This is a genomic window from Massilia sp. CFBP 13721 (assembly GCF_014842025.1).
Taxonomy (GTDB): Bacteria; Pseudomonadota; Gammaproteobacteria; order Burkholderiales; family Burkholderiaceae_D; genus Telluria.
In genome coordinates this window covers 57,672-114,193 of the sequence record NZ_JACYUY010000007.1, presented here as the reverse complement: position 1 = coordinate 114,193, position 56,522 = coordinate 57,672, and the positions used below count along the sequence as shown (strand labels likewise).

The 56,522-nt window shown below is 64.4% G+C and carries 54 protein-coding genes (2 of these 54 cut by a window edge); 33 read left to right on the top strand and 21 right to left on the bottom strand.

Annotated elements, in window-relative coordinates; all coding sequences use genetic code 11:
- On the top strand, positions 1 to 2,207 hold the 3' portion of the coding sequence (locus IFT60_RS08985) for a xanthine dehydrogenase family protein molybdopterin-binding subunit (protein ID WP_192051614.1). Its footprint begins 31 nt before the window's first position; only the last 2,207 of its 2,238 coding nucleotides appear in the window; its start codon lies beyond the left edge, outside the window; the stop codon is at positions 2,205 to 2,207.
- 857 nt (positions 2,208 to 3,064) lie between these two features.
- Here IFT60_RS08985 and IFT60_RS08980 read toward each other — a convergent pair.
- The 5 genes from IFT60_RS08980 to greB all read right to left on the bottom strand — a co-directional run bounded on the left by IFT60_RS08980 (position 3,065) and on the right by greB (position 9,579).
- Positions 3,065 to 3,565 (bottom strand): hypothetical protein, encoded by a 501-nt coding sequence (locus IFT60_RS08980; RefSeq protein ID WP_192051613.1) that lies wholly within the window; start codon positions 3,563 to 3,565, stop codon positions 3,065 to 3,067.
- Between the two features lie 140 nt (positions 3,566 to 3,705).
- Positions 3,706 to 5,190 (bottom strand): cupredoxin domain-containing protein, encoded by a 1,485-nt coding sequence (locus IFT60_RS08975; RefSeq protein ID WP_192051612.1) that lies wholly within the window; start codon positions 5,188 to 5,190, stop codon positions 3,706 to 3,708.
- A 15-nt stretch (positions 5,191 to 5,205) separates the two neighbouring features.
- Entirely contained in the window at positions 5,206 to 8,010 is a 2,805-nt protein-coding gene (locus IFT60_RS08970; protein WP_229510755.1) for a type VI secretion system Vgr family protein, read from the bottom strand.
- 341 nt (positions 8,011 to 8,351) lie between these two features.
- Positions 8,352 to 8,954, bottom strand: coding sequence for a biliverdin-producing heme oxygenase (locus tag IFT60_RS08965; protein WP_192051611.1), 603 nt, complete (start codon positions 8,952 to 8,954; stop codon positions 8,352 to 8,354).
- 55 nt (positions 8,955 to 9,009) lie between these two features.
- The gene (gene greB / locus IFT60_RS08960; RefSeq protein ID WP_192051610.1) at positions 9,010 to 9,579 is read right to left on the bottom strand and encodes a transcription elongation factor GreB; all 570 of its coding nucleotides are present in this window, start codon (positions 9,577 to 9,579) and stop codon (positions 9,010 to 9,012) included.
- A 111-nt stretch (positions 9,580 to 9,690) separates the two neighbouring features.
- Between greB and IFT60_RS08955 the strand changes: the two genes are divergently transcribed.
- From IFT60_RS08955 to IFT60_RS08940, 4 genes are all read left to right on the top strand, one after another.
- Entirely contained in the window at positions 9,691 to 10,305 is a 615-nt protein-coding gene (locus IFT60_RS08955; protein WP_192051609.1) for a hypothetical protein, read from the top strand.
- Positions 10,302 to 11,777, top strand: coding sequence for a sensor histidine kinase (locus IFT60_RS08950; protein ID WP_374000314.1), 1,476 nt, complete (start codon positions 10,302 to 10,304; stop codon positions 11,775 to 11,777). Before IFT60_RS08955 ends, IFT60_RS08950 begins: the two co-directional genes overlap by 4 nt.
- 6 nt (positions 11,778 to 11,783) lie before the next feature.
- Positions 11,784 to 12,431 carry a response regulator gene (locus IFT60_RS08945; protein WP_192051608.1) on the top strand — a complete coding sequence of 216 codons (648 nt, stop codon included), beginning with the start codon at positions 11,784 to 11,786 and terminating at the stop codon, positions 12,429 to 12,431.
- Positions 12,432 to 12,550: 119 nt separating this feature from the next.
- Positions 12,551 to 14,122, top strand: coding sequence for a GGDEF domain-containing protein (locus tag IFT60_RS08940; protein WP_192051607.1), 1,572 nt, complete (start codon positions 12,551 to 12,553; stop codon positions 14,120 to 14,122).
- A 194-nt stretch (positions 14,123 to 14,316) separates the two neighbouring features.
- On the opposite strand, the gene fliD is transcribed toward IFT60_RS08940, so the two are convergent.
- The 3 genes from fliD to IFT60_RS08925 all read right to left on the bottom strand — a co-directional run bounded on the left by fliD (position 14,317) and on the right by IFT60_RS08925 (position 17,001).
- Positions 14,317 to 15,669, bottom strand: a complete 1,353-nt coding sequence (gene fliD / locus IFT60_RS08935; RefSeq protein WP_192051606.1) for a flagellar filament capping protein FliD — start codon at positions 15,667 to 15,669, stop codon at positions 14,317 to 14,319.
- A gap of 38 nt (positions 15,670 to 15,707) precedes the next feature.
- Positions 15,708 to 16,040, bottom strand: coding sequence for a flagellar protein FlaG (locus IFT60_RS08930; protein ID WP_192051605.1), 333 nt, complete (start codon positions 16,038 to 16,040; stop codon positions 15,708 to 15,710).
- Between the two features lie 139 nt (positions 16,041 to 16,179).
- The gene (locus IFT60_RS08925; RefSeq protein ID WP_192051604.1) at positions 16,180 to 17,001 is read right to left on the bottom strand and encodes a flagellin N-terminal helical domain-containing protein; all 822 of its coding nucleotides are present in this window, start codon (positions 16,999 to 17,001) and stop codon (positions 16,180 to 16,182) included.
- A 329-nt stretch (positions 17,002 to 17,330) separates the two neighbouring features.
- Between IFT60_RS08925 and IFT60_RS08920 the strand changes: the two genes are divergently transcribed.
- The 9 genes from IFT60_RS08920 (at position 17,331) to IFT60_RS08880 (ending at position 26,292) form a co-directional block, all read left to right on the top strand.
- Positions 17,331 to 19,511, top strand: coding sequence for a tetratricopeptide repeat protein (locus tag IFT60_RS08920; RefSeq protein ID WP_192051603.1), 2,181 nt, complete (start codon positions 17,331 to 17,333; stop codon positions 19,509 to 19,511).
- A gap of 653 nt (positions 19,512 to 20,164) precedes the next feature.
- Positions 20,165 to 22,045 (top strand): putative bifunctional diguanylate cyclase/phosphodiesterase, encoded by a 1,881-nt coding sequence (locus tag IFT60_RS08915; RefSeq protein ID WP_192051602.1) that lies wholly within the window; start codon positions 20,165 to 20,167, stop codon positions 22,043 to 22,045.
- A gap of 141 nt (positions 22,046 to 22,186) precedes the next feature.
- Positions 22,187 to 22,384: a hypothetical protein gene (locus IFT60_RS08910; RefSeq protein WP_192051601.1), complete on the top strand. Its 198-nt coding sequence runs from the start codon at positions 22,187 to 22,189 to the stop codon at positions 22,382 to 22,384.
- 286 nt (positions 22,385 to 22,670) lie between these two features.
- A complete protein-coding gene (fliS, locus tag IFT60_RS08905) occupies positions 22,671 to 23,111 on the top strand; it encodes a flagellar export chaperone FliS (protein WP_192051600.1) in 441 nt (146 codons plus the stop codon).
- The gene (fliT, locus tag IFT60_RS08900) at positions 23,111 to 23,440 is read left to right on the top strand and encodes a flagellar protein FliT (protein WP_192051599.1); all 330 of its coding nucleotides are present in this window, start codon (positions 23,111 to 23,113) and stop codon (positions 23,438 to 23,440) included. The genes fliS and fliT overlap by 1 nt, the downstream gene beginning before the upstream one ends.
- A gap of 14 nt (positions 23,441 to 23,454) precedes the next feature.
- On the top strand, positions 23,455 to 24,492 hold the full coding sequence (locus IFT60_RS08895) for a flagellar hook-length control protein FliK (protein ID WP_192051598.1): 1,038 nt from the start codon (positions 23,455 to 23,457) through the stop codon (positions 24,490 to 24,492).
- Positions 24,493 to 24,502: 10 nt separating this feature from the next.
- The gene (locus tag IFT60_RS08890; protein ID WP_192051597.1) at positions 24,503 to 24,883 is read left to right on the top strand and encodes an EscU/YscU/HrcU family type III secretion system export apparatus switch protein; all 381 of its coding nucleotides are present in this window, start codon (positions 24,503 to 24,505) and stop codon (positions 24,881 to 24,883) included.
- A complete protein-coding gene (locus IFT60_RS08885; RefSeq protein WP_192051721.1) occupies positions 24,876 to 25,625 on the top strand; it encodes a flagellar brake protein in 750 nt (249 codons plus the stop codon). The genes IFT60_RS08890 and IFT60_RS08885 overlap by 8 nt, the downstream gene beginning before the upstream one ends.
- 127 nt (positions 25,626 to 25,752) lie before the next feature.
- Positions 25,753 to 26,292, top strand: a complete 540-nt coding sequence (locus tag IFT60_RS08880) for an REP-associated tyrosine transposase (RefSeq protein ID WP_192051596.1) — start codon at positions 25,753 to 25,755, stop codon at positions 26,290 to 26,292.
- Between the two features lie 115 nt (positions 26,293 to 26,407).
- Here the strand turns inward: IFT60_RS08880 and fliE are convergent, their stop codons facing one another.
- On the bottom strand, positions 26,408 to 26,797 hold the full coding sequence (fliE, locus tag IFT60_RS08875; RefSeq protein WP_192051595.1) for a flagellar hook-basal body complex protein FliE: 390 nt from the start codon (positions 26,795 to 26,797) through the stop codon (positions 26,408 to 26,410).
- Between the two features lie 188 nt (positions 26,798 to 26,985).
- Here fliE and fliF point away from each other — a divergent pair, with 188 nt between their 5' ends.
- The 6 genes from fliF to IFT60_RS08845 are packed head-to-tail and all read left to right on the top strand — an operon-like array spanning position 26,986 to position 33,597.
- A complete protein-coding gene (fliF, locus tag IFT60_RS08870) occupies positions 26,986 to 28,683 on the top strand; it encodes a flagellar basal-body MS-ring/collar protein FliF (RefSeq protein ID WP_192051594.1) in 1,698 nt (565 codons plus the stop codon).
- Positions 28,683 to 29,687 (top strand): flagellar motor switch protein FliG, encoded by a 1,005-nt coding sequence (gene fliG, locus IFT60_RS08865; protein WP_192051593.1) that lies wholly within the window; start codon positions 28,683 to 28,685, stop codon positions 29,685 to 29,687. The genes fliF and fliG overlap by 1 nt, the downstream gene beginning before the upstream one ends.
- 19 nt (positions 29,688 to 29,706) lie before the next feature.
- Positions 29,707 to 30,447 (top strand): flagellar assembly protein FliH, encoded by a 741-nt coding sequence (locus IFT60_RS08860; protein WP_229510754.1) that lies wholly within the window; start codon positions 29,707 to 29,709, stop codon positions 30,445 to 30,447.
- On the top strand, positions 30,447 to 31,847 hold the full coding sequence (fliI, locus tag IFT60_RS08855; RefSeq protein ID WP_192051592.1) for a flagellar protein export ATPase FliI: 1,401 nt from the start codon (positions 30,447 to 30,449) through the stop codon (positions 31,845 to 31,847). Before IFT60_RS08860 ends, fliI begins: the two co-directional genes overlap by 1 nt.
- Before the next feature lie 33 nt (positions 31,848 to 31,880).
- A complete protein-coding gene (gene fliJ, locus IFT60_RS08850) occupies positions 31,881 to 32,321 on the top strand; it encodes a flagellar export protein FliJ (RefSeq protein ID WP_192051591.1) in 441 nt (146 codons plus the stop codon).
- 7 nt (positions 32,322 to 32,328) lie between these two features.
- Positions 32,329 to 33,597, top strand: coding sequence for a flagellar hook-length control protein FliK (locus tag IFT60_RS08845; RefSeq protein WP_192051590.1), 1,269 nt, complete (start codon positions 32,329 to 32,331; stop codon positions 33,595 to 33,597).
- Positions 33,598 to 33,702: 105 nt separating this feature from the next.
- On the opposite strand, the gene IFT60_RS08840 is transcribed toward IFT60_RS08845, so the two are convergent.
- On the bottom strand, positions 33,703 to 33,888 hold the full coding sequence (locus tag IFT60_RS08840; protein ID WP_192087919.1) for a hypothetical protein: 186 nt from the start codon (positions 33,886 to 33,888) through the stop codon (positions 33,703 to 33,705).
- On the opposite strand from IFT60_RS08840, the gene fliL reads away from it, so the two are divergent.
- The 10 genes from fliL to IFT60_RS08790 all read left to right on the top strand — a co-directional run bounded on the left by fliL (position 33,830) and on the right by IFT60_RS08790 (position 43,904).
- Positions 33,830 to 34,342: a flagellar basal body-associated protein FliL gene (gene fliL, locus IFT60_RS08835; protein ID WP_192051719.1), complete on the top strand. Its 513-nt coding sequence runs from the start codon at positions 33,830 to 33,832 to the stop codon at positions 34,340 to 34,342. The genes IFT60_RS08840 and fliL overlap by 59 nt on opposite strands.
- A gap of 24 nt (positions 34,343 to 34,366) precedes the next feature.
- On the top strand, positions 34,367 to 35,347 hold the full coding sequence (gene fliM, locus IFT60_RS08830; protein WP_192051589.1) for a flagellar motor switch protein FliM: 981 nt from the start codon (positions 34,367 to 34,369) through the stop codon (positions 35,345 to 35,347).
- A gap of 15 nt (positions 35,348 to 35,362) precedes the next feature.
- On the top strand, positions 35,363 to 35,782 hold the full coding sequence (gene fliN, locus IFT60_RS08825; protein WP_192051588.1) for a flagellar motor switch protein FliN: 420 nt from the start codon (positions 35,363 to 35,365) through the stop codon (positions 35,780 to 35,782).
- Positions 35,779 to 36,663 (top strand): flagellar biosynthetic protein FliO, encoded by an 885-nt coding sequence (fliO, locus tag IFT60_RS26480; RefSeq protein ID WP_229510753.1) that lies wholly within the window; start codon positions 35,779 to 35,781, stop codon positions 36,661 to 36,663. The genes fliN and fliO overlap by 4 nt, the downstream gene beginning before the upstream one ends.
- Positions 36,664 to 36,675: 12 nt before the next feature.
- A complete protein-coding gene (fliP, locus tag IFT60_RS08815) occupies positions 36,676 to 37,419 on the top strand; it encodes a flagellar type III secretion system pore protein FliP (protein ID WP_192051587.1) in 744 nt (247 codons plus the stop codon).
- A 9-nt stretch (positions 37,420 to 37,428) separates the two neighbouring features.
- Positions 37,429 to 37,698: a flagellar biosynthesis protein FliQ gene (gene fliQ / locus IFT60_RS08810; protein WP_192051586.1), complete on the top strand. Its 270-nt coding sequence runs from the start codon at positions 37,429 to 37,431 to the stop codon at positions 37,696 to 37,698.
- A 9-nt stretch (positions 37,699 to 37,707) separates the two neighbouring features.
- Positions 37,708 to 38,547 (top strand): flagellar biosynthetic protein FliR, encoded by an 840-nt coding sequence (fliR, locus tag IFT60_RS08805; RefSeq protein ID WP_192051585.1) that lies wholly within the window; start codon positions 37,708 to 37,710, stop codon positions 38,545 to 38,547.
- A gap of 124 nt (positions 38,548 to 38,671) precedes the next feature.
- Positions 38,672 to 41,068 carry a sensor domain-containing protein gene (locus IFT60_RS08800; protein ID WP_192051584.1) on the top strand — a complete coding sequence of 799 codons (2,397 nt, stop codon included), beginning with the start codon at positions 38,672 to 38,674 and terminating at the stop codon, positions 41,066 to 41,068.
- A gap of 86 nt (positions 41,069 to 41,154) precedes the next feature.
- Positions 41,155 to 43,629, top strand: coding sequence for a putative bifunctional diguanylate cyclase/phosphodiesterase (locus IFT60_RS08795; RefSeq protein WP_192051583.1), 2,475 nt, complete (start codon positions 41,155 to 41,157; stop codon positions 43,627 to 43,629).
- Positions 43,626 to 43,904 (top strand): DUF504 domain-containing protein, encoded by a 279-nt coding sequence (locus tag IFT60_RS08790; RefSeq protein WP_192051582.1) that lies wholly within the window; start codon positions 43,626 to 43,628, stop codon positions 43,902 to 43,904. The genes IFT60_RS08795 and IFT60_RS08790 overlap by 4 nt, the downstream gene beginning before the upstream one ends.
- Before the next feature lie 187 nt (positions 43,905 to 44,091).
- On the opposite strand, the gene flgL is transcribed toward IFT60_RS08790, so the two are convergent.
- The 11 genes from flgL to flgB form a co-directional block, all read right to left on the bottom strand.
- Positions 44,092 to 45,315, bottom strand: coding sequence for a flagellar hook-associated protein FlgL (gene flgL, locus IFT60_RS08785; RefSeq protein ID WP_192051581.1), 1,224 nt, complete (start codon positions 45,313 to 45,315; stop codon positions 44,092 to 44,094).
- A 21-nt stretch (positions 45,316 to 45,336) separates the two neighbouring features.
- Positions 45,337 to 47,295: a flagellar hook-associated protein FlgK gene (gene flgK / locus IFT60_RS08780; RefSeq protein ID WP_192051580.1), complete on the bottom strand. Its 1,959-nt coding sequence runs from the start codon at positions 47,293 to 47,295 to the stop codon at positions 45,337 to 45,339.
- Positions 47,296 to 47,368: 73 nt separating this feature from the next.
- Complete coding sequence (gene flgJ / locus IFT60_RS08775; RefSeq protein WP_192051579.1) at positions 47,369 to 48,295, bottom strand: flagellar assembly peptidoglycan hydrolase FlgJ; 927 nt, start codon at positions 48,293 to 48,295, stop codon at positions 47,369 to 47,371.
- A gap of 12 nt (positions 48,296 to 48,307) precedes the next feature.
- Positions 48,308 to 49,372 (bottom strand): flagellar basal body P-ring protein FlgI, encoded by a 1,065-nt coding sequence (locus IFT60_RS08770; protein WP_192051578.1) that lies wholly within the window; start codon positions 49,370 to 49,372, stop codon positions 48,308 to 48,310.
- Between the two features lie 10 nt (positions 49,373 to 49,382).
- The gene (locus tag IFT60_RS08765; protein WP_192051577.1) at positions 49,383 to 50,030 is read right to left on the bottom strand and encodes a flagellar basal body L-ring protein FlgH; all 648 of its coding nucleotides are present in this window, start codon (positions 50,028 to 50,030) and stop codon (positions 49,383 to 49,385) included.
- Positions 50,027 to 50,809, bottom strand: coding sequence for a flagellar basal-body rod protein FlgG (gene flgG / locus IFT60_RS08760; protein WP_192051576.1), 783 nt, complete (start codon positions 50,807 to 50,809; stop codon positions 50,027 to 50,029). The genes IFT60_RS08765 and flgG overlap by 4 nt, the downstream gene beginning before the upstream one ends.
- A gap of 64 nt (positions 50,810 to 50,873) precedes the next feature.
- Entirely contained in the window at positions 50,874 to 51,614 is a 741-nt protein-coding gene (gene flgF / locus IFT60_RS08755; protein WP_192051575.1) for a flagellar basal-body rod protein FlgF, read from the bottom strand.
- A gap of 180 nt (positions 51,615 to 51,794) precedes the next feature.
- The gene (locus IFT60_RS08750; RefSeq protein WP_192051574.1) at positions 51,795 to 53,318 is read right to left on the bottom strand and encodes a flagellar hook protein FlgE; all 1,524 of its coding nucleotides are present in this window, start codon (positions 53,316 to 53,318) and stop codon (positions 51,795 to 51,797) included.
- A gap of 43 nt (positions 53,319 to 53,361) precedes the next feature.
- Positions 53,362 to 54,054, bottom strand: coding sequence for a flagellar hook assembly protein FlgD (locus tag IFT60_RS08745; protein WP_192051573.1), 693 nt, complete (start codon positions 54,052 to 54,054; stop codon positions 53,362 to 53,364).
- 22 nt (positions 54,055 to 54,076) lie between these two features.
- Complete coding sequence (flgC, locus tag IFT60_RS08740) at positions 54,077 to 54,478, bottom strand: flagellar basal body rod protein FlgC (protein ID WP_192051572.1); 402 nt, start codon at positions 54,476 to 54,478, stop codon at positions 54,077 to 54,079.
- A 5-nt stretch (positions 54,479 to 54,483) separates the two neighbouring features.
- Positions 54,484 to 54,906, bottom strand: a complete 423-nt coding sequence (flgB, locus tag IFT60_RS08735) for a flagellar basal body rod protein FlgB (RefSeq protein ID WP_192051571.1) — start codon at positions 54,904 to 54,906, stop codon at positions 54,484 to 54,486.
- A 159-nt stretch (positions 54,907 to 55,065) separates the two neighbouring features.
- Between flgB and flgA the strand changes: the two genes are divergently transcribed.
- The 3 genes from flgA to IFT60_RS08720 form a co-directional block, all read left to right on the top strand.
- Positions 55,066 to 55,758, top strand: coding sequence for a flagellar basal body P-ring formation chaperone FlgA (flgA, locus tag IFT60_RS08730; protein WP_192051570.1), 693 nt, complete (start codon positions 55,066 to 55,068; stop codon positions 55,756 to 55,758).
- 128 nt (positions 55,759 to 55,886) lie between these two features.
- The gene (gene flgM, locus IFT60_RS08725; protein ID WP_192051569.1) at positions 55,887 to 56,192 is read left to right on the top strand and encodes a flagellar biosynthesis anti-sigma factor FlgM; all 306 of its coding nucleotides are present in this window, start codon (positions 55,887 to 55,889) and stop codon (positions 56,190 to 56,192) included.
- Between the two features lie 6 nt (positions 56,193 to 56,198).
- Positions 56,199 to 56,522: the 5' portion of a flagellar protein FlgN gene (locus IFT60_RS08720; protein WP_192051568.1), read on the top strand. It continues 144 nt past the right edge of the window; only the first 324 of its 468 coding nucleotides appear in the window; the start codon lies at positions 56,199 to 56,201; the stop codon falls past the right edge of the window.

Sequence of the window (56,522 nt, the reverse complement as noted above, 5' to 3'; positions counted from 1 at the left end):
GCCTGCTGGCGGCCGGTGCATTGACGCTGGCGTTTACGATCGGCCCGGCCTGGCCGCAGGGCGCCGACAAAGGCTCGAAACAAAAGGCAAATAAGCTGCCCGGCAGCCTGGACAAGGAACCCTGGCTCGACGCCTGGATCCGCATCGACGCCCACAACCGCGTGACCGTCTTCACCGGCAAGGCCGAGCTGGGGCAAGGCATCAAGACCGCCCTGCTGCAGGTCGCGGCCGAGGAATTGCAGGTGGCGCCGGCACGCATCACCCTGGTCACCGCCGATACTGGCCGCACACCGGACGAGGGTTACACGGCAGGCAGCCACTCGATGCAGGACAGCGGCACCGCGCTGCGCCACGCCGCGGCCGAAGTACGCGCCATCCTGACGGCCATGGCCGCGCAGCGCCTGCAGGCGCCGGCCGACAGCCTGAGGCTGGCCGACGGCGCCCTGGCCGCCACCGACGGCCGCCGCGTTACCTACGGCGAACTGCTGGAAGGACGCCAGCTGCACCGGCGCGCGGACGGCAAGACCGCGCCGCGCGAAGCGCGGCTGCACACGATCGCCGGCAAAGCGCTGCGCCGGGTCGACATCCCGGCCAAGGTGGGCGGTGGCGTCGCCTACGTACACGACCTGCGCCTGCCGGGCATGGTGCATGCCCGGGTGGTGCGGCCGCCGGCGCCGGCCGCGCGCCTGCTGGGCGTCGATACTGCCGCCGTGGCGCGCCTGCCGGGCGTATTGAAAGTGGTGCGCGACGGCCGCTTCCTGGCCGTCATCGCCGATGGCGAGTACCGCGCAGTCAAAGCCGCAGCAGCGCTGGCCGCCGCCGCGCGCTGGGAGACGCCGGCCACGCTGCCGGCGCAGCTGTCCCTGCGCGAGCAGGTGCTGAGCCAGCCGGCGCAGGCGCTGCCGATCCTCGAACGCGGCGTGGCGCCGGCGGCCGGGCGCACGCTGCGCGCGACCTATACCCGGCCCTTCCAGCTGCATGGCGCCATCGGCCCCTCGTGCGCGATCGCCCGGTTCGATGCCGGGCGCTACACGGTCTGGACCCATTCGCAGGGCGTCTTCCCGCTGCGCACTGCGCTCGCCGAACTGCTCGGGGTAGACGAGGAAACGGTACGCTGCATCCATGTCGAAGGCTCGGGCTGCTATGGCCACAACGGCGCCGACGACGTCGCCGCCGATGCCGCCCTGCTGGCGCGCGCCTTCCCCGGCCGGCCGGTGCGCGTGCAATGGATGCGCGAGGATGAACACGGCTGGGAGCCGTTCGGGCCGGGCATGGTCGCGACGGTCGAAGCGACGCTCGATGCCCGCGGCGCCATCGCCTGGTGGAACTACGAGGTGTGGAGCCCATCGCACAATACACGGCCGGGCAAGGCCGGCAACCTGCTGGCGGCCACGCACCTGGCGCGTCCGTTCGTACCGCCGCCGGCCAAGCCGATTCCGCAGCCGGAAGGCAGCGGCGACCGCAACGCGATCCCGTATTACGTGCTGCCGCAGGCGCGCGTGGTGCACCACTTCCAGCCGCAGTCCTTCCTGCGCACCTCGGCGCTGCGTTCGCTCGGCGCGTATTGCAACGTGTTCGCGATCGAAAGCTTCATGGACGAGCTGGCGCAGCTGGCGAACGCCGATCCGGTGGCCTTCCGCCTGCGCCACCTGGACGACCCGCGCGCGCTCGAGGTGGTGCGCCTGGCGGCCAGCCGCTTCGGCTGGGACGGCTACCGGGCCGGTCCGCGGCGCGCGCGCGGCTTCGCCTTTGCCCGCTACAAGAACCTGGCCGCGTATTGCGCCATCGCGCTGGAGGTCGAGGTGGCGCGCGAGACTGGCTTCGCGCGCATCACGCGCGCCGTCGCCGCCGTCGATTGCGGCGAAGTCGTCAATCCCGATGGCGTGCGCAACCAGATCGAAGGCGGCATCGTCCAGTCGGCCAGCTGGACCTTGCTGGAACAGGTGCGCTTCGACCAGGCCCAGGTGCTGACACGCGACTGGGCGGCCTACCCGATCCTGCGCTTCAACCAGGTACCCGACCGCATCGAGGTGCACCTGATCGATCGTCCCGGCATGCCTTTCCTCGGCACCGGCGAAGCCTCCCAGGGACCGGCCGCGGCCGCGCTCGCCAACGCCATGGCCGGCGCCTGCAAGGTGCGCCTGCGCGACTTGCCGCTGGATCGCGCGCGGGTGCGCGGTACGCAGCTGAGCGGCAGGCAGGGGTGAGGGTGAAATGCTTGAACCGCTGTGAGGTGGAAAGCTGGCTGGACGCGTGGGCAGCCTCGGCGCCGCGAATGACTGCGCATCCGGGTGAACTCAACCACCAACGCCGGTTTCGACCAGAAGAGCGCGACCACACCGCCGACAGCAGAACGTATCCTGAACAGCCCCCAATACAGACATTTTTTTTGCGCTTGGGTGGCGGAACGCACCAAATTGGCCGCTACGAACGCTGAACAACTGCAATGCTTACCTCGTTCGACTCGTAGCCGGACCATTCGACTTTGACGCGGTAGCGAGCAGGCTGCAAGGGCAGCGCCACGTATGCGGCGACGTCGTAATTGAAGTATGTGCCGGAAAATATACCCTCGAAGGCAGCGGGATCGAGCGGACGCGATCGGGGTGGAGAGGCTCTGGGGTGCAGGTCTCGATCGACGATTGGACCACGGTACGATTGGCCTGTAGCGACGTTGGTAACGATCAACATTAGCGGTCCAGGATGCCGAATCGCCTTCCCGACATTCATAAAATAGATCCCGCATAAAGGCATGACGAGCGCCGAGTGTGGATCGTCTTTGTCAGGCAGGAATACTTTCGAAGGGGAGCGCACTTTCACTCCAAGCCATTCAAACCTTGGCGCTGCCGGGGAGCAAGCGGTTTGCTTATTCGTTCCAAATGGTACGCTTTCGAATAATTTTCGTCGGTCGTCATTTTGTTGACCGTTAAACTGGTTGTGGTCGTTGAATGCGCAACCGTGGAATCAGCTTGTTGGGATCGCGCGTAGCAGCTTGAGATTACTGAGACGGACAATACGCAAACAGCCGCTATGCGTAACAAAGTCAAGGAGCACACCAAAACTCACCTTACGGACGCTGGACAACTGCAATACGCACCTCGTTCGACTCATAACCGGACCACTCGACCTTCACACGATAGCGAGCAGGCTGCAAGGGTAGGGCTACGTAGGACGCTACGTTGACGTTCAAGTAGCCGCCGAAAGCTTGATGCTCATAGTCCTCGGCTCTAAGCCGAGGAGTCGGTGGCGGAGGAATTAGCAGATCTGGATCTCGATCTCGATCTCCGATCTTACCCTGGTAAATTTTTCCAGTGGAGTCGTCGGTAACAATTAATACTTGGAGTCCGGGATTTCTGATCGCCTTGGCCAAGTTAATCGTGTATATCCCGCATAACGGGATGATGAACGTTGAGCCTGGCGCATTTTTATCGGGCAAAACCACTTTTGAGGGCGCACGCACTAGCACCCCACGCCAGTCAAAACCTGGACCCGGGTCTTCTGGCGAACAAACAGTCTTCTCATTTTTGTCAAATGGGACCTGTTTGAATAGTTTGTCGTCATCTGTCATTTTTTCTTCGGTTAAGGTCGGTAGAGTTACCGGGTGAGTGACCGGGGAATTTGATTGGTGCGAGGAAGCGTGGCAGCTCGCGATTACTGACCAGCCGAAAACGGAAACGGCAATCGCAAGTAACCGGGACCGGGAGCGCATCAGAATGGCTCCCAGCCGTCGCTGAGATCGACTTTCCGAACAGCCGGCGCACAATTGACACAGAAGTCACTAAGACCATTGGCGGCACCATACATCACGCATTTTGAAAGGTTCAGGTCGGCATCGGAATCATAACGGGTCTGGGTCGCAGAAAGGCCATGAAAGCAGTGATCTCCGCGATGCCCTTTCGCATCGTCATACCAGCTACCAGTTTTGTCGGGCAGTTTTCCGCTACCGTCCGCCGCCATGCCTATCTTGTGCCCTAATTCGTGCACGATCACTTCGTTTTGCATTTTAGCGTCGACGGTCGACCACCATGCCTTTGTGCAAACGCAGATCAGGTTTCCACCAGAAAATGAAATTCCGGCTCGCATCCTGTCAACAATATTAACAACGAGCTCGATAGTGCCAGTCGGATGCGGAAGAGCACTTACATCAATTTGCACGACGTAGGCCGCCTGAGGGGAGGCAGAGCTGCTCGGAACTGGTGTGCATTTCTCTCGTGGGATGTTGATTACATCAGCTTTGGAGCCTCCGGTCTTGATAAACCTTGCGGAGACGAACCAACTTTCGCTTGGCCCGAGGGCGTACCAGAGAAAATATGGTTCGGAGGTGAGAGTTAATGCATCGGGCTGAGCAGCAATAGTAATGAGGGCCGGTGCACTTCCTGGACCAACAACCACTGATTGTAGGACCCGGAAATTTTCTCGCTTTACGGCCAAATGCCCGGTGTACGCAATTGCTACCACGTGAGGCTGCTTTCCGACAGCTAATGACTTGGAATAGGCCTTCCTAGCCTCGGCCTGAAATTTATCGACGTCGTTCGGTCCAATATTGGGCATGAAAGCCATTTCGAGCGCCGGCAATTTCAAAAGTTTGATGTGGTGTTTTGCATATACCTCCTCCACGCGCGCAAGACTAGGAGCACAGGTCGTAAGCGAACGCATCTTTAGCTCCACGTAGTAGATCAACCGGTGCACTTCCAGATTCCCGGTCGATACTGTTAGGCCGCTTGTGTCGGTAGCGCGAAATACGTATTGATCCTTACCAGCAGCACCTATGAAGAAATCTTCGAGCGGCAAAACCAAGCTTCCATCGCTTCCCGTTGTGTAGGACTTTTGTTCTTTCTGGTAAGCAAAGCGATCATTTCGCGCCAGCTCTCCCGGTGTGTACTGAGCATTGCCATTAAGAGGCTCGCACTTGACCATGAACGGATAAGTACCAGGCTTATTGAAGAGCACCTTGAGCCGAATTTCACTTCCAGCGCGATAAACATTTGGAACGATTTTGCCATCCACAAAGTTATCCGACTCGCTCAAGTTGACAAACTGCTTGGCGGTATGTGCTTCGGTTCCATCGCTATTGAGGAAGACAATCCTGGCTATGCCCGCCGGTCCGACTTTTATCTTTATCTCTTTTCTGACCTTGTTCTCGACAGGGTTAGTAGTGGCATTTCCCGCATTCTTGAATTTTGTGGTGGCCATGAAAGATACAAACCTTTATATGCGAGGAATCTCGATGTTCAGCTCCTCGATTTCGGCCGAGGAAACGACGTGCGTCCGGCCCTCCCGGTCCGTTATTCCTGCCTCAATAGAGCCGTCCGCCCGGACGATTCGATACGGATAATTCGGCAGGGGCGAGCCGGTGTCCTCGTCCCGCAGAACGAAACCTTCATCGAAAAGCTTCGGCCGGCTGTCCGGTAATTGTGTGACGGATGCCTCCTGGCGAGCACCGGCGTCAAACAAATGCTTCCCGCTCTTGACCGAGAATTTTCCGGGACATGCGAACGTAATGTTTTGCCCCTCGAGCGTGACGGCGGATTGCCCGGCCTGCAGCACGATCTTGCCCTTGGCCTTGATCTCGATGCTGTCGTTGACCGAGATGACAGTGACGGCCTGGTCCGCCAGAATCTCCAGCTGATCGGTATGGGCCTGCAAAGATACCGGGCCATTCGCTGCGATTGCCTGGATACCTCCTGAATGCGTGAAGAGGTTTGCGGCACTCCCGGCGACTGACGAGACGGTATGCGCAGCCGCCATGTGCAAGTCGGACTGCGTGGTCCAGTGCAGCTGCTGACCGGCGGAGATAACGGTCGATGCCGGCGTTGCCCAATTGATGCTGGCTGCGGAATCCATCAGCACGATCGCCGATCCAAATTTCTCGACGGGCTGCTCGGCATCGAGTTCACGCGATCCGTTCTTGGCCTTGATGGCCTGCTGTCCGTTGATGGCACCTGCATACTTGCCCTTGACCTTCGGATCAAGCTGGTCGATGAAGTCGGCCTGCGCCTTTGCAGCGTCCTTGCTGACCAGTGCCTGCTGCTGGCTCGCGGCCTCGTTCAGCGTATTGGTCAGCGCCTGCGCGCCTTTCAACAGCGATACCGCCTCAGCGGCATCCATCTGCGTCGACGCGACGCAGCTTCCCTGACGCGCCCGCGCACTGGTCGATAGCAGCACCCCTTCGCCTCCCCGCAGCACGGCCCACGCATCCGTGCGCAACTCGAAGCCGCTGCCGCGATAGCAGCCGCGGTGCGCGGATGACGCAGCCTGTTGAATCAGGTATCCGAGGTTCAACTCGGTCGCCGCGCTGCTGCTCGCAAGACGCGTGCGTACCTGGCCGTTCGTATCGTCGAGTTGCCACTGGTTGTAGCCGCTTCCGTCGAAATTCGTCGTGTGGATGCCTGATAGCACGCCTGCATGGTTGGCGTTGGAATCGACGCCGGCCGCAAACGGCGGCAAGTCGACGCCTGTGTAGAGCTGTGCAACGATCACAGGCCGGTCGATGTCGCCCTCGATGAAGTCAACCAGTACTTCGGTTCCGACGCGCGGCGTGAACTGTGTTCCCCAATTGGGGCCGGCCAATGCCTCCGCGACACGAACCCATGTTCCAGACCTCTCGTCGCCTGGTGCATTGCCCTGCTGGTCAGTGTCATGTGCAAGCCCGCCTGCGTTGGGCATGGAACCACGCTGCCATGCGAACTGGACCTTCACCTGGTGGTCGCGCGTCGTCGTCGCCACGGAACCAACCAAACCAACGACGAGCGCTGCCTGTGGCCCTTGCGCCGTGCGGGAATTGGGGATCGCCGTCCTGGCTGGCAGTATGGCTACCTCGTCGCGAACACACCCGAACGTGTTCCGGTAAGTACCTCTCTCGACTAATTTGGCTGCGGCGCTGGCAATTCCGGTATCGAAGTTATTGCGCGCTGCATGATGTACCCACAGGACCTTGAAGCTGTTCTGACGCTCCGGATACCTGTCGTGCTGGGTAAGCAGAAAAGCGTGGCCTGGGCGCAGTCGCCGCACCGCGCCGGTACCCTCGAACACCTTATTCTTCAGCTCCAGCGCGTGCAGCATGTGCTCGCCTTGTCGGGCAGCCTCGGCTCTTCCCGTGCCGCCTTCACCGCTGCCATCGTAAATCTGGAGCCGAGGCAGCTCGCCCGCATCCAGAATGGATTCCAGTTCAGCGCTCGGGGCAATCAGTTGCGCCGGGTTCCAGGTGCTGATGGCCACGCCGTTGGCCGACACGCGTCTGTGTGCGGAAAATCCGTCGATGGCGTCATCGGTATCTGTCGCGCGCACCCCGTGGAAGCGAATGGCCCGTCCGTCGGGCATTGCGGGTGCCCTTGCCCTGCTGTCGAAAATGACCAGCCGATGCCTTGAATGCCGAGGATCGGCGCGATCGCGATCGCGATCGTCCGGCTGGTCGTGCTCGAAACGCCAGCTCAGCCCTTCCGAGGCCAGCAATCGTTCGAAGAATTCAAGATCGGTTTCGCGGTACTGCGTATAGATTGGACGGATGCGTAGCTCTTGCGTGATGTCGAAATCGAAGCGAACTTGCGGGTAATCGGCCAGAAGCTCGGTGACAATCTCGCGTGCGTTCTTGCCCTGGAATACATAGCAATCCCGGCGCAGGGACAGCAGTGACAACGCCGGCTCCATCCGCAACCGGTAACGGGCTACCCCGCCATCTGCACCGGACCAGGATGCCTCAGTACAGATGCCATGCCAGGCACGCCGGCGACCAGCAGGCTGCAACAGGGTTACAGTGAGGTCTTCACCAATAAAGATGGACAGATCCAGGTCCGTCGACACACTCAGGGCATCAATTTCAAAACTGAACAGCTCGTTGACGGCCTCACGGCCGGCGAATTGTTCCGCCACCAGCGACTCCGGTAGTCCGCGTTCCTGGGCCGTTACCAAGGTGATGAGCCTGCCAGCCTGACTCAGTCCAGTGCCATACCGACGCGAGGAGGCAAACTCGGAAAGCGCTTCCATCGGAACGACCGACCCATGGGCGTTTGCCATCTGCAGGACTCCTTCACGATCAAGAAATTACGCTAAGAAATATCAATCTTAGCGAACTTGAGCGCGCAGACTAGCTGGCTATATTTGACACAAATCAATTTATTTTGAAAAGTCTGGTCCCGTCAGTAACGTACGCATATCGCAATCGTTCAGTATCCGGAGAAGCAGGTGGTGGGCAGCGTTTACGCGTGGACGGAGTCCACCCTACATTCGCGATCAATCAGTCGTCGCGTGATCTGTCGTGACTGTAGGGTGGACCGGGCCACGATAGGCTTCGTCCGCGCGTAACGCACGCACATCGCAATTGTCCAAGGCACGCACCGGAGGCCGCGCTCACGGGTTCAACATTCGCTGAAAGCCAGCCCCAGAATCCGGTCGAACGCATCGCAAGCACCGGCACACGCATCGGCCACCTGCGCCTCGCCCTGCACCTGGTCGCGCAGCGCCAGCATGAAGGTGCGCCAGCGCGGGCCGGGGCCTCCTTCGCCGGCACCGCGCAGGTAGCGCAGCGGGTGCGGGGCCAGCTGGTCGGCGAGGCGTTTATGGAGCACCGCGCCGCCCAGCTGCGAGCCTTCGACGACGTAGGCCACGCCCCAGCGGTAGGCGGCGCTGGCGTCGTCCGGCCAGGGTGCGCTGTCAAGCTGGGGTGCGCGCAGGAAGGCGGCGAGCGAGGGCTCGGCCAGGTCGGCTTCGATCAGGGCCAGGTGCGGGGCGGCGGCGATGCCGGCCGGGCCTTGCGGGCCGTCGCTGTAGTCTTGCTGCCAGGCGGCGAGCGGGGCCAGCCAGGCGCGCAGCAGTTGCAGGTGCCGGGCGTAGTCGGCCAGGGTGGCGTCGGGCCTGGATAAGGGCAAGCCGCTGTCGAGGCGTTCGTGGCGCGACGCCGTGGCCTGGCGCAGCGCGGCCAGGACGTCGGACTCGCGTGCGGTGTCGGTGGAACGGTTCATGAAGGGGACCAGATGCGGCCGAATGCGCCAAATCCGCATCTTACCACCCGCCCGATCAGTCCGTGATCGGCTCCGGATACGCGACCGAGACGATTTCGAGCTCCTCGCTGCCCTGCGGCGTCTCCAGGGTGGCGACGTCGCCCTCGCGGCACTTGGTCAGCGCACGTGCCACCGGCGACACCCAGCTGATGCGTCCGCGCAGCGGGTCGAGTTCGTCGATGCCGACGATGGTGACGGTGTGCTCGTCGCCGGCCTTGTTGACGTAGGTGACGGTGGCGCCGAAGAAGACCTGGTCGTTGCCGTGATGGACGCTGGGGTCGACGATGAAGGCCGAGTCCATGCGCTTGGTGAGGAAGCGGATGCGACGGTCGATCTCGCGCAGGCGGCGCTTGCCGTAGATGTAGTCGCCGTTTTCCGAACGGTCCCCATTGGACGCGGCCCAGTGCACGATGCGCACCACTTCCGGGCGGTCGACGTCGATCAGCTGCAACAACTCGTCCTTGATGGCTTTATAGCCGGCAGGGGTGATGTAGTTCTTGGCGCCGGCGGGAATCGCCTGCGCCAGGGCGATGGCGTCTTCATCGCCGTCGTCGTTGTCGGACTCTTTTACGAATGCCTTGTTCATTCGTCCATTGTAGCGCCAGATGGCAAGCTTCGCGGCACCGTAGCGGACCGACAGTAACCCGGCTCAGCGTCGCCTAAGGATCGGCGCCGCGAATGCCGTATCATGCGCAAAATGACAAGCCCACATCCGACCCGCAGTCTGCTGCTGGCGCCACTCGTGAACCTGGTGGCGCTGTTGCTGCTGGCCGAGCAGTGGTTGTGGGCGACCGGCAGCCGCTGCGCCGGCGCGCTGGCCGCGTGGCCGCCGTTGCGCGCGCTCGAGAACGGCATCCGCCGGCTGCCGCCGTGGGCGGCGCTGCTGGCCTTTGCCCTGCCCGGCCTGCTGCTGTTGCCGGTCAAATTGCTGGCGCTGCTGGCGATCGCGCACGGCCACGCGGTTACCGGCCTGATGGTGTTCATCCTCGCCAAGGTCGGCGGGGCGATGGTGGTGGCGCGCATCTATCTGCTGACCCTGCCGTCCTTGCTGGCGCTCGTCTGGTTTGCGCGGTGGCACAATCGCTTCATGATCTTCAAGGACCAGCTCATTGCCCGCTTCCGGGCCAGCCCGATGTACAGCAGCACGCGCCGCTCGCTGTCGACGTTGCGCCGCACCCTGCGCCGGCTGCGCTATCAACTGAAGCCGTCGGTACCCTTCGGTAGCCGCCATGCCACGCGCAGCGCGCGCGCCCTGCGCCGCTTCGTCTCGCTCTGGCGCCGGCGCAGCAAATCGGGGAGCGACGAACCGTGACGCCCGACGCCGCTTCCCTGCCCGCGCCGATGCACGCGGCCCCGGCCGAAGTCTTCCTGATCGACCCCGCCACGCTGGCCCTGGTCGACGTCAACCCGAGCGCGCGCGCCAATCTCGGCTACGATGACGCCGCCTTGACCACCATGTGCGCGACCGACATCGCGCCCAGCCTGGACGAGGCCACGCTGCGCACCCTGGTGGCGAGCCTGGACGTCGACATCACCGAACAGCGCTGCCTGCGCACCGAACTGCACCGCGCCGACGGCAGCAGCTATCCGGTCAAGCTGACCTTCCTGCTCATCCGCCAGGATGGCCGCGCGCTGCTGCTGGCGGTGGGCGACGACCTGTCGCTGGAACTGGCGGCGTCCAACGCGCTGGCCCAATACCAATCCCGTTTCAATGCGATCGTCAACCACACGCCCGGCCTGGTCTACCAGTTCGTGCTCGGCGCCGACGGCCGCCACAGCTACCCCTACCTGAGCGACGGCTGCGCGCCGCTGCTCGGGGTGCAACCGGGCGAACTGCAGCGCGACCCCGACCTGTTCCTGCGCCTGTTGCTGCCGGAAGACCGCAAGGGCTACCTGGAAGCGATGGCGGTCTCGAAGATCGCGCTCTCGGGCTGGAACTGGGAAGGCAGGATCTGGATCGACGCGTGGAAAGACGTCAAGTGGATCAATTTACGGGCCACGCCACACGCCGCCGCTGCCGGTGCGGTGCAGTGGGACGGCATCATGACCAACATCACCGACAGCAAGATCGAACAGCAGGATGCGCTGCGCTCGCGCGCGCGCCTGGCCGAACTGACCGACCACATCGAGCAGGTGAAGGAACAGGAACGGGCGCGCATCGCCCGCGAAATCCACGACGACCTGGGCGGCAACCTCACCGCCATCAAGATGGCGCTGTCGATGCTGGCCGCGCGCCTGCCGCCCGAGCAGCCGGCCCTGCTGGAAAAGGCGAGCTATCTCGACGACCTGGTCGACCGCACCATCGATGCCGTGCACCGCATCTCGCTCGACCTGCGGCCGTCGACGCTCGACCTCGGGATCGTCGCCGCGCTCGAATGGCAGGCGCGCGAATTCGAAAAGGGGTCCGGCATCGCCTGCGTGTTCCGCAGCGCCGAGCGTGCGCCTGTTCTCGAGCGCGAGCTCGACCCCGACCATGCGGCGGCGCTGTTCCGCGTGTTCCAGGAAGCGCTGACGAACGTCGCCAAGCACGCCGGCGCCACCCGCGTCACGGTGACGCTGCGGCGCCAGCGCCAGCACCTGACCCTGGCCATTTGCGACAACGGCCGCGGCATCGCCCCCGCCGACCGCCTGAAACCGGCCTCGTTCGGCCTGCGCGGCATGAGCGAACGGGCGCGCGCGCTGGGCGGCACGTTGACCTTGTCGGCGGCGCCCGGAGGTGGCACGATGGTGACGATCAAGATCAGGCTGGCCCCGTTGACGGCTGCTCGTAGTGAAAATGCATAGGGAACAATGACCGACAAAGCCACCATCCGCGTATTCATCGCCGACGACCATGCCATCGTGCGCGAGGGCCTGAAACAGATCCTGGCCGAGCAGCGCGACATCGTCGTCGCCGGCGAAGCCGAGAACGGGCTGGACGCCATCAAGCTGTTCCGCAAATCGCGCTGCCACGTAATGCTGCTCGATATCTCGATGCCCGACCGTAACGGCATCGAAGTGCTGAAACAGATCAAGCAGGAGCGCCCCGACCTGGCCGTGCTGATGCTCTCGATGCACCGCGAAGACCAGTACGCGATCCGCGCATTGAAGGCGGGCGCCGCCGGCTATCTGACCAAGCAGAGCGCGCCGCGCGAACTGGTGACCGCCATCCGCCAGGTCGCCGGCGGCCAGAAATACGTCAGCGCCACGCTGGCCCAGGCGCTGGCCAGCCAGGTCGGCGCGGACCACGACGCGCCGCCGCACGACGCCTTGTCCGATCGCGAATTCCAGACGCTGACGATGATCGCCTCGGGCAAGACAGTGAGCGAGATCGCGCGCGAACTGTCGCTGTCGGTCAAGACCGTCAGCGAATACCGCGCGCGCCTGCTGGCCAAAATGAACCTCAAGACCAGTGCCGAACTGACCCACTACGCCATCCGCAACCAGCTGGTGGAGTAAGCAGCTCATCCATTGCCCCTCATTGCCTATAAGTAAGAGACTTTTCCGCTTCTAATCGAGCGATGACGGATTGAAAAGGTGCTTATCATTGCGAGATAGTAAATACGTGCCGCCGCATCATGCCTAACCCTCCAGTCCCGCCCGCCCAGAATCCCGTCGACATTGCCCGCGAAGCCTTCCGGCGCCTGGCCACGCGCCGCATCGCGCCAACGCCGGACGCCTACCGCGACATCTACGACGAGATCGCCGGCGTTCAAAAGCCGGTGGTTGCACCCGTTGCGCCCGCTCCGGCCGCAGTCGAACTGGTACTGGGCGACTTCGCCACCCAGTTGACCGATACCCCGGGCGAGCTGGCCGACTATGGCCGCCGCCTGAACCGCGCCGTCAAGGCCCGCGACTGGGACGGCTACGCGCGCGCCCTGTCGCAACTGGTCGAAAAGCACCTGCGGCGCGGCGTCCCCCCGGGCGTCACCTACGGCATGGAAAGCAACGACACCAAACTGCTGCGCGACCTGCTCAGCCGCACGCTGGCCTTTGCGCTAGCCTCCCTGCTGCCGGCCAGCCCGACGCTGGCCAGCGAAGCCGAGTCGCTCGGCGCGGCAGTGAAGGTCGCGCATGGCGAAGCGGCGCTGCAGGAAATCGCGGCGCGCCTGAAGGAACTGTGCTTCCAGATCGAGCTGCACAGCGGCGACGCCGGCGAACAGCAGGAACTGCTGCTGCGCCTGTTCAAGCTGCTGCTGGAGAACGTCAGCGAACTGCTCGAGGACGACAGCTGGATGCGCGGCCAGATCGACGCCGTGCAGGAGCTCATCGCCGGCCCGATCGATACGCGCGCGCTGGAAGACGTCACGCGCAGCCTGAAGGACGTGATCTACAAGCAGGGGCAGCTGAAGCACGGTCTGTCGGACGTCAAGGCCACTGTCAAGAACATGATGATGACCTTCATCGACCGCCTCGGTTCGTTGGCGGCTTCGACCGGCGACTACCACGACAAGCTGGGCGGCTTTTCGGAGCGCATCCGCCATGCGGCCGACGTCACCGAACTGAACGGCGTGCTCGACGAAGTGCTGCGCGAAACCAAACAGGCGCAAGCCGAGGCGCTGGCTTCGCGCGACCGCATGCTGGCCGCCCACCGCGACGTGCAGGAAGCGGAAAACCGGATCCGCGAACTGGAAGCCAAGCTCCAGCACATGAGCGAACTGGTGCGCGAAGACCAGCTGACCGGCACCCTCAACCGGCGCGGCCTGGACGACGTGTTCGAGCGCGAAAGCGCGCGCGCCGACCGCCGCAACACGCCGCTGTGCGTGGCCTTGCTCGACCTCGACAATTTCAAGAAGCTCAACGATACCTATGGCCACCTGGCCGGCGACAACGCCTTGCGCCACCTGGCCAAGGTGGTGAAGTCGACGCTGCGCTCGATCGACGTGATCGCCCGCTTCGGCGGCGAGGAATTCATGATCATGCTGCCGGAAACTCCGGTCGAGGCGGCGGTGCAGACCATGACCCGGCTGCAGCGCGAGCTGACCAAGCATTTCTTCATGCACGATAACGAGAAACTGCTGATCACCTTCTCGGCGGGGGTCGCCTTGCGCCTGCCCAACGAAGACCAGGCAACGCTACTGGAGCGGGTGGACCGGGCGATGTACCAGGCCAAGCAGAGCGGCAAGAACCGGGTCGTCGTCGCGGAGTAGAGAAACGTAAGGTGGGCGGGTCTCCCGCCCACGCGTTCAACAGCCGTGCGCCAGGCCGGACGTTGGTTTTCACCCGTTCGTTGAACGCGTGGGCGGAGAATCCGCCCACCTTACATCGCTTCGGCAAACCACCCGGTTCATCACAAATAAAAATGCCCGCATCCGCGGGCATTCTTCATTCGACCGATTAAAACTCAATACCCGGCATTCGCCGCCAGCGCCGCCAGCTGCTGCGTCATGTAGCTGCTCATGCTCTGCATGTTCACCATCGAGGTGTCGAGCGCGGTGAACTGGGTGCGGTAGCGCTTTTCGGTCTGGGCCAGCTGCAGCTCCATCCGGTCGCGGCTCTTGCCGAGGCCGTCGATGGTGGCGTTCAGGCCATCGGTGCGGGTTTTGAAGACGCCTTTCGAGCCCAGCATCTCTTCGGTGACCTTGGCCAGGCGCGTGCCGACGCCGTCTTCCGCCGAGAACAGGCTCGAGACGCCCTCGAAATTGGTCTCGAGTGCGCTTTTCAGCTTGTCCGGCTTTTCCAGCTTGAGGGTGCCGTCGCGCTGGAAAGCGATGCCGATGTCCGACAGCGTCTTGAGGCCGGCGGCACCGCCGACCGCCTTGCCCAGTTCGGCGCGGATGCCGGTGAGGATCGACCGCGCGCCGGCGTCGCCATTCAGCACGGCCGCGCTCTTGGTGGTGGCGTTGTAGGCGGTCTGCTTGTTCACCGCGGTGGCCAGCGTGTTGTAGGCGTCGACGAAAGCGTTGATGCTGGCGGTGACGGCCGTGTTGTCCTTCGCCAGGCTGATCTTGACCGGGTTGCCGACATTGGTCTGGGCCAGGTTCAGGGTCACGCCCTTGATGGCGTCGGTGACGGTGTTCGACGGTTTCGAGACGGCGATGCCGTCGATCGTCATTTCCGCGTTCTGCGCGGTTTGCGACTTGGTCATGGTGCTGCCGGCGCCGGTGGCGAACTGCGCCAGGCTGCCGCTGGCGGCGATGCTGACGCTGTTGGCGGTGCCGGTATCGTTGCCGGTGATGACGAGGCGGTCGCTGGTACCGTCGTTGAGCACCGTGGCGGTGACGCCGGCATTGGCCTTGTTGATCGCGCTCGACAGGCTGGCCAGCGAGCCGTCGGTGAGCGTCAGGTTGGTGGTCTTGCCGCCGATCGAAATCGCCATCGCGCTGCCGGCGGCGCTGAAGGTGGCGCCGGGGGCGACCCCGCTCGATACTAATTTATCGCTTTGCGCCAGCTTGCTCACTTCGATGGCGTAGTTGCCGGCCGCGGCGCCGCTGCCCTTGACGGTGGAGACGCCGATCGTCTCGGTCTTGCTGGAGGTTGCCGTCAGGGCCGCCAAGGCATCGCCCGAGACGTTCTTGACAGCGGTCTGGAAGGTCGAGACGGCGCTTTTCAGGGTGCCGAAGGCGGACAGCTTGGAGTTGAAACTCGTCTGCTTCGACTGCAGGTTGGCGAGCGGTTGCCGCTCGATCGACATCAGGGACGAGACGAGGCCGTCGACGTCCAGTCCGGATAACATGCCAGCAGCACTGATTGCCATCTGATTCTCCCTTCAAGTAGGCCCGGGCGCGCTGCGCCTCAGGCCGTGTCGCGCAACATCACGCCTTGCATCTGCTCGATCGAGCGCCACAACTTGAGCGCCTCGACCGTCGGAATCTGGCGCAGCACCTTGTCGGTCTGGGTATCGACCACCTTGACCACGGTGCGGCCGGTGTCTTCGTCGACCGAAAAACGCACGCCCTGCGCGGCAGCCTGGGCCACCTTGTTGAGGTCGGCCACGGCGTTGCTCAGTTCGGCGTGCTGCGGCTCCCTGGCGGGGGCGGCAGGCGCCGCAGCGGCCGGGGTGGCGCCTGCGCCCGTTTTCGCGGCGCCATCGACAGATGGCCGTGCGCCGTTGCCGGCGACGGCCATTGGGATTCCAGCGTTTAACGGTTGCAACATTGCGCCTCCTGCAAACAGCTGTGCGGGGCTTTAACCCCGCACAGCAAATTTAACGATTATACCGTTGGCTCAATCGTTGACTTCAAGCTTCGCTGACTTCAAGCGTCGATTAACCGCGCAGCAGCGACATCACGCTGTTCGGCGCCGAGTTGGCCTGGGCCAGCATCGCGGTACCGGCCTGCTGCAGGATCTGCGAGCGGCTCAGCTTGCTGGTTTCGGCAGCGTAGTCGGTGTCGGTGATGCGGCTCTTTGCTGCCGACTGGTTCTCGATCGAGGTTGCCAGGTTGCTGATGGCGTAACCCATGCGGTTCTGGGCGGTACCCAGCGACGAGCGCTCGGTGTTGAGCGACTTCAGGGCGTCGTCGATGGCGCTGATGGCAGCCGATGCGGTGGTCACGTCGGTGACGACGATCGCCGATGCCGACAGGCCGGCGTAGGCGGTGTTGGCGCCGAAGCTGACGGTGATCTTCTGGCCCGAGTCGGCGCCGACCTGGATGTCTTTCGAGACGGCGGTTGCGGTCAGCAGCGCGGTGCCGTTGAACTTGGTGTCCGAGGCGATACGGCCGATTTCGGTGTTCAGCGCTTTCATTTCGGTGTCGATGTTCGACCATTCCGACGAACCGTTGGTGGCGTTGGCGCCCTGGACCGCCAGTTCACGCATACGCTGCAGTGCATCCGAGATGTTCGACAGTGCGCCGTCGGCGGTCTGGATCATCGAGATGCCGTCGTTGGCGTTACGCGATGCCTGCGACATGCCGCGAATCTGGGCGTCCATCTTGGTGGCGATCGACATGCCGGCTGCATCGTCCTTGGCGCTGTTCACGCGCAGGCCCGACGACAGGCGCTGCATCGAGGTCGACAGTTCGTTCGACGACTTGGTCAGGTTACGTTGTGCGTTCAGCGAGGACAGGTTGGTATTGATGGTCGACATGGTAATTCTCCAGTGGGCAGTTCAGTTTTGGTGCTGCTATCAGGGTTCGGTTGGTTTCTTGCGTGGCGCTTTCTGCCCGCTTGAATCCTTTAACGGAGCCCTCTGCAAAACCTTGAGGATTTTTTTTAAAAAAATGTTTGTGAGCAACTTTGCATTGGAGCGTTCTACAGCGTGGCCCTGCCTGCAACAAGAACGTCAACGGCAGCGCCAGCGGAATATTTAGCCGTTGTTTCCCCTTTTATTCGTTGCTTAGGCTCAAGACTCTCAGGGCTACACTGCTGGCCTCAGATGCGGATCGTCCGCACTGTCCTACCAGCGAAAGCCGCGCCATGAAGAAAAAGCACACTCCCGCAGACCGCCTGTTCGCCACCGGCCTGGCCGCGCACCAGAAAGGACAGTTCGACGCCGCCTTCACCCACTACGAGGCGGCGCTGCAGCGCGACGGGCGCCACTTCGATACCCTGCACCACATCGGCATCCTCGGCTACCAGAATGGCGACCATGCGCTGGCGCTGCAATTCATGAGCGAGGCGATCAGCGTCGATCCAGGCGTCTCCTCGGTCTACAGCAACCTCGGCAACATCTTCAAGGCGATCGGCGAACACGAATCGGCGCTGCAGAGCTATGGCCAGGCGCTGGCCCTGTCGCCGGGCAATGTCGACGCCCTCTATAACCGCGGCAACGTGCTCGAGCGCCTTAAACGTTACGACGAGGCGCTGGCCAGCTACCGGCGCGCGCTCGCACTGGCGCCGCGCGACGTCGCCGCCTGCAACAATTGCGCGGCCGTCCTGCTGCACCTGAAGCGCCACCAGGAAGCGCTGGACCACGTCGAACGCGCGCTGAAGCTCGACCCCGGCCATGCCGAAGCCCTGAATAACCGCGGCAACATCCTGATCGCGGCCGGACGCCACGACGAAGCACTGGCGGCCTATGAACTGGCGTGCGCGCGCCATCCCGGCCATCTCGACGCCTGGGTGAACCGCGCCAAGGCGCTGCGCATGCTCGGACGGCTCGACGAGGCGCTGGCTGCCTACGACACCATCCTCGACGCCGAACCCGACGCCGCCGAGGCCTGGCACGGGCGCGCCAACGTGCTGCGCCACCTGCGCCGCCGCGCCGATGCGCTCGAGGACTACCAGCGTGCGGTGGCGGCCGATCCGCAGTCGGCGGTATTTCGCGTCAGCTTGGGCCACCTGCTGATCGAACTGGGCAAGCTCGAAGGCGCCCTGAAATGCATCGACATCGCCCTCGCGCTCGACCCGACCCTGACCGCGGCCCTGAACGGACGCGGCATCATCCTGCAGCGCCTGCGCCGGCTCGACGAAGCGCTGGAGTGCTTTGCGCGCTCGGTCGAGATCGACCCGGATTTCATGGACGGCATGCTGAACCACGCCAACGTGCTGCAGGACATGGGCCGCAACGAAGAAGCGCTGGCCGCCTACGACGTGGTGCTGGCGCGCAGCGGCGACAGTGCCGCGACCTGGAACAACCGCGGCAACGCCTACGAGGCGATGCGCCGCTACGAGGAAGCCCTGGCCTGCTTCGACAAGGCGATCGCCATCTTGCCCACCTATGCCCCGCCGCACTGGAACCGCGCCCTGCTCAACCTGCAATACGGCAACCTGCTGGAAGGCTGGCGCGGCTACGAGTGGCGCTGGAATAACGAGGTGCTGAGCTGCTACGCCGAAAAGCGTACCTCCCCGGAACCGGTGTGGGACGGCAGCGCCGCGCTCGCCGGCAAGACGATCCTGTTGTACGCCGAGCAGGGCCTGGGCGACACGCTGCAGTTCTGCCGCTACGCGGCGCTGGTGAAGGCGCGCGGCGCCCACGTCGTGATGGAGGTGCAGGCGCCGCTGCGCGGCCTGCTCGCCGGCCTGGAGGGCGTCGACCAGGTCGTGGCCAAGGGCGAGCCGCTGCCGCCGGTCGACTTCCAGTGTTCGCTGATGTCGCTGCCACTCGCGTTCGGCACCGAACTCGATTCGATCCCGGCGGTCGCGCGCTACCTGGAGGCCGATGGCGAACGCCGCGCAGGGTGGGAAGCGCGCCTCGGTCCACGCCGGCGCCCGCGCGTCGGCCTGGTATGGAGCGGCAACGCCCAGCATGCCAACGACCACAACCGCAGCCTGCCCTTCGCCCAGCTGGCGCGCCTGTTCGACCTCGATTGCCAGTTCGTCTCGCTGCAGAAGGAATACCGCGACGCCGACCGCGCGGCGCTGGCTGCATCTCCCGTGCTGCGCATGGACGCGCACCTGAACGATTTCGCCGACACCGCTGTCCTCACCGACCTGATGGACGTGGTGATCGCGGTCGACACCAGCGTCGCCCACCTGGCCGGCGCGCTCGGCAAGCCGCTGTGGGTGCTGCTGCCGCAGGTGGCCGACTGGCGCTGGCTGACCGAAAGGGCCGACTCGCCGTGGTACCCTGCCGCGCGCCTGTTCCGCCAGGAGCGCAAGGGCGATTGGGATGGTGTGATCGACACCGTGCGCGGCGAGCTGGCTGCGCTGCGTTAAGCGTAGGGTGGGCGGCTACACCTGGGAGCGTGCATGCTCGCTGCCTGGATGCCGCCCACGCGTTCAACCACACTTTGAAACTTCGCGACGTATTTCCGGCTGATCGAACGCGTGGACGGCGCAAACGTCGCTAGTCCGCAGGCTGAAAAGGTAGAGCCGTCCGGTGAATCCGTCATCGAGGCCCCTGGCCTAATGCCAGTCAGTTAAGCACAATGCAGAGCATTTTTGATCGGTCTGAACCTTGTTGCGCAGGGCGAGTTTCGCGGTACGTAGGGTGGACTCCTGAGTCCACGGGGTTGTGCCTATGCAGACCACAGCGCGTGCGACACCCTATAGCGTGTGCATGGCGGGGCTGCGCGTCACATTTCGACCTGCAACTGGTGCCGCGTGGACTCAGGAGTCCACCCTACGGACTGCGAAACTCAGGCTCCTCAATGCAGTTTAGTCTTAACCAAATACTCTGCATCACCCTTAACTGACTGGCATTAGGCCACTGGCCTCGATGACCCCGTACATTTCTGTGCATACAGAGCCGGCCCCGGCCTTGGCCGATTTTACAATTGTGCGGCAATTGCAAATTAACGCCGCTTCTGGCGTAATGCAGGCTGGATCACGAACCCAACCGTATCGTCAAGATGCGGTTCGCCCAGCACATGATGACACCAGCTACCCCGGTAGACGAAGCGCGGCGCCTGGCCGCGCTGCATGCAACGAACCTGTTCGGCACCGGTCCCGAGGAAGCGTTCGACCGCATCACGCGCATGGCGGCCAAGCTGCTCAATGTACCGACCGCGCTGATCTCGCTGGTCGGCACCGACACCCAATGGTTCAAGTCGCGCTGCGGCATGGAGGCCCAATCCGGCCCGCGCGACACCTCGTTCTGCGGCCATGCCATCCTGGGCGACGAGCCGATGGTGATCGAGGACGCCATGCGCGACCCGCGCTTCGCCGACAACCCGAGCGTGGTCGGCGAACCGCACGTGCGCTTCTATGCCGGGGTGCAGCTGTATTCAGTCGAGCGCGCCAAGCTGGGCACGCTGTGCATCATCGACAGCGCGCCGCGTGCACTCGATGCGGCGGCGCTCGACGAACTGCACGACCTGGCGCGCATGGTCGAGGAACTGATCTACCACCGCCAGCTGGCGATCGCATCGCAGCGCCTGCACGACGGCGTGCAGCAGAACGCCTCCGGCGCCCAGCTGGCCGCCGCCGCCGACCAGGTCGAATTCCTGCTCACGCACGATACACTGACCGGCCTGGCCAACCGCCAGGCCCTGCTGGGCGCGATCCACGACAGCGTGGCCGGCTGGCGCCGCCGCGGCGCGCCGGCCGCAGTGGCCGCAGTGGCGTGTCTTAACCTCGACCGGTTCAAGCGCATCAACGACGCGTTTGGCCACGCCGCCGGCGACGAAGTGCTGGTGGCCGTCACCCGCTGCCTGCAGGCCGAACTCGACCCGCAAGACCTGCTGGCGCGCATCGGCAGCGACGAATTCGTGCTGCTGCTGAACCACCCCGGCGACGGGAATGCGGTGCACGCGCGCCTGCGCCGGCTGATGGACAGCGTCAACGGCAGCGTCTCGTGGGCCGGCAAGGACATTGCGATTACCTGCAGCCTCGGCTTCGCCTGCTTCCCGGCCGATGGCGAGGATGCCGATACCCTGCTCAGCAACGCCGCCACGGCCATGCGCCACGCCAAGGAAACCGGCGGCGCGCGCCTGCAGCAGTTCGCGCCGGCGCAGCGCCGCGAAATGGGGCGCCGCCTGGCGCTCGAACACCAGCTGCACCGCGCGCTCGAACGCGAAGAATTGTTCCTGCAATACCAGCCGAAGATCGATTTACATAAGGGCAGCCTGGTCGGCTTCGAAGCGCTGCTGCGCTGGCGCCATCCACAGCATGGCGTGGTCTCGCCGGAAGAATTCGTGCCGATCGCCGAGGAAACCGGCCTGATCGTCCCGATCGGCGACTGGATCGTGCGCACCGCCGTGCACCAGATGGCGGCCTGGCATGGCGCCGGCCTGCCCGCCATTCCCGTGGCGGTGAACCTGTCGGCGCGCCAGTTCCTGCAGGGCGACGTGGTGGCCCTGGTCGAGGAACTGCTGATTGACGCCGGCATTGCGCCGCACCTGCTGGAACTGGAACTGACCGAAAGCCTGTCGATGGCCGACCCGGAACGCAGCCTGGCGATCATGCACCGCCTGCGCGCATTGGGCGTCACGCTCTCCATCGACGACTTCGGCACCGGCTACTCGAGCTTCAGCTACCTCAAGCGCCTGCCGATCGACAAACTGAAAATCGACAAGTCGTTTGTACACGACATGGTGCACAGCGCCGACGCGCGCGCCATCGTGCAAGCCATCGTCGCCATGGCACACCGCATGGGCTTGCGGGTGGTGGCCGAAGGGGTCGAATCGGCCGAGCAGGCCATGGCGCTGCGCGAGACCGGCTGCGACCAGGGGCAAGGTTATTTCTATGCGCGACCGCTCGATGCCTTCGAAGCCGGCACCTTTCCGGCACCCGGCGCTGCGTCAAGTTGATACCAATTCACAATATAGAAACAATTTCTCACAAATGTATTTTGTGTGCGTCCCCAACATGGATATCATTGTATTAACGCGACACGGAAGGCGTATATGACGTTTGCCCGGCTGTCGACAGAGTCCCTTGGCTGAGTTTTTATGATGCAACGAAGAACCGACGAGCAAACGGCGCTGACCGCCGAATATGCTCTTTACCTGGTGGACATCCGCGGGGTCGAGTTCGCGCTGAACTATCTCGACACCTGTAACGTGTCGCGCTCGATCCTGACGCGCGCGCTGGAGTCGCCCGACTCGCGGCGCCACCACGAGCGCCGCAAACAGCCGCGCAACGACTGATTTTTTTCAAGCTGCGCGCCGGCCCGCGCCGACGCCGCGCAAACTCCCCTTCGCCCTCGCCCGCTTACCCGCCGGCTCGATCCCATTCCGTTATCGGCTTGATAAAGCCTGAAAAAGCCGGGTAATTATCCCTCTCAAGTCCGGTTAGAACCTGCCGTTAAGCAAGTAAACTACCCTCGCTGAAGAATGGCAGGCCGGCAGACAAACCGCCCCGACCAGCTGCAGCATGAACTTGGAGGAACGCCCAGCGGCGCGTTCCTCGCACAATGATGTATTGGAGAGCACGATGTTTGGATCGATGCAGCGCGGCGTGAATGCTTACGCCAAAGTAGGAATGGAAACCTCGGTGATTTCGGCCTCGCCCCATAAACTGATCGTATTGCTGTATGACGGCGCCCTGACCGCCATCAAGAACGCGGCAAACCACATGGCCGCCGGCCACATCGCCGAGAAAGGCGCCGCGATTGCCAAGGCGCTCGATATCATCAACAACGGCCTGCGTGCCAGCCTCGACAAGAAGGCCGGCGGCGAAATTGCCAGCAACCTGGATTCCCTGTACGTGTACATGACCGAACGCCTGCTCACCGCCAGCCTGCAGAACAAGACCGCCCTGCTCGACGAAGTGCAAACCCTGCTCGTCGACCTGCGCGACGCCTGGAACCAGATCGGCGAAAAGCCATTGCAGGCACCTTCGATGTCGAATTACCCCGTGATGGCGAGCGCCTGATGATGACCGGCCAGGAAGTCGTGCTGGAATACACCGCGGTTGCCGACCTGACCGGCCAGATGCTGGCCGCCGCCGAAGCCGGCGACTGGGACCACCTGACGGTCCTCGAGCAAGCCTGCACGGCGCACGTGAACATGCTCAAGCGCCAGGAAGCCGCGGTCGAACTGACCGCCTCGCACCGCCAGACCAAGATCGACTGCATCCGCCGCATCCTGGCCGACGACCGCAAGATCCGCGACCTGACCATGCCGTGGATGGCGCAGCTGTCCGCCCTGATCAGCAATTCCGGCACCCAGCGCCGCCTCGCCAACGCCTACGGCAGCGTGTAATTCCCTAGTTTCTTATGGTCGAGCGCATTCCCGGTCCCGGCCTCAAGGCCCTGCTACCGGTCCAGCCCGCGGCGCCGCTCGAACGCGCCGGCGACGCCCGCCTCGACGCCTTCCAGCGCACGCTTGCCACCATGCTCGGCAGCCAGGTACCGGTCTCGGTGCTGGCGCGCATGCAGGACGGCAGTTTCATGGTCCGTGTGGCCGACACGCCGGTGCGCATGGCGCTGCCGCCAGGCACCCAACCCGGCGCGCAACTGACCATGACGGTCCTCGCTGCCTCGCCGCAGCCGACCTTCGGCCTCGGCGACGCCGCCCTGCACGGCAAGCTGATTCCCCTGTCGGCAAACGCCGCCACGCTGGCGGCCGGCATCGCCGCTGCCGCCACGCCCCTGCCCGCATCCGATGCCCAAGCCGCCGACCTGAGTTCGGCCGCACGCCTGCTGGGCCAGATCCTGAAAAGCGCGGCCGGTGCGCCGCTGGCCTCCCTGCACGGAACGGCTCCGCTGGCGCCGCAGGGGGCACCCGACCCGGCGCAGCTGGCAAGCCAGTTGCAGCAAGCAGTCGCCAGGAGCGGCCTGTTCTACGAATCGCACCTGGCCCAGTGGGCCGACGGGCAGCGTCCGCTGGCCGAACTGATGGCCGAGCCGCAGGCGCAGAAAGCGCCGGGCACCCCACCGACCGATCCCGCCACCGCCCAGCTGATCAACCAGCAACTGGCGACCCAGGAATCCGGCCAGCTGGTGTGGCAGGGCCGGCTCGGACCGGACCAGCCGCTGCGCTGGGAAGTGCGGCGCGAGGAAGACGGCGCCTCCGGCCACGAACGCGATACCGACGCCCCCGGCTGGCAGAGCAGCCTGCGCCTGCGCTTCGCCCTGCTGGGCGAGGTGGAAGCGAGCGTCAGCCTGCGCGGCACGCAGCTGCACGTCGAACTGCTGGCGGCGCCCGATGCCGCCGGACAGCTGCGCGCCGGCGCGCCGCGTTTGCAGGACGCGCTGGCCGCTAGCGGCAACGAGCTGGCGGCCTTGCGCATCAACGCGCGCGAGGGCGCATGAGCGCGCATTCATGACCGAGTCTGTTCCCGGACGCCAGCAGCGCGCGGTCGCGCTGGCCTATGCGGCCGGCTCCGCCGCGCCGACGGTCGTCGCCAAGGGCCGCGGCCTGGTGGCCGAGCAGATCATCGCGCGCGCGCAGGAAGCCGGCGTGTTCGTGCACGAATCGAAGGAACTGGTGGCGCTGCTGATGGAAATCGACCTCGACGGCCAGATTCCGCCCGCCCTCTACCGCGCAATTGCGGAACTGTTAGCATGGCTATATCATATTGAGTCAGCGCAACAACTCGGCCATTCGCTCCCGGCGCCGGCTCCGCCTGACAGCGCCCTTTTTATTGACTCACCTGCAGATTCACCTGCACGATCGGCGGAACAAGATGCAAGCAATGCATGATGCGGAACTGGAAAACTGGCACGACTACGAAGTGCAGTCGCGCCGCGAGATCGTGGCGCTGCTGCGCCAGATCGGCGAAAAGAAGCAGCTGATCCGCATGAAGATCAAGGGCGAGGCCGACGTCTGCGTCACCTCGATCCTGGAAATCGATGCCGACGAAGACGTGTTCGTGCTCGACCGCTCGATCAATCGCGAACAGAACGAGCGCATCGTGCAGGCCAAAAGCGTGCTGTGCGAAACCTATCTCGACAAGATCCGCATCCTGTTCAGCGTCAGCGGCGTGCAAGACATCGAGCACCGCGGTTCCGGCGCCCTGGCTGCGGCGATTCCGGGCTCGCTCATCCGCCTGCAGCGGCGCGAGTTCTACCGCATGCCGACGCCGCTGACCAATCCGGTGCCGGCCCTGATCCCGCTGCCGCCGGCACTGGGCGGCGGCAACGCCAGCTTCCCGCTGGCCGACATCAGCTGCGGCGGCATTTCGCTGCTCGACAACAAGCTGCAATTGAACTCGACGGTCGGCCAGACCTTCACCGATTGCCGCATCGACCTGCCGGACATTGGCCAGGTCACCACCTCGCTCCAGGTACGCAACGCGCTCGATCTCACCATGCTCAACAACAAGCCGACGCGCCGCATCGGCTGCATGTTCGTCGACATCTCGCGCGCCAACATGGCGGCGGTGCAGCGATATATCACCAAGCTCGAACGTGAGCGCAATGCCAGGCTAGCTGGGCTTTCGTAGGGTGGGCACTCGTGCCCACGCGGTCTCACATTCTGCAACCCTCCTGCTCCTGCACATTGGCCCTGTCTGCGTCACGATTGATCCAACACATCCATAACCGCCTGGTGCCGCACTACGATGCCGCACCATGTCACGCTACCGCCGCCTTCTCACTGGCTCTACTTACTTCTTCACGGTCGTCGCGCATCGCCGGCGCCCGATTTTTTGCAACCCGTTAATCCGATCGAACCTCGCACAAGCGATCCGGTTTGTTCGTGGCATCCGTCCGTTTGTTATCGATGCGTGGATCCTGCTACCTGATCACATGCATTGCATCTGGACTCTGCCGGAGAACGATGTCGATTACTCGACCCGCTGGGCGACCATCAAACGCTACGTATCAAGCTACTCCTCCCACGTTCTGCACAATGATGCGATCTCGACACCATCGCGTCGGAATCGACGCGAGTCGACCATCTGGCAGCGGCGCTTCTGGGAGCATCAAATTCGTAACGACGAGGATTTTGAACGGCACATGGATTACATTCATTTCAACCCGGTGAAGCATGGGTATGTCGAACGGGTCATGGATTGGCCACATTCGACGTTTCATCGGTATGTGCGTGACGGAATGTATGCGCGGGATTGGGGTAGGTCGGATGAGATCGCGGGGATGTTGATCGAGTAGGCGATGGTGGTGTGCGTGAGTCCGACCGCGTGGGCACAAGTGCCCACCCTACAAAAGCAAAAGGGCCGCATTCTCTTACAGAACGCAGCCCTTTTGCATGATGCGATCAATCCGATCACACCTGCATGTTCATGATCTCATGATACGCCGACACCAGCTTGTTGCGCACCTGCACAGTCGCCTGGAAAGCGATGCTCGACTTTTGCATGGCGATCATGGTGTCGGACAGGCTGACGCTGTCGTCGCCCATGGCGAATTTCTGGCCGAGTTCTTCGGCGTGCTTCTGGGAGTTGCTGACCTGTTCGAGCGAATTTTTCAACGCGTCGGAGAAGCTGACCTTCGACGGGCCTTCGTTGACGGCGCCGCCGCCGCCGAGTCCGCCCAGGGCGCCGGGGCCGCCGGGGGCCAGCGAAGGCGCGGCCGGCTTGGTGGCGGCAGCCTTGAGCTGGGCCATCATCGCCTCGATGCGGCTGCCGTCGATGCCGCCGATTCCGCCTATGCTCATGGGTTCTCCTGGTATGTTCGTGCGTGCCCCGGCAAGGTGTACCGGAGCGATGTCAGGCTTACAGGTTACCAGTCCCCATGCAAGCGGCTCGTTCGAGCAGGAGGGGAAAGCGGCCCCTATTCCCGCGTTTGAATGTTGCCGTGTGGCTTCATAATCCGGTCCTGATCTCCTTTCTCCCCTGGACAAACATGGCCGCGACCGCCGACGACCTGCTCGACAATCCTGCTGCTCCACAACCGTTCCTGAAAACCCCGATGGGCCGCAACGTGCTCATCGGCGGTGGCGTGGCGGCCGTGTTGGCCGTTGTCGTGGCGATCTGGATGTGGAGCAGTACTCCGGATTACCGCGTGCTGTATGCCAACTACAGCGACAAGGATGGCGGCGCCCTCACCGCCGCGCTCGACCAGATGGGCGTGAAGTATAAATTTTCCGAAGGCGGCACCGCGATCCTTGTGCCGGCCGAGCAGGTCCCCGACCTGCGCCTGAAACTCGCTTCGCAGGGTCTGCCGAAAGGCGGCAACGTCGGCTTCGAGCTGATGGAAAACCAGAAGCTGGGCGTCTCCCAGTTCCTCGAGCAAGTCAATTACCAGCGTTCGCTCGAAGGCGAGCTGGCCCGTTCGATCCAGTCGCTCGGCTCGGTGGCCGGCGCGCGCGTGCACCTGGCGCTGCCGAAGCCGTCGGTATTCGTGCGCGACCAGCAAAAGCCGACCGCTTCCGTCCTGCTGAACCTGCAGTCGGGCCGTGCGCTCGATCCGGGCCAGGTCAGCGCCATCGTGCACCTGGTGGCGTCGAGCATTCCTGAACTGACCATCGGCAACGTCACCGTGGTCGACCAGAACGGCAACCTGCTGTCCGAGCAGCCGAAGCAGAATGGCTTGAACAAACAGCTCGACGCCACCCAGTTGAAGTACGTCGAGCAGGTGCAGCAGAACATCATCAAGCAGGTCGAATCGCTGATCACCCCGATCGTCGGCAAGGGCAACGTGCGCGCCGAAGCGACCGCCGAAGTCGATTTCGCCCAGGTCGACACCGCTGCCGAGATGTACAAGCCGAATTCGCCGCCGGAGCCGCAGGCGATCCGCAGCCAGCAGACCTCGGAGCAGACTGGCGCCACGACCGGCCCGGCCAACGGCATCCCGGGCGCGCTGTCGAACCAGCCGCCGGGCGTGGCCACCGCCCCGCTCGACGGTGGCGCCCCGGCCGCCGCGCCGCAGACGACCACCGGCCCGGCCAGCAAGAATGCCACCACCAACTACGAGCTCGACAAGACGATCCGCTACGAGCAGCGTCCGATGGGCGGCATCAAGCGCCTGACGGTGGGCGTGGTGGTGAATTACCGCCGTTCGGTTGACCCGAACACCGGCAAGATTACCGTGAAACCGCTGGCCGCGGCCGAAGTCGCGCAGATCAACGAGCTGGTGAAACAGGCGATGGGTTACTCGCAGGCGCGCGGCGACACCATGAACGTGGCAAATGCCCCGTTCGACGGCGTCGACCGCCCGGACGAGAATGGTCCGGACTGGTACAAGGACCCGGCCAACCTGCCGCTGGCGATGCAGATCGGTAAATACCTGCTGATCGCCGCCGTGCTCGCCTTCCTGTACTTCCGCATCCTGCGCCCGCTGCTGCGCCCCGTGGTGCGCAAGTTCGACGAAGCGACCGCCGAGCCGGAAGCCGACAAGAAGGACGACGACGAAGACGACGAAGATGCGATCGTCGCCCTCGACGGCAAGCCGGCGCTGGGACCGGACGGCATGCCGCTCGAGGAAGAGGAAGCACCGCGGGAGCGCAGTTACCGCGCCAACCTGGCGATGGCAAAAGAGATGGCGAAGAATGATCCGCGCATCGTGGCAAACGTAATCAAGGCATGGGTGGGACAGGAATAATGAGCGACAAGGACAAGGACGGCATCACCAAAGCGGCAATCCTGATGCTCGCCATGGGCGAGGAGGAAGCGGCCGAAGTCATGAAATTCCTGGGCCCGCGCGAAGTGCTGAAACTCGGCGCGGCGATGGCGGCGATGAAATCGGTGCAGCACGAGCAGGTGGTTAGCGTGCTGGAATCGTTCCGCGACGAAGCCGACGCCCACTCGACGGTCGGCCTCGATTCGGACGAATACATCCGCGAAGTGCTGACCAAGGCGCTGGGCGACGACAAGGCCGCCGTGCTGCTGAACCGCATTTTGGGCGGCAAGGACGCCTCGGGCATCGAAAGCCTGAAGTGGATGGACGCGCAATCGGTGTCGGAACTGATCCGCAACGAGCACCCGCAGATCATCGCCACCATCCTGGTGCACCTCGAGCGCGACCAGGCCTGCGAGATCCTGAGCCACTTTTCGGACCGCCTGCGCAACGACGTCGTGCTGCGCATCGCCACGCTGGACGGCGTGCAGCCGGCCGCATTGCGCGAGCTGAACGACGTGCTGACCAAGCTGCTGTCGGGTAACGAGCATATTAAAAAGTCGTCGCTCGGCGGCGTGCGCACCGCGGCCGAGATCCTGAACTTCATGGCCGGCGAGCAGGAAAGCGCGGTGATGGAAAACATCAAGAACTACGACAACGACATGGCGCAGAAGATCATGGACGAGATGTTCGTGTTCGACAACGTCATCGACATCGACGACCGCGGCATCCAGTTGCTGCTGCGCGAAGTGCAGTCGGACATGCTGATCATCGCGCTGAAAGGCGCTTCCCAGGACTTGCGTGAGAAAATCTTCCGCAACATGAGCCAGCGCGCCAGCGAAATGATGCGGGAAGACCTGGAATCGAAAGGTCCGGTACGCTTGTCGGAAGTGGAAGCGCAGCAGAAGCAGATTCTGCAAATCGTGCGCCGCCTGGCCGACGAAGGGCAGATCGTGTTGGGTGGCAAGGGCGACGATTCCTTCGTTTAACCGGTAGAGTCAGGTACAGATGAGCAAAGACACGCAGGGCGCCTTCAAGCGCTGGGAAATGACCTCCTTCGGCGACGAGCGGCCCAGTTCGCTGGCGGCGCGCATCCAGGCCGAAGAGCGAGCGGCTGCCGCAGCGGCGTCCGCCTCCGCCGCGGCTGCGCCCCACGTACCGGCCGCCCAGGCGGCGCCGGCGATGCAATTCCCCACCGCCGCCGAGCTCGAAGCGCTGCGCGAAGGCGCGCGCGCCGAGGGTTATGCCGAGGGCCTGGAAGAAGGCCGCGCGGAAGGCCGCGCCGCCGGCCGTGCCGAAGCCCATGAAGCCGGCCGCCAGGAAGTGGCGGCCGAGATGGAGACCCTGCGCGCCATGGCCGCCAGCTTCAGCGGCGCCGTTACCGCCGCCGACGAAACGATCGCCGCCGACGTGCTCGACCTCGCCCTGCACCTGGCGCGCTCGATGGTGCGCACCGCGTTTACGGTGCGCCCCGAACTGATCATCCCGATCGTGCGCGAAGCGATCGATTACCTGCCGGTGCTGCAGCAGCCGGCGATCCTGGCGCTGAATCCGGACGACATCGAGATCGTGCGCGCCGCCCTGTCCGACGAACTCGATAAAGGTGGCTGGCGCGTGGTGGCCGATCCGCAAATCGGCCGCGGCGGCTGCAAGGTCGATACCGCCAGCAACCAGATCGATGCCCAGGCCGCCGCGCGCTGGGAACGCCTGACGCATGCGCTGGGCAAGAACGTCGAGTGGCTGGGCTGATGACCTCCAACCTGGACCGTCACACGGCGCGCTGGAAGTCCTACCTGTCCGACTGCGACTCGCTGCTGAATTTCGTCGAGCCGATGCAGGTCTCGGGCCGCGTCACGCGCGTGGCCGGCCTGGTGATGGAATGCGTCGGCCTGCGCCTGGCAGTCGGCAGCGCCTGTACCATCCCGCTGCCCAACGGCGCGAAAATCGAGGCCGAAGTGGTCGGCTTCGAGGGCGAGCGCCTGTTCCTGATGCCGCAATCCGACGTCGAAGGCGTGGTGCCCGGCTCGCGCGTGTTCCCGGTCGAAACCCCGGTGCCGCGTCCCGGCACCGTCAACCACCCGCGCCGCCGTCCGAGCGACCGCGCGCGCCACCTGCCGGTCGGCTGGAGCCTGCTCGGACGCGTGGTCGACGGCGCCGGCCGTCCGCTCGACGGCAAGGGTCCGCTCGGCACCGACGAGGTCGCGCCGATCAATGCCCGCCCCGTCAACCCGCTCGACCGCGCGCCGATCAAGGACACGCTCGACGTCGGCGTACGTGCCATCAATTCGATGCTGACCGTCGGCCGCGGCCAGCGCCTGGGCCTGTTCGCCGGTACCGGCGTCGGCAAATCGGTGCTACTTGGCATGATCGCGCGCTACACCACGGCGGACGTGATCGTCGTCGGCCTGATCGGCGAGCGCGGGCGTGAGGTGAAAGAATTCATCGAACAGATCCTGGGGCCGGAAGGCATGGCGCGCTCGGCCGTGGTAGCCGCGCCGGCCGACAGCCCGCCGCTGATGCGCCTGCAGGGCGCGGCCTATGCCACGGCGATTGCCGAACACTTCCGTGACCAGGGCAAGAGCGTGCTCTTGATTATGGATTCGCTGACCCGCTATGCGATGGCGCAGCGCGAAATCGCGCTGGCGATTGGCGAGCCGCCGGCGACGAAAGGCTATCCACCCTCGGTGTTCGCCAAGCTGCCGGTGCTGGTCGAGCGCGCCGGCAATGGGCTCGAAGGCGGCGGTTCGATCACCGCGTTTTATACCGTGCTGTCCGAGGGCGATGATCAACAAGACCCGATCGCGGATGCCGCGCGCGGTATCCTGGATGGCCACATCGTCCTGAACCGCCACCTGGCCGAAGCCGGCCATTATCCGGCCATCGACATCGAACAATCGATCAGCCGCGCCATGCACGGCATTACCACGCACGAGCACCAGCTGGCCGCGCGCAAGCTGAAACAGCTGTACTCGCGTTACCAGCGTTCGCGCGACCTGATCAGCGTCGGCGCCTATGCCCCGGGCAGCGACCCGGTGCTGGACCAGGCGATCGCCCTGAACGCCCAGATCGAAGAATTCCTGTGCCAGGAAATTTTCGAAAACACGAATATGGGCCAGAGCTTGGGGCAATTGACCTCTCTGTTCAGCTGATCGGTTTGAGTTTGCCCTGGCTATACTTTCACCATGGCAAATACTTCCGCTCTTGAAACACTGATCGAACTGGCGCAGCGCGATTCCGACGATGCCGCCAAGCGCTTGGGCGCGGCCCTCAAAGAGGTCGAGAATGCGCAACAAAAACTGAACATGCTGCTTGGTTACCGCGACGATTACGCGAACCGCCTCGACCAGGCGCAGATGAACGGCATCACGCCCTTCGCTTACGCCAATTTCGTCGCCTTTGTCGGCAAGCTCGACAACGCGATCAATGGCCAGCAGGAAGTCGTGAAACACGCGAAATACAAGAGCGAGCTGGAAAAGACGACCTGGCAGGAAAGCGAACGCAAGCGCCTGTCCTACCGCACCCTGAACGACCGCGCCGCCGCCGAAGCCTTGAAAATCGAAAACAAGCGCGACCAGAAAATGATGGACGACCACGCGGCACGCACCGTCCGCACCAACCGCTAAAGCCACCATGCACACCAATTCCCTCCCGATCCAGTTCAACGCCCCCGCTGCCCCGGCGCCGAACCTGCGCACGACGATGCCGGGCAACAGCGAGGCCGTGAAGTTCGGCGCCACGCTGACCCGTCAGATCGAGCAGCGCCAGATGGAACAGCGCCAGGCGCTAGTGCGCCCGCAGGCACAGCCAGCCATGCCCCAGCCGGCCATGCCGCAGCAAGCCGCCGCGCCCAAGCCGCAGGCCGCTCCCAAGCCGGCGCCGAACGACCCGAAGCCTGCCTCGCGCGAGATGGTCAAGCAGGCTGCGAAGGAAACCGAGCACCCTGCTTCGACCTCGAAAGCCGATGCTGCAGGCAGCGCCGACAAGACGGCCGCAGCCGGCAAAGGGGAAGGCGAAGAAACCGAAACGTCGCCGGACGCCAAGGCCGCCGACGCCGTCGTCGACATGCTGGCGCTGGTGGCCAGCTTCAACCAGGTGCAGCAGGCCGCCGCGCCGGTGACGCCGGTTGCCACCCAGGCTGCGGCGCCGCAAGCCGACGACCTGCTTGCGCAAAGCGGCGGCAAGGCCGGCGTTCTGCCGGAAGACGCCCTCGCCGCGGCAACCGATGCGCCGCAGGACAAGGCTGCGCCGGGCATCGACCCGCGTGCACTCGACATGGGCAAGATGGGCGAAAGCGGCAAGTTGCCGGCCGAGCGCGCCGACTTCGCGTCCGCCTTGCGCGACAGTGCGGTCCACGCCGCCAGCATGAAGGAACCCGCGCCGGCCGAGGCCTTGACCAGCCTCACGGCCCAGGCCACCGCCCTGCAGACCGCGCAAGCGGCCGGCAGCGCCCCGACCGACCGCCTGAGCGCGCGCGTCGGCACCCCGGCCTGGGACAACCAGGTCGGCCAGAAAGTAATCTGGATGGTCGGCGGCGAAGACCAGAGCGCCACGCTCGAGCTGAACCCGCCGGATCTCGGTCCGGTGCAGGTGGTGCTGAACGTGTCGAACGACCTCGCCAGCGTGACCTTCTCGTCGCAGCAGCTGGAAGTGCGCCAGGCACTGGAAAACGCCTTGCCGCGCCTGCGCGAGATGATGAACGAGAGCGGCATCGCGCTCGGCAATGCGACCGTGAACGCCGGCGCCGAGGGCCGCCAGGGGCAGGATGGGCAGGGATCGGGCCGTCCGGGTGGCGGTCGTGGCGGCAATGGGAATGGCGGCGATGGCAGCGTGGCGGACGTGACGCCGCGGCAAGGTTCGCGCATTATCGGCGGGGCGGGAGCAGTGGATACGTTTGCCTAAGCAGGAAAACGATTCGTTACGGCCGCCATTGTGCGGCCGTTTTTTATGGCGACGTACGGTGGGCGGGAAACCCGCCCACGCTACGTCCCAGATCATGCTCCACCATCACATCCCCCAAGCAGACACCCCTTCCCCGCTCTTTTCAAAGCTTGCCGCTGCGCATTTTTTCTCGATAATGACATAATCACGCACCCCCATCAGGCACCCGAGGTAAATGAAAGCGAATCCGAAAATGAAGGCTGACCCGAAGGCGGAGGCAGCACCAGCATCAGGCTCCAAGAAAAAGCTCATGATCATGGCGATCGCGGGCGTGCTCGTGCTCGGCGGTGGGGGCGGCGCCGGCTGGTACTTCCTGCACGGCAGCGGCGACGCCGAGTCGGCGCATGCCGAAGAAGCGCCCAAGAAGAAGAAAAAGAAGGACAAGGCCGTCAAGGCCGAGTACGTGCCGATCGAAGCGTTTACGGTAAACCTGCAGCCCGAGACGGGCGACCAATACCTGCAAGTGCAGTTTACACTGCAGGTTGAAGGGCCGGAACAGGTCGCGCTCATCAAGGACAACATGGCCAAGGTGCGCAGCCGCGTCCTGCTCCTGCTGTCGGGCAAAAAGGCGTCGGAAATCAATACGGTCGAAGGCAAGCAGCAATTGGCGGCCGAGATCAAGGCCGTGGTGCAGGTGCCGTTCGACGAAGGCGGCGACGAACAGGACGTGGCCGACGTATTGTTTACCTCGTTTATCATTCAGTAAACAAGCATCGAGTAAAAACATACCATGGCCGATAATTTCCTCTCACAGGAAGAAGTCGATGCCCTCCTCAAGGGGGTCAACGGCGATCAGGACGACATTTCCGCGCCTGAAGACACCTCGGGAGTCCGCACCTACAACCTGGCGACCCAGGAGCGGATCGTGCGCGGCCGGATGCCGACGCTCGAGATCATCAACGAGCGTTTCGCGCGCCTGCTGCGCATCGGCCTGTTCAACTTCGTGCGCCGAAGCGCCGAGGTGTCGGTCGGTTCGGTGCGCGTCTCCAAGTACAGCGAATTCATCCGCAACCTGGTGGTCCCGACCAACCTCAACCTGATCCACATGAAACCGCTGCGCGGCACCGCGCTGATGGTGTTCGATCCGGGCCTGGTGTTCCTGCTGGTCGACAACCTGTTCGGCGGCGACGGGCGTTTCCACACCCGCGTCGAGGGCCGCGACTTCACCCAGACCGAGCAGCGCATCATCCTGCGCATCCTCGACATCGTGTTCGAGGCGTATACCAAGTCGTGGGAGCCGGTCTACCCGATCGAATTCGAGTACATCCGTTCCGAGATGAACACGCAATTTGCGAACATCGCGACGCCCAACGAAGTCGTGGTATCGTCCACCTTCACGATCGAGCTGGGCCCGGTGTCGGGCCAGATTCACTTCTGCATGCCGTATTCGATGATCGAGCCGATCCGCGATGCGCTCACCTCCAGCCTGCAGGGCGAGGCGCTCGAAGTAGACAAGCGCTGGATCCGCCTGATGACGCAGCAGATCCAGGTGGCCGAAGTCGAACTCGTGGCCGAACTCGGCCACGGCAAGGCGAACTTCGACGAGATCCTCAACATGAAAATCGGCGACGTGATTCCGATCACGGTCCCGGAAATGGTCCAGGCGACGGTGGATGGCGTGCCGGTGATGGAATGCTCATATGGCGTCTTCAACGGCCAGTACGCGCTGAAGGTCGAAAAACTGCTGGCCAACAGCGACAGCTTCAAGTAATTCAGGAGAAACACCATGTCTGACAACCAGGACGATCAATTCCTCGACGACGATTGGGGCGCCGCCATCGCCGAGCAGGCCGCCGCCGAGGCCGCCGCGCTGCAAAAGCAGCAGACCGCCAGCGCCGCCGTGTTCCAGGACTTCGGCACCAAGAACCCGCGCCCGGACACCCCGAACGACATCGACTTCATCCTCGACATCCCGGTGCAGCTGACCGTGGAACTGGGCCGCACCAAGATCGCCATCAAGAACCTGCTGCAGCTGGCGCAGGGCTCGGTCGTCGAACTCGACGGCCTGGCCGGCGAGCCGATGGACGTGCTGGTGAATGGCTGCCTGATCGCCCAGGGCGAGGTGGTGGTCGTGAACGACAAGTTCGGTATCCGCCTGACTGATATCATCACGCCTTCGGAACGGATCAGAAAATTGAATAAATGATGTCCACGCGCGCCACCGCCTGCCCTCCTGCCACTTCCTCCGCGGCCAGCACCCGGGTTGTACGCCCCGCCAGCTGGTCCGTACGCATGGCGCGGGGCGGCGCAGGCGCGCTGCTGGCGTCGCTTTGCCTGCTGCCGCTGGCGGCCTGCGCGATGCAGCCGGCCAGCACCGGCAGCGGAACCACGGCTGCGCCGGTCGCGGCCCAGCCGGTAACGCCGGCCCCGGCGGCGCGCCAGCAGGATGGCGCCAGTGCCGCGGCAGGCCGGCAGGATAGCGGCGTGCCGGCGCAGGCGTCGATACCTGTGGCACCCCGCAATACCGCTCCCGCCGCATCTCCGAATACCCCCACGGATACACCCGTTGCTGAACGCGCGACCACGGTCGGCGAAGTCCCGACCACGGCCGGCGTCAGCGATGCGCCCGCTCCCGCCGTGGCCAGCATGCCCGCCGCGCCAGCCGCGATTCCCGGCACGCCCGCCAATCCAGCCAGCACGGTAACCATGCCGCAAGCGGCGCCCGGCCCCTCCACCGGCAGCTTGCTGCAAACCATCTTTGCCCTCGTGCTGGTGCTGGCCCTGCTGGCGGCGCTGGCCTGGGCCGCGAAACGCTACGGCCCGCGCGTGACCGGCAGCACCGCCAACCTGCGCATGGTCGGCGCCCTGAATATCGGCGGACGCGAACGCATCATGGTGGTCGAAGTGGGCGATCAATGGATCGTGGTTGGTGCCTCCCCCGGCCGCGTGAATGCGCTGGCGACGATGCCCAAGGGCGACGCAGGCGCCAACACTGCGGCGGGCGCCACCCTCGCCGGCCACACGCCGTCGGCATCGAATTTTTCCGACTGGCTGAAACAGACGATCGACAAGCGCAACGCGAAATAAGGTAACACCGTAATGCGACCTACGAAAAAACTCCTGCTGGCGGCGAGCCTGGTAGCGCTGCCGCTGGCGGTGCTGGCGGCGCCCGGCGTGCCGGCATTCACCACCGCACCAAGCCCCGGCGGCGGCACCACCTACACCCTGCCGGTGCAGACGCTGCTCCTGATGACGGCGTTCACCTTCCTGCCGGCGGCGCTGCTGATGATGACGAGTTTTACCCGCATCATCATCGTGCTGTCCCTGCTGCGCCAGGCGATCGGCACCCAGACCGCACCGCCGAACCAGGTGATGATCGGCCTGGCCCTGTTCCTGACCCTGTTCGTGATGGGGCCGACCTTCGACAAGATCTATACCGACGCCTACCTGCCGCTGCAGGAAGACCGCATCCAGATGACCGAAGCGATGAGCCGCGGCGCCCAGCCGCTGAAGGACTTCATGGTCAAGCAGACGCGCCAGTCGGACCTCGCCATGTTCGTCAAGATTTCGCGCACGCCCGCCCTGCAGGGACCGGAAGACATTCCGCTGCGCGTCCTGATCCCCGCCTTCGTCACCAGCGAACTCAAGACCGCGTTCCAGATCGGCTTCGCCATCTTCATCCCCTTCCTGATCATCGACATGGTGGTGGCGTCGGTGCTGATGGCGATGGGCATGATGATGATGTCGCCGGCCGTGATTTCGCTGCCGTTCAAGATGATGCTGTTCGTGCTGGTCGATGGCTGGCAGCTGCTGCTCGGCTCCCTGTCCCAGAGTTTTAACTAGGAACGCACGATGACGCCCGAATCCGTCATGACGATGGGCCGCCAGGCCATGGAAATCACGCTGCTGGTCTCGGCGCCGCTGCTGTTCGTGGCGCTCGTCATCGGCCTGGTGGTCAGCATCTTCCAGGCCGCCACCCAGATCAACGAAGCGACCCTCTCCTTCATCCCGAAACTGGTCGGCGTGTTCGTCGCCCTGGTGATTGCCGGGCCCTGGATGCTGTCGGTGATGCTCGACTACATGCGCCAGGTGTTCACGGGCATCCCGGGCATGGTGAGCTAAGCTGGTCCCGTGCTGACGCTGACTTCGCTTGAGATCAACGCCTGGATCGCGGGCCTGCTGTGGCCGCTCACGCGCATCCTCGGCATGCTGGCCTCGGCCCCGCTGTTCGGCCATGCCAGCGTGCCGAACCAGGTCAAAGTCATCCTCGGCGTGCTGCTGGCGCTGATCATCGCGCCCACCGTGCCGAACATTCCGGCGGTCGACCCGATGTCCTACGCGGGCCTGCTGATCCTGCTGCAGGAACTGCTGGTCGGGCTGGGAATGGGCTTCGCCATGCGCCTGGTGTTCGCCGCCATCGAATACGCGGGCGAACTGGCCAGCTCATCGATGGGTTTTTCCTTTGCCTCGTTTTTCGACCCCACCACCCAGGGCCGCTCGGCCGCCATCAGCCAGTTCCTGTCGATGGTGGCGACCATGGCCTTCCTGGCCGTGAACGCGCACCTGGTACTGCTGGCGGCGCTGTCGGAAAGTTTCATCAGCCTGCCGATCTCGAGCACGCCGCTCTCGTCCGCCGCGCCGCTCGAACTGGCGCGCCTGGGCAGCCGCATCTTCTCGGCCGGCCTGCAGATCGCGCTGCCGATCATCGCCGCCCTGCTCATCACCAACGTCGCCCTCGGCATCCTGACGCGCGCCGCGCCGCAGCTGAACATCTTCGGCATCGGCTTCCCGATCACGCTCGGCGTCGGCATGCTGACGCTCTCGGTGGCGCTGCCCTACCTGAACACGCCGGTCCAGAACCTGTTCAACGAAGGCATCGAAGCCGGCCGCCGCATCCCGCGCGCCGCGGCGGAACGGGTCCCGCCCGCGCCCGTGCCGCCGCGTCCGGCGCCAGCCGTTCTAACGCCATAGGCGGTAGGGTGGTCGGCTGCATACGGCTCGATCATTTTCTGTTCCATATCTCCAAACGAATTCCACTCGCTCCGGCCCGTTCGCTGGACTATCATGAGTTGTGCATGCCCGCCGGAGAACGCGTTTGAATTTTTCACCGTTACCCCTCGCCGTCTTCGTTGTCGACGCCAGCGGCACCATTGCCAGCTGGAATAAAGCCTGCGAAAAACTTGCCGGTTATACCGCAGCCGATATCCGCAGCAAGACGCTCGAGGAGATCATCGAGTTCGACACCGTTGCCGGAGCGACGCTGTCGCCGCCGATGTCCATCACGGCCCGCGTCGAGATCGACTCGACCGGCCAGCTCCGTTGCGCCAACGGCAACAGCATACCGGTACGCATCACGATCGCGCCGCAGTCGCTCGATCCCGACCAGCCCGGCACCTTCAGCGTGATCGTCATTCCCCGCAACGGCCTGGTACCGCCGCGCTACGCGCTGATCCGCGATTTGCCGACCGCCGACATCATCGAAGGCCTGCCTTGCGTGTTCTACGTGATCGACCAGAGCGGCCACCTGCTGCTGTGGAACCGCCAGCTCGAAATGGCGCTGGAAATGACGAGCGAGGAATTGCCGACCTGCGAGGTCCAGCACTTTTTCGACGAGAAGGAGCGGCCCGTGGTCTTACGCGCCGTCCTCAATGCCTTCGAGCACGGCCATTCCACGCACGAGGCGGAACTGGTCGGCAAGCACGGCAAGCGCACCAGCCTGCTCTTCCACTGCGCCCGTACCAGCCTGGGCGAACTGCCCGTGATCTTCGGCACCGGCCTCGACATCAGCGACCGCAAGCAGACCGAACAAGGCCTGCGGGTGCGCGAGCGCGCCATCTATTCGAGCGTGAACGCGATCGTCATCACCTGCTGCGAGGACGGCAAGAATCCGATCGAGTACGTGAATCCGGCCTTCGAACAAATGACCGGCTATACGCTGGCGGAAATCAAGGGCCGCGATCCGCGCTTCATGCGCATCGAGGGCTGCGACACGGCCGAGCACAAGCGCATCCAAGACGCCTTGCTGAAACGCGAAAGCGTGCAGGTCGTCCTGCGCAACAAGCGCAAGAACGGTGAAGTGTTCTGGAACGATTTGCGCATCGACCCGGTCAGCAATATCGAGGGCGAGGTCACCCATTTCGTCGGCGTCATCAACGACATCACCGAGGCGCGCCACTACGAGCGGCGCCTGCACCACCTGGCCCACCACGACCCGCTGACGGGCCTCGCCAACCGCACCCTGTTGCAGGACGAACTCAAGTTTTCCATCGATTTTGCCGTGCGCAACAAGGCGCTGGGAGCGCTCGCCTTTCTCGACCTCGACAACTTCAAGCACATCAACGACAACTTCGGCCATGAGGCCGGCGACGCCGTGCTGCGCGAGATCGCCGGCCGCCTCAAGGCGAGCGTGCGCGACAACGACACGGTGGCGCGCGTCGGTGGCGACGAATTCGTGCTGGTGATCAATAACCAGCCCGGCGACGAGCAACTCGCCGACCTGATGGAACGCATCCGCCAGCGCGTGAGCGCCCCGATCGCGGTCGGCGGACGCGAGATCCTGGCCGGCACCAGCATCGGCGTCGCCCGCTTTCCGCTGGATGGCGACACGGTCGACCGCGTGATGCGCGCAGCCGACGCGGCGATGTACCACGCCAAGGCCATGGGCAAGAACAACTGCCAGTTCTATTCAAACGAACTGAACCAGATCGTGCACCAGCACCTGATGCTCGAAGCCAGTTTGTCGAAGGCGATCGGCAACCACGAAATGGTGCTCGGCTACCAGCCCAAGGTCGACCTGCGCACCGGCAAGGTGGTCGGCGCCGAAGCGCTGGTGCGCTGGAACCATCCGCAAAACGGCATGGTGCCGCCGGACGAATTCATTCCGGTGGCCGAGGAAACCGGCCTCATCGTGCCGCTCGGCGAATGGGTGATCGTCGAGGCTTGCGGCGCCCTGAAAGCCCTGGAAGCGCTCGGCATCACCGATTTCGTGATCTCGGTGAACCTGTCGCCGCGCCAGCTGCGCCAGCGCCAGTTCGCCGCGGGACTCGGGCGTACCCTGGCGCGCCTGGGCGTGAATCCGGCCAATCTAGAACTGGAAGTGACGGAAAGCCAGCTGATGGGCCATCCCGACGAGGCCATGCAGGCGCTGGCCGACCTGAAAGCGCTGGGCGTGCGCCTGTCGATCGACGACTTCGGCACCGGCTATTCGAGCCTGTCGCACCTGCAGAAATTCCCGGTCGATTTCATCAAGATCGACCGCTCCTTCCTCGGCAACGTCGCCCTCGACGAGCACGCCGTGATCGCCCGCGCCATCATCGCGTTGGGGCACAACCTGAAGCTGAAAGTGATCGCCGAAGGGGTGGAAACGCTGGAACAGCTCAACTTCCTGCGCAACAACGACTGCGACCAGATGCAGGGCTGGTACTTCAGCCCGGCGCTGTCGCAACGCTCGCTCGAAGAGATGCTGTGCAGCGATGCGCGCTTGCCGGGATAGGCTCTCAGAGCAGGATATCCGAAAGCATGCAGGACCCGTGAGCGCCGTGCTACGATCCCGCACTGCTCTCAAATGATCCACTTCACGTGAACTTCGGCTCCCGCTTCACCCTTCGCTACATCGCTGCAATCCGCTGGTTCATTCCCCTCGAGGTGCGTGAGAATGCCGCCACCCTGACGCGTGCGCAGAACGTCATCAATGCCGTCGTCATGGCCGCCCTTTCCGGTCCCTTCTACGCCTGGGTCTACGCTGCGCTCGGCTATGGCGCGGCGGCCCGGGTCATCCTGACCTGCTGCGCCGGCATGTTCGTCGCTCCCTTCCTGATGCGCGCCACGAAAAGCATCGTGGTGGGCCGCGAAGTGTTCCTGTGCGCGGTGTTCTTCAACTTCAGCTGGCTGACCTACGCGATGGGCGGCGTGGGTGCGCCGACCGCCGGCTGGATGGTGATTCCGCCGATGGTCGCCATGTTCCTGGGTGGCTTCGCCACCGCCATGTTCTGGCTCGGCCTGACCTGCGCCACCATCGCCCTCATCTACGCCCTGCCCTTGCTCGGCATCCCGCTGCCGGCGCACCCGATCGAGGACATGGCGCTGCTGCACGTACTGTGCGACGTCGGCCTGTACATCGTCATCGTCCTGTTCGTGCTGCTGTTCGAGCTGACCAAGACGCAAGGCTTCATCCAGCTGCAGCACGCGCTCGACTTTCTGCACGAACTGGCGACGCGCGATGCGCTGACCGGCGGCCACAAGCGCCGCCGCCTGCTGGCACTGGCCGACGAGGAACGCAAGGATTTTGGACACGGCAGTGCGGGCTTCAGCCTGTGCCTGCTCGAGATCGACGGCATCCGCCGCATCAACGCCAGCCACGGCCACGCCGCCGGCGACCTGGTACTGCACGAGGTGGCGCTGTGCGTCAAGGCGGCCCTGCGCGACGGCGATGCGTTCGGGCGCTACGGCGGCGCGCAATTGCTGGTGCTGCTGCCGGGAGCGACGCAGGAAGAAGCGCTCGTGCTGGCCGAACGGGTGCGCCACGCCGTGGAGCAGTTGCGCTTCACCGGCATCGTGCCGGCGCCGACCGTGACGGTCTCGGTCGGGGTGGCGGCCTTCCGCGCCGGCGAATCGATCGGCCAGACCATGGCGCGCGCCGACGAAGCGCTGGCCCAGGCCGCATCGAACACGGGCAACCGCGTGGTCGCGTATGGGCAGGCGCCGCAAGCAAGCGCGCCGGCTGCCGACGAAACCGTCCCCGACCTGGTCGACGCTACCCGGGTCGATGCCTTGACGGGGCTGCTCAGCCGGCGCGTCCTGCGCGGCCGCCTTGGGCATGCCATGGCGCGCGCACTGCGCAATGGCCGCCCGGTCGCGCTGATGCTGCTGAACCTGAACAAACTCAAGGACATCAACGACGCCTTCGGTATCGCCGGCGGCGATACGGTGCTGGCGCAGGCCGCCGCGCAGGTGCGCGCCTGCCTGCACGTAGCGGACACGATTGTCCGCGCCAGTGGCGACGAATTCATCGTCATCCTCGAAGACCTGGACGGCGCCGCGGCAGCGCAGCACGTCGCGGAAAGGATCCTGGACCACTTCGCCTTTCCGCTGCTCGTGGCCGAGCGCGAATGCGCACTGAACCTGTCGATCGGCATCGCTATCTTCCCGGCGCCCGGGTGTGACATGGACGCCCTGCTGGAACGCGCCCGGATCGCCATGACCCGCGCCAGGAACTGGGGTGGCAACCACGTCCAGCTGTATGCGCCGGACACCGCCCTGGCGCCGGACGGACGCCTGGCCCTGAAGAACGACCTGCGCAACGCGCTCGGCGCGCACCAGCTGCGGCTCGCCTACCGGCCGCGGGTCGATCTCGCCAGCGGACAGTTGGCCGGCGTCGAAACGCTGGTGCACTGGGTCCACCCCGTCCATGGCCGCCTGGAGGCGGCGCGCTTCATGACGCTGGCCGAGGAAACCAGCCTGGTACTGCCGATCGGCGAATGGGTATTGCGCAGTGCCTGCCGCCAGAACGCCACCTGGCGCGCGGCCGGCCTGGCGCCGCTGCGCACGGCGGTGGCGCTGTCGGCGCGCCAGCTGGCGCATCCCGGCATGGCCGAGAGCATCCTGGCGATCGTCAGGGAAACCGGCATCGAACCGCACTGCCTCGAAGTGCAGGTGCTTGAAACGGCGCTGGCCGATGCGCTGCCGCTGCACGCGGCGCTGCTCGGCACACTGCGCCGCGCCGGCGTGCGCATCGCCATCGGCGGCTTCGGCCTGGGCGGCCCCGGCCTGCGCCTGCTGGCCGGGCTGCCCGTGGATACGCTGAAACTGGAGCGCAGCTTCATCGGGCCGCTTGGACAGGATGAACGCGCCTCTGCGCTGGCGCAATCGATCGTCGACCTGGCGCACCGCCTGCATATCGCGGTCATCGCCAACGCGGTCGAGACCGAGGCCCAACTGGCCGCGCTGCGCGCCATGGGCTGCGATGCCGCGCAGGGCGACTACGTCGCCCACCCTGCCGCCGCCGCCGGGATTGCCCAGCTGTTTCACCAGCTATCGACCTGCCCCACGCCATGACACCCATCCACGACATCATCAACCGCATCATGTGGGACGTCGACTTCGGCAACGCCGACTTCGTCATCGGCTACTACGACCGCGTCTACAAGCGCGTCGTGCGCGTCTCGTTCGAGCGCATCCGACTCGAAAAGGGCCAGCATTTCGGCTTCGACCTGATCGGCCGCGACGGCGAAGCGCGCATGGTGCCGTATCACCGGGTGCGCGAAGTGATGCGCAATGGGGTCATGGTATGGAGCCGGCCCGCACTCCAGGAATCGGAGGCAAATGGGTAGTGGTCTGGAGCCGGCCACACCAGCCCGCATGCCAAGAACCGTAGGGTGGACTCCGTCCACGGCCATACCTGTGCATGCCGCAACGTTTGCGAGTACGTTTCGATATGCGTACGTGGCACCGCGTGGGCAGAGCCCACCCTACGGACCGCGAGATGCCTCGATCAACCGATCCTACGGGCTTGCGCCATTAACCGATGTAATTAAACAGCGACAAACTCGACATCGTCTTGAACGATTTCTGCGCCGCTTCCAGCGTCGTCTGCTGGGTCGCGTACTGCGAGATCGCTTTGACGATGTCGAGGTCCTGCAGCTTCGACAGGGTGGCGTCGTACTGGATGCCGAGGTCGGAGCCGGAGCTGTCGAGGTAGTCGAGTTCCTTCATGCGCGAGCCGACCGAGGCGCGTACCGTGAGGATGTTGTCGAGCGAGGATTTCAGGCCTTCGCTGGCCGTATTCAGCTTGTTCGACAGGGTGGCGCGGCTGTTGGTGTCTTCGCCGGAATCGCGCAGCGCATTGACCAGGTTGGTCATGGTGGTGAAGATCGATTCCTTTTCGCTCGGCTTGACTTCGAACTTGTCGCCGTTGGCCGGGGCGCCGGTGATCGCGAACGAGGTGCCGTCGAAGGCGATCTGCTTGCCGCTCACATACGGTTCGTCGGCCAGCACGCTGCTGTGCGGCGAGGTGCTGGTGTCCGTCACGCTGTAGGTGGTCACGGCCGGAGTGCCGGCGACCTTGAATGCGAGCGTGTAGTTGTGGCCGGTCAGTTTGGTGGCGTCGGCGACGGAACCGCTGACGGCGACCGCCCCGCCCTGGTTGCCGTCGACCATCTTGGTCTGGTAGCTGCCGTTGCCGGTGCGGTTGTTCTCGAAGATCGAGCTGCCCGAGTCGCTGATTGCGATCGCGCGCGAAGAGCCGACCTGGAGTTTGCGCTGGCCCTGGTCGCCCTGGTAGGCGGCGCCAGTGTCGGTCTGGATGAAGGGGGCGGTGGTGCCGCGGTAGCCCGAGAACAGGTAGCCACCGGAACCGTCGGCGGTATTGGCCACGCCCAGCAGGTCCTGCATGCGCCCTTCGATTTCGGTGGCGATCATCAGCCGGTCCGATTTCGACAGCGTGCCGTTGCCGGCCTGGACCACCAGGGTCTGTACGTCCATCAGCAGGTCGCCGCTGTCGCTGAGCGCGCCTTCGACCAGCGACAGCGAGCTGTTGGCGTTCGAACGGTTGGTCGCGTACTGCTCGTTGAGCGACTTCGACTGGGTCACTTCGAGCGCGCGCGCCGAGGCGATCGGGTCGTCGGCCGCGGTCAGCATGCGTTTGTTGGTGGCCAGCTGCATCTGGGTGCGCGCCATGTTCGACTGCAGCGTGTTGAGCTGGGTCGTCGCGTTTTCGTAGATGCTTTTTGTGCTGATGCGCATGGCTTACTCCTCGTGGAACGCTTAGCGTCCGATCGACAGCAACGTGTCGAAAATGGTGTTGGCGATCTGCATGACCTTGCCGGCGGCCTGGTAGGCCTGCTGGTACTTCAGCAGATTGGTCGCTTCCTCGTCCAGGTTCACGCCCGAGACATCCGAGGCCGCGCCCTGCACCTGCTTGAGCAGGGCCTCGCCGGCGCTGGCATTGACCTGCACTTCGCGCGTCTTGTTGCCGACCGCGCTGACGGTCTGGGCAAAGGCCGACTGGTAGGTGGCGCTGCCGCCATTGAAGATGTTCTTGGTCTGCAGCGCGCCCAGCGCCTGGATGTTGCGCGTGTCGGCGGTGCCGGCGGTGTTGGCGTTGACGGTAAAGGTATCGCCCTGCTGCGGCGCGCCCGCCATCGTCAGGTTCACGCCGGAAAAGCTGTAGCTGGCGCCGGACTTGAACGGTGCGCTGCCGCCCGTGTGGGTCGTGGTGGCGCCGTTCAGGGTCATGGTGACCGTGGCGCCGGCCGGGAAGCCGGTCAATTGGCCGCCGCCGGCCGCATCGAAACTGAGCGACACCGGCAGGCTGGGCGGCGCCGTGAAATAACCGGCGCTGACGCTGCCGGCGCTGACCTGGCCGGTGCCCTTGTTGGCGATCGGCGCGGCGGTGGCGATCGGCGAACCGGCCGCGATCTGGCTGACGTCCGACAGCGCCACGCCGAAGCCGGAAGCGCCGTTCGCGGTTGGGCGCACCAGGTAGTTGTCGCCCGCAGCGGCATTGCCGGAAAAGGAAAACTCGACGCCGTCGATGGTGCGCGTGGTGCCGCCCGGGTTGTACGGATCGACCTTGGTGCGCTGGTTGTCGGACAGCCGCGTGACGAAGAAATTGCTGCCGTCGGACTCGACCTTGTAGTCGCTGTCGGTCAGCTGGGTCGGATCGGTGACGACGGCGCCCACTTTACCAGTGCTGGTGCGGGCATTGTCGGCGGCCGCCGTCACCGAGGCCGGCGCCTGCACGAAGAAATCCTTGCCCTGCTGGCCGCTGCCGTCGATGCCGAGCTTGTGCTGGGAATTGAAAGTGAACGCCATGCCGATCGCCAGGCGGCCGATCGAATTCTGCACGCGGTCGAGCGTGCCGCTGCGGAACTCGAGCAGCCCGCCCAGCTCGCCGCCCGAGAGCGCGTTTTCCGGCAATTGCGTGACCTTGTCGCCGGTAACGTAGCCGACCGTCAGGCGCGTCAGGTCGGTCGGCGTCTGCATCGCCGCCAGCTGGAAGGCTTGCTGGCCCACGACCAGCGGCTGGCCGTTGCCGATCGAGATGTTGTAGGCATTGTTGCTGCCGGCGGTAACCGTCGCCTTGACGTGCTTGTTCAGCTCCATGACGATCTGGTCGCGCTGGTCGAGCAGGTCGTTCGGCGCGCGGTGTTCGATCGAACCGTAGGAACCGATCTTGTTGTTGATCTCGGCGATCTGCTTGGCGTAGGTGTTGATCAGGTTGACGTTGGTCTCGATCTGCGTGTTCACGCCGGCGCCGATTTCTTCAAGGCGCGCGTCGATCTGCTGGAAGCTGCCCGCCAGCGTTTCCGACGAGGACAGCAGCGCCTGGCGCGACGGGATCGAAGCGCCGTTGCCGGTCACGTCCTGCACGCTCGAGAAAAAGTTCTGCATCGCCGGCGACAGGCCGGAGGTCGTGTCGGCCAGCAGGTTGTCGATCTGGCTGATCTGCGAGTAATACGAATCGAGCGACGCGGTCGAGGCCGTGGCCGTGCGCACCTGGTTGTTCAGGAAATCGTCGCTGTAGCGCTTGATCTCGGCCACACGGGTGCCGGTGCCGACGAAACCGGCGCCCGTCTCCATCGTCGTCGAATTGGCCTGCACCACGCCCTGGCGGCTATAGCCTTCCACGTTGGCGTTGGTGATGTTATGGCCGGTCGTCGTCAGCGCGGTTTGCGCTGCGAACAATCCGCTTTTGCCGATGCTGAGGAGGTTTCCGGACATGATTTTCTCTGGGTGACTGTTCTTCTACGGCAGCAATTGAAGAAACTTGAGCATTAATTACTGCCTGTTATTCTTATGCCAACGAGTGCTTGATGATCTTCGACAGCTTGGCGCCGTACTGCGGATCGGTCGCATAGCCGGCACGCTGCAGGCCGTGCGCAAAGGCGGAGGCGTCGCCGGCGTGATCCAGCACCTTTTCGTAGCGCGGGTTATTCGCGATCATGCGCGCGTAATCCTTGAACGAATCGGCCGGGGTGTCGTAGGCGCGGAACTTCTCCACCTTCTGGCGCGCGTGGCCGTTCACGTATTCGGTGGTGACGGCGGTGGCGACCTTCCCTTTCCAGTTCGGGCCGGCCTTGATGCCGAACAGGTTGTTCGAATTGCTGCCGTCGCTGTTCCTGATCATGCGCTTGCCCCAGCCGGTTTCCAGCGCCGCCTGGCCGAGCATGAACTTGGCCGGCACGCCGGTGACGGCTTCCGCCTCGGCCGCGTGCGAACCGAGCTTGTCCTGGAAGGCGCGCACGTGCGGCGCCTGGGTGCGGCCGCTGGCACTGAGGCCGTTGGTCTGGGCGGCGCCTTCCAGTCCTTTCAAGGGAGCGGACTGCTTCTGCAGCATTGGAATGTCGATCATGCTGGCAGCACCATTCGTACCGGCGGCACCATCAGCACCGCCGATGGCCAGCGCCTTGGCATCGTTCTGCGCGGACAACTGGCGCACCAGCACGTCGGCCAGGCCCATGCCGCGCTTGGACATGTTCTGGCTCAGCTGCTGGTCGAGCATCGAGGTGAACATCTTGGTCTGCTGGTTGTCCATCAACCCTTCCGACGGCGTGGCGTCGCGCATGCTCTTCATCATCTGGTTGATGAACAGCGCCTCGAACTGCTGGGCGGCGCCGCGCGTGGCCTCAGCTGAGCCGGCCTTGGCCGAACGCTTCAGGTTGCCGAGGCCCTGGGTATCGAGCGCGAAGCTGCTGCCGACGTCGGTGCGGGAAGGAGTCATCGACATGGCGGCTTAGATGATTTCGAGTTCGGCGCGCAGCGAACCGGCGGCCTTCAGGGCTTGCAGGATGGCGAGCAAGTCTTGCGGCGTGGCGCCGATCGAGTTCATTGCCTTGACGACTTCCGCCAGCGAGGCGCCGCTTTTCACCAGCAGCACCTTGCCCGGGTCTTTCTTGACTTCGACGGCGGTGCTTGCTGTGGCCGGGTCGGAACCGACCGTCACCGACAGGTTGCCGTGCGAGATGGCGCAGGTGTCGAGTTTGACGGCCTGGTTCATCACCACCGACCCGGTGCGCGCGTTCAGGATCACCTTGGCGGCAGCCATGGCCGGCTTGACCTCGACGTTTTCCATCAGCCCGATGAAGCTCACACGCGCATCCGACGACGACGGGGTGCGCACACGGATCACGCGGCCGTCGAGCGCGGTGGCGGTGCCGACGCCGAACTGGTCGTTCAGGGCGCTGACCACGCGGCTGGCGGTGGCGAAATCGGTCTTGTTCAGTTCCAGGCGGATCTGGTTGTTTTCGCCCAGGTTCGAGGCGACCGCCTTTTCGACGGTGGCGCCACTCGAGATCTTGCCGACCGACAGGTGATTGACCTGCACCTGGGCGCCGCCGGCGGCCGCGCCGACACCGCCGACCAGCACGTTACCCTGCGCCATGGCGTACACCTGGCCATCGGCGCCGTGCAGCGGCGTCATCAGGAGGGTGCCGCCGCGCAGGCTTTTCGCGTTACCCATCGACGATACCGTGATGTCGAGGTTCTGGCCCGGCTGGGCAAAGGCCGGCAGCGAGGTCGTGACCATCACGGCGGCGACGTTTTTCAGCTGCAGCTGCCCGGTCGGCGGCAGGTTCACGCCCTTTTGCTGGAGCATGGCAATGATCGACTGCACCGTGAACGGGGTCTGGCTGGTCTGGTCGCCGGTACCGTCGAGGCCGACCACGAGGCCGTAGCCCGACAACTGATTCTCGCGCACGCCGGCGATGCTGGCCATGTCTTTCAGGCGCTCAGCGTGGGCGGCCGGGGCGATGGCGGTCAGGGCGGCGCAGAGGGCCAGCAGCGGAAAAGCGAAACGCATGGTCATTTCCTTAGAACGGCAGCAGGGACTGGAAGAAGCGCGACATCATCGAATTGACTTCGGCGCGGTCGATACGGCTGTTGGTACGGTATTCGACGCGAGCGTCGGCCACCAGGGTCGAGGACACGATGTTGCCGTTCTGGATCGTGTCGGGGCTGACCAGACCCGAGAAGCGGATGAACTCGATGCCCTTGTTCATGGCGACCTGCTTTTCGCCGGCGACGATCAGGTTGCCGTTCGAGAGCACTTCGGTCACGGTCACGCCGATGGTGCCGGTAAAGGCATTGCTGGCGCTCTGGTTGTCGCCGTCGGCGAACTTGATGCCGCCCTCGGTGGCGACGTTCGCGCCCAGCTTCGACTGCAGCGGACCCGGCAGGCCGAAGCTGGCGCTGCCCGACTTGTTGCCCGAGCTGGTGCCGGCCTTGTTGGCCGAGGTTTTTTCCACGATGTTGATCGTCAGCAGGTCGCCGATCTGGCGCGCGCGGCGGTCTTCGAACATCGGGCGGTAGCTGCGGGCGTTGTAGATCGCGCCGTCGCTGGGTGGCGCCAGCTCGGCCAGCGCCGGACGCGCGCTGCGCGTTTCCTGCACGATGGTGCTGGGGGTGACGGCGCAGCCGGTCAAGACGGCCAGGATGATCGAAAAAATCAGTGTTTTCATAGCTGGGACAGTTTCGCAAGCATCTGGTCGGAGGTGGTGATCGCCTTGCTGTTGATCTCGTAGGCGCGCTGGGTCTGGATCATGTTGACCATTTCCTCGACCACGTTGACGTTCGAGGTTTCGACAAAACCCTGCATCAGGACGCCGGCGCCGTTGGTGCCCGGGGTGTTCGCGTTCGGGTTGCCCGAGGCGGTGGTTTCCAGGTACAGGTTTTCGCCTTTCGATTCCAGGCCGGCCGGATTGACGAAGGTCATCAGCTGGAGGTTGCCGATTTGCGTGGTGGCGCTGGTGCCGGCGACCTTGACCGAGACTGTGCCGTCGCGGCCGACCGTGATCGATTCGGCATTTGCCGGCACGGTGATCGGCGGCTGCACCGGGTAGCCGCTGGAAGTGACCAGGGTGCCGTTGGAATCGGTCTGGAAGGAGCCGTCGCGGGTATAGGCCTGGGTGCCGTCGGGCAGCATGACCGGGAAGAAACCCGAACCGTTGACCATCACGTCCTTCGAGTTGCCCGTTTGCTGAGGGTTACCCTGGGTGAAGATGCGTTCGGTCGAGACGGCGCGCACACCGGTGCCGAGCTGCAGGCCGGAGGGCAGATTGGTTTGCTGCGAGGATTGGGCGCCGGGCTGGCGCACGGTCTGGTACAACAAATCCTCGAACACCGCACGCGAACGCTTGAAGCCGTTGGTGCTGACGTTGGCGAGGTTGTTGGTGATGACGTCGAGGTTGGTTTGCTGCGCCTCGAGGCCGGTCTTGGCGATGTACAGCGAACGAATCATGGGTTTCTCCTATGGGCAGTAGCCGAGAGCCACCGCGTATAGGAGAATTATGCTGGAGAAACACTTAATTCAAAGCAAGGATCTGACTGGCTTTCGCGGCGTTATTCTCGGCGTTCTTCATCAGGCTCATTTGCGTTTCAAAAGACCTTGCCAGGCCGATCATTGACACCATGGCATCGACCGCATTCACGTTGCTGCCCTCGAGCGCGCCGCCGGCGACGCGGATCGCCGGGTCGGCCTGGGCCGGTGCGCCGTCCTTCAACCGGAACAGGCCGTCGTCGCCGCGCACCAGGTCTTTTTCGGGCGGATTCACCAGTTTGAGACGGCCAAGGATGACCGGCGCGGCCGGGCGTTCGGCATTCGAGACGGTGGAAATGGTGCCGTCGCCGCCGACGGTGACGGTGACGTCGGGCGGGATCGTGATCGGACCGCCCTCGCCCGCGATGGTCTGGCCGCCGGTGGTGGTCAGCACGCCGTTCGGGCTCATCTGCAGGGCGCCGTTGCGGGTATAGGCCTCCGTGCCGTCGGGATTTTGCACGGCGATCCAGCCCGGACCCTTGATGGCGACGTCGAGGTCGCGGCCGGTCAGTTGCAACGGCCCGGATGAAAAATCGGCGCCGACGGTGTTGTTGACCACGAAGGCACGGGTCGGCAAGCCTTCGCTCTGCACCGGCACGGCGCGGAAGGTATCAAGCTGGGCACGGAAACCTGTGGTATTCAGGTTGGCCATGTTGTTCGAGGTCGTGGCCTGCTGCTCGAGGATGTGCTTGGCGCCGGAGGCGGCGGTGTAGATCAGGCGATCCATGTTTTTCCTTATCGTACCGTTGTCAGGCGTTTCGACATGCTGCTGTAACGCGTGGGCTCGGGAGCGGTGCGCCGCCCGGCCCACCCTACGTTACGCCGCTGCCAACAACTAACGGTGGTGCACGTAGGGCGGGCATGCCCGCCATTACCGGTTGAACCCCGGCGAACTCAACCTACGCGATTAACGCATGCTGACCAGCGTCTGCAACACCGAATCCTGCGTCTTGATCGTCTGCGCATTCGCCTGGTACACGCGCTGGGCGGTGATCATGTTGACCAATTCCGCCGTCAGGTCGACGTTCGAGGTTTCGACCGCCGACGACTGCATCACGCCGAAGCTGCCCGAATTCGGGGTGCCGATCAGCGGCGTGCCCGAATTGGCCGATTCGGCCCAGGCGTTGTTGCCGAGCGGTTCGAGGCCGTTGGTATTGGCGAAGTTCGCCAGCACGACCTGGCCCAGCGGCTTCGACTGGCCGTTGCTGTACTGGCCGAGGATGATGCCTTCCTTGCCGATCGAGAAGCGCTGCAGGTTGCCGGCGGTGTAGCCATCCTGCACCAGTTTCTTGTCGCTGGTGGCGCTGCCATACTGGGTGGTGCCGGTATAGGCCAGTTCCATCGACTGGGTCGGCTCGGCGCCGGTGGACGGGAAGATCGGCAGGGCAACCGTGAACTTGCCGCCGTTGGCCGTGGTCGCCGCGTTCAGCGCGCCGTTTTCGTCGAAGCGCAAGGTCCCGATTGGTACCGCGGGCACTTTCACCGACGCGGTGATCGCCTTGTCGACCAGCTCCGGGGTGTTGCCCGCCACGCGCGCCGCGTCGCCGCCGGCGGCCACGATCGCCGCTTGTGTCGCCGCATCGGCACCGGCCGTGCCGGCCGCGCCGGCAACCTTGGCCGATGCAGCGGCGGCATACGTGGCCAGTGCCGAGGCAATCGTCGCGGCTACCGGCGGGATCGCCTTGGTGGCCGTCTCCCAGGCGGCGCGCGCCGTGCCGACCGCGGCGTCGCCCTGCGCGGCCTGCGCCACTTTCAGGTTGGTCACTTCGGTGCCATCGTTGGCCGCATACACGTCCCAGGTACCGGAGCCGTTTTTCACGTAGAAGGTCGACAGCACGTGCGGATTGCCCAGCGTGTCGTAGACGTCGACCGGCGACTGCTTGTTGTAGCTGTTCGGATCGCTTGCGTCGAACGGCGACACGACCGGGGCGGCCACGCGCGAGTCGAGGTTCATCTCGAGACCGACCTTGGTGGTCGCGACCGGTTTCAGGTCGCCGGTGCTGATCTGCACGGGCATCGGTGCGCCGGCCAGGATTTCGCCGCTGGGGCCGGTGCTGTAGCCGGTCAGCTTCGCGCCCTGGGCGTTGGTCATGAAGCCGTCCTTGTCGAGCGCGAACTGGCCATTGCGGGTGTACTGCACCATGCCGGAGGAGACCGTGCGGAAGAAGCCCTGGCCATTGATCGCGACGTCGAGCGAATTGTTCGACGATTCGATATTGCCCTGGGTGAACTGCTGGGCGATCGTCGAGACCTTGACGCCGATACCGGCCGTGACGCCGCCGGCGCCGTTGAGCGAACTCGCATACACGTCGGCGAACTGCGCCTGGGCGCCCTTGAAGCCGACGGTGCTGGCGTTGGCGATGTTGTTACCGATGACGTCCAGCGATTTGGCTGCGCCGTTCAAGCCGCTCAGGCCTTGTTGGAAAGACATGTGGAACTCCCAGATTTAATAAGATGCGGTATGGCGTAAGGAATTAGAGAACTTGCTTGATGTCGGCCAGGGAGATCGCGCCCTTGCCTGCGAGGTTCAACTTGACCCCGTCTTTCGTATTCGTGCTGACGCTGGCGACCGTGTCGAGCGTCAAGGCCTTGACGTCGGTCAGTGGCTGGCCGGCGAGCGTGGCGGCGATGCGGAACGAGTAACGGCCGTCGGCCAGCATGGCGGCGTCGACGCTGTCGCTGGTGCCGTCCCAGGCCAGCGGCATGGCGCCGGCTTCGGCCGCGCCGAGGTCGATCGTGGCCACGTCCTTGCCGGTGCGCGGATCGGTGACGATCACCTGCACGTTGTCGGCGGCGGTGGCGAGATCCACGCCGAACACCGACTTGCCGCCGGAGAGGTTCAGGGTATTCCCCTCGACCAGCACGCCGTGGCCGATCAGGTTGGTCGCCTGCATCGACTCGCTCGACTGGTAGCTCGACTTCAGCGTTTCCAGCGTTTCGTTCAGCTTGTTTACGCCGGTCACAGTTTGCAGCTGGGCCAGCTGGCTGGTCACCTGGGCATTGTCGAGCGGGTTCAGCGGATCCTGGTTCTTGAGCTGGGTCACCAGCAAGGTCATGAACTTGTCGGTGTCGGCCTGCACGCTGTCGGTCGACTCCTTCCTGGTGGCGTTCATGGTCGACATCAGGTCGGTGATCGAGGTGCCGCCGGTGGCGTTTACAGTGGTCATGGGGGTGTTTGCTTAAATTGGATTATTGGCCGAGCGTCAGGGTCTTGAGCAGCATGCTCTTGGCCGCGTTCATCGTTTCGACGTTGTTCTGGTAGGAACGCGAGGCCGACAGCATGTTCACCATCTCGTCCACCGGATTCACGTCCGGCATCGACACATAGCCCTTGTCGTCGGCCATCGGGTGCTTGGGGTCGTAGACCTGCTTCATCGGCGACGGGTCGTCGACCACTTCCTTGACCTTGACGCCGGTGCCGCCGGTCTGCATCGGCACCGCCTCGAACACGACCTGCTTGGCGCGGTAGGCTTCGCCGGTGCTGGACGTCGCGCTGTCGACGTTGGCGAGGTTGCTGGCGACCGTATTCAGGCGCTGGGCCTGGGCGCTCATGGCCGAGCCAGAGACGTTGAAGATATTGAAGAGCGACATAATGGTTACTGTCCGTTCTGGATCGCCGCCATCAGGCCGCGGATCTGGTGGTTGATCATCGTGATGCCGGCTTCGTAGCGCAGCGCGTTGTCGGCGAACTGGTTGCGCTCGACGTCCATGTCGACCGTATTGCCGTCGACCGCGCCCTGCACCACGCCGCGGTACAGTACCGGCGTGCCATCGGGCAGCGCCTTGCCGTCGGCGGCCGGCTGGATGTGGCCTTTATTGGTAGCCGCCAGCGGATTGGCCGCATTCGCATTCGTCTTGGCCAGTGCGCCCTGCATGGCGCTGGCGAAATCGATGTCGCGCGCCTTGAAGTTGGGCGTGTCGGCATTGGCGATATTCGACGCGATCAGTTCCTGGCGCTGGGCGCGCAACGACAGCGCGGATTCGTTGAAGCGTAAGTAATTATCGAGTTTGCCGATCATGCCGCCTCCGGGCCGATTTCTTGTTGGGACAGGCTGAATCATACGTTTGGGCAACACTAGCCCATCGAAGGATCAGGCCCCCCAATACCCCCCTTATTCAAAGTTTCGCTACGGCATCACTCGACCTAAGATGGCAGCCATTACGAAAGGCTGCTCGTCATGTTCAAGAAGCTCAAGCTGTTCTCTTTCCTGTTGTTGGCGGCGCCACTGGCGCTGGCGCAAACGGGTGCGCGCCAGGACGGTGCCGCCTTGCGCAAACTCGCCGAAAACTATCTGCAGGCGCAAAGCGCCGGCCTGCCGGGCAAGGTCACGATTAAAGTCGGCGCGGTCGACCCGCGTCTGGCGCTGGCCGCTTGCCCGGCGCCGGAAGCTTTCCAGCAGCCGGGCGCGCGTCCCTGGGGCAAGACCACGGTCGGGGTGCGCTGTACGGCGCCCGTGTGGAGCCTGTTCCTGCAGGCGCAAGTCAACGTGATCGCCGATTACGTCACCGCTGCCGTGCCGCTGGCCCAGGGCCAGCCGATCGATGCCAGCCAGCTGGCGACGATGCAGGGCGACATTGCCGCCATGCCGAACGGGATCATCACCGACATGGCGCAGGCGATCGGGCGCACGCCGACGGTGTCGCTGCCGGCCGGCACGCCGCTGCGGCTGGACGCCTTGAAATCGAAACCGGTGGTGCAGCAAAACCAGGCGGTGCGCATCGTCTCGCGCGGCGAGAATTTCTCGGTGTCGGGCGAAGGCAAGGCGATCGGCAATGCCGGCGAAGGGCAAATCGTGCAGGTGCGCACGCCGCGCGGGGCGATCATCAGCGGTACCGCCAGGAATGGCGGGATTGTCGAAGTGGCACTATAAAGCTGCTGCTGGCTTGTTTTTTTGAAAAACCTTCCCTGATTAGGGTTCTGCGCTAAAGTTTGCAGGCAAACCGCCGTTACACACTGCAGATCCCGGAGTTCCTGCTCCGAACAGAGAAGGATAATGCTGTGAAAATTAACGATACCCTCAAAGGGGCGCAAGCCCAGCAGCTGACGAACACCACGGCAGCGAACGCCAAGCAAGCCGAAAAGGCGGCGGCCACGGCCACCGCGGCGCCGACCGACAGCGTACGCCTGTCGTCGCAGGCGCAGGCAGCCAGCGGCGCCTCGAGCACCGCGCAAGTGTTCGACGCCAAGAAAGTTGAACGTATCAAGCTTGCGATTGCCGATGGGCAGTTCCAAGTCAATTCCGAACGAATCGCGGACGGTTTATTAGACACCGTGCGCGACCTGCTCCATTCACGTAACCGATAAGAACCGATGACCCTTCCGCACGCCACCCTCACCTCTGAACACGAGCGCATTGCCGCGCTGGTCGACTTGATGAAGCAGGAACAGCAATTGCTGGTGGCGGCGGACGCGGACGCATTGGGCGAACTCACGCCGCGCAAGGTAGCCCTGGTGCAGGAGCTGGCGCAACTGTCGCGCCAGCGCCATGGCGCCCTCGGCGCCGCCGGCTTTATCGCTGCCGAAGCGGGCATGGAACCCTGGCTGGCCGCGCGTGGCGACGATGCCGCCCGCGCCGCCTGGTCGCAGCTGCTGGCGGCGACCGCCGAAGCCAAGGAACTGAACCGCGTCAACGGC

Excerpts from the sequence above, each read along its gene's own strand:
- IFT60_RS08980 (WP_192051613.1), bottom strand. The coding sequence starts at position 3,565 with ATGACAGATGACGACAAACTATTCAAACAGGTCCCATTTGACAAAAAT.
- IFT60_RS08975 (WP_192051612.1), bottom strand. The coding sequence starts at position 5,190 with ATGGCCACCACAAAATTCAAGAATGCGGGAAATGCCACTACTAACCCT.
- IFT60_RS08970 (WP_229510755.1), bottom strand. The coding sequence starts at position 8,010 with ATGGCAAACGCCCATGGGTCGGTCGTTCCGATGGAAGCGCTTTCCGAG.
- IFT60_RS08965 (WP_192051611.1), bottom strand. The coding sequence starts at position 8,954 with ATGAACCGTTCCACCGACACCGCACGCGAGTCCGACGTCCTGGCCGCG.
- greB (WP_192051610.1), bottom strand. The coding sequence starts at position 9,579 with ATGAACAAGGCATTCGTAAAAGAGTCCGACAACGACGACGGCGATGAA.
- IFT60_RS08955 (WP_192051609.1), top strand. The coding sequence starts at position 9,691 with ATGACAAGCCCACATCCGACCCGCAGTCTGCTGCTGGCGCCACTCGTG.
- IFT60_RS08945 (WP_192051608.1), top strand. The coding sequence starts at position 11,784 with ATGACCGACAAAGCCACCATCCGCGTATTCATCGCCGACGACCATGCC.
- IFT60_RS08940 (WP_192051607.1), top strand. The coding sequence starts at position 12,551 with ATGCCTAACCCTCCAGTCCCGCCCGCCCAGAATCCCGTCGACATTGCC.
- fliD (WP_192051606.1), bottom strand. The coding sequence starts at position 15,669 with ATGGCAATCAGTGCTGCTGGCATGTTATCCGGACTGGACGTCGACGGC.
- IFT60_RS08930 (WP_192051605.1), bottom strand. The coding sequence starts at position 16,040 with ATGGCCGTCGCCGGCAACGGCGCACGGCCATCTGTCGATGGCGCCGCG.
- IFT60_RS08925 (WP_192051604.1), bottom strand. The coding sequence starts at position 17,001 with ATGTCGACCATCAATACCAACCTGTCCTCGCTGAACGCACAACGTAAC.
- IFT60_RS08920 (WP_192051603.1), top strand. The coding sequence starts at position 17,331 with ATGAAGAAAAAGCACACTCCCGCAGACCGCCTGTTCGCCACCGGCCTG.
- IFT60_RS08915 (WP_192051602.1), top strand. The coding sequence starts at position 20,165 with ATGATGACACCAGCTACCCCGGTAGACGAAGCGCGGCGCCTGGCCGCG.
- IFT60_RS08910 (WP_192051601.1), top strand. The coding sequence starts at position 22,187 with ATGATGCAACGAAGAACCGACGAGCAAACGGCGCTGACCGCCGAATAT.
- fliS (WP_192051600.1), top strand. The coding sequence starts at position 22,671 with ATGTTTGGATCGATGCAGCGCGGCGTGAATGCTTACGCCAAAGTAGGA.
- fliT (WP_192051599.1), top strand. The coding sequence starts at position 23,111 with ATGATGACCGGCCAGGAAGTCGTGCTGGAATACACCGCGGTTGCCGAC.
- IFT60_RS08895 (WP_192051598.1), top strand. The coding sequence starts at position 23,455 with ATGGTCGAGCGCATTCCCGGTCCCGGCCTCAAGGCCCTGCTACCGGTC.
- IFT60_RS08890 (WP_192051597.1), top strand. The coding sequence starts at position 24,503 with ATGACCGAGTCTGTTCCCGGACGCCAGCAGCGCGCGGTCGCGCTGGCC.
- IFT60_RS08885 (WP_192051721.1), top strand. The coding sequence starts at position 24,876 with ATGCATGATGCGGAACTGGAAAACTGGCACGACTACGAAGTGCAGTCG.
- IFT60_RS08880 (WP_192051596.1), top strand. The coding sequence starts at position 25,753 with ATGTCACGCTACCGCCGCCTTCTCACTGGCTCTACTTACTTCTTCACG.
- fliE (WP_192051595.1), bottom strand. The coding sequence starts at position 26,797 with ATGAGCATAGGCGGAATCGGCGGCATCGACGGCAGCCGCATCGAGGCG.
- fliF (WP_192051594.1), top strand. The coding sequence starts at position 26,986 with ATGGCCGCGACCGCCGACGACCTGCTCGACAATCCTGCTGCTCCACAA.
- fliG (WP_192051593.1), top strand. The coding sequence starts at position 28,683 with ATGAGCGACAAGGACAAGGACGGCATCACCAAAGCGGCAATCCTGATG.
- IFT60_RS08860 (WP_229510754.1), top strand. The coding sequence starts at position 29,707 with ATGAGCAAAGACACGCAGGGCGCCTTCAAGCGCTGGGAAATGACCTCC.
- fliI (WP_192051592.1), top strand. The coding sequence starts at position 30,447 with ATGACCTCCAACCTGGACCGTCACACGGCGCGCTGGAAGTCCTACCTG.
- fliJ (WP_192051591.1), top strand. The coding sequence starts at position 31,881 with ATGGCAAATACTTCCGCTCTTGAAACACTGATCGAACTGGCGCAGCGC.
- IFT60_RS08845 (WP_192051590.1), top strand. The coding sequence starts at position 32,329 with ATGCACACCAATTCCCTCCCGATCCAGTTCAACGCCCCCGCTGCCCCG.
- fliL (WP_192051719.1), top strand. The coding sequence starts at position 33,830 with ATGAAGGCTGACCCGAAGGCGGAGGCAGCACCAGCATCAGGCTCCAAG.
- IFT60_RS08840 (WP_192087919.1), bottom strand. The coding sequence starts at position 33,888 with ATGAGCTTTTTCTTGGAGCCTGATGCTGGTGCTGCCTCCGCCTTCGGG.
- fliM (WP_192051589.1), top strand. The coding sequence starts at position 34,367 with ATGGCCGATAATTTCCTCTCACAGGAAGAAGTCGATGCCCTCCTCAAG.
- fliN (WP_192051588.1), top strand. The coding sequence starts at position 35,363 with ATGTCTGACAACCAGGACGATCAATTCCTCGACGACGATTGGGGCGCC.
- fliO (WP_229510753.1), top strand. The coding sequence starts at position 35,779 with ATGATGTCCACGCGCGCCACCGCCTGCCCTCCTGCCACTTCCTCCGCG.
- fliP (WP_192051587.1), top strand. The coding sequence starts at position 36,676 with ATGCGACCTACGAAAAAACTCCTGCTGGCGGCGAGCCTGGTAGCGCTG.
- fliQ (WP_192051586.1), top strand. The coding sequence starts at position 37,429 with ATGACGCCCGAATCCGTCATGACGATGGGCCGCCAGGCCATGGAAATC.
- IFT60_RS08790 (WP_192051582.1), top strand. The coding sequence starts at position 43,626 with ATGACACCCATCCACGACATCATCAACCGCATCATGTGGGACGTCGAC.
- flgL (WP_192051581.1), bottom strand. The coding sequence starts at position 45,315 with ATGCGCATCAGCACAAAAAGCATCTACGAAAACGCGACGACCCAGCTC.
- flgK (WP_192051580.1), bottom strand. The coding sequence starts at position 47,295 with ATGTCCGGAAACCTCCTCAGCATCGGCAAAAGCGGATTGTTCGCAGCG.
- flgJ (WP_192051579.1), bottom strand. The coding sequence starts at position 48,295 with ATGACTCCTTCCCGCACCGACGTCGGCAGCAGCTTCGCGCTCGATACC.
- IFT60_RS08770 (WP_192051578.1), bottom strand. The coding sequence starts at position 49,372 with ATGCGTTTCGCTTTTCCGCTGCTGGCCCTCTGCGCCGCCCTGACCGCC.
- IFT60_RS08765 (WP_192051577.1), bottom strand. The coding sequence starts at position 50,030 with ATGAAAACACTGATTTTTTCGATCATCCTGGCCGTCTTGACCGGCTGC.
- flgG (WP_192051576.1), bottom strand. The coding sequence starts at position 50,809 with ATGATTCGTTCGCTGTACATCGCCAAGACCGGCCTCGAGGCGCAGCAA.
- flgF (WP_192051575.1), bottom strand. The coding sequence starts at position 51,614 with ATGGATCGCCTGATCTACACCGCCGCCTCCGGCGCCAAGCACATCCTC.
- IFT60_RS08750 (WP_192051574.1), bottom strand. The coding sequence starts at position 53,318 with ATGTCTTTCCAACAAGGCCTGAGCGGCTTGAACGGCGCAGCCAAATCG.
- IFT60_RS08745 (WP_192051573.1), bottom strand. The coding sequence starts at position 54,054 with ATGACCACTGTAAACGCCACCGGCGGCACCTCGATCACCGACCTGATG.
- flgC (WP_192051572.1), bottom strand. The coding sequence starts at position 54,478 with ATGTCGCTCTTCAATATCTTCAACGTCTCTGGCTCGGCCATGAGCGCC.
- flgB (WP_192051571.1), bottom strand. The coding sequence starts at position 54,906 with ATGATCGGCAAACTCGATAATTACTTACGCTTCAACGAATCCGCGCTG.
- flgA (WP_192051570.1), top strand. The coding sequence starts at position 55,066 with ATGTTCAAGAAGCTCAAGCTGTTCTCTTTCCTGTTGTTGGCGGCGCCA.